General features: G+C 47.6%; 51 protein-coding genes and 1 rRNA gene (1 of these 52 running past the window's edge). 19 read left to right on the forward strand and 33 right to left on the reverse strand.

Features of this window, described 5'->3' with window-relative positions; all coding sequences use genetic code 11:
• Positions 1 to 86: 86 nt before the first annotated feature.
• Positions 87 to 199: ribosomal RNA gene (gene rrf / locus G499_RS0103550) — 5S ribosomal RNA — on the forward strand.
• 281 nt (positions 200 to 480) lie between these two features.
• Here rrf and G499_RS0103555 read toward each other — a convergent pair.
• Both G499_RS0103555 and mtgA read right to left on the reverse strand, forming a co-directional pair.
• The gene (locus tag G499_RS0103555; protein WP_026998804.1) at positions 481 to 870 is read right to left on the reverse strand and encodes a lipocalin family protein; all 390 of its coding nucleotides are present in this window, start codon (positions 868 to 870) and stop codon (positions 481 to 483) included.
• A 139-nt stretch (positions 871 to 1,009) separates the two neighbouring features.
• Positions 1,010 to 1,762: a monofunctional biosynthetic peptidoglycan transglycosylase gene (mtgA, locus tag G499_RS0103560; protein ID WP_081413626.1), complete on the reverse strand. Its 753-nt coding sequence runs from the start codon at positions 1,760 to 1,762 to the stop codon at positions 1,010 to 1,012.
• 401 nt (positions 1,763 to 2,163) lie between these two features.
• On the opposite strand from mtgA, the gene G499_RS0103565 reads away from it, so the two are divergent.
• On the forward strand, positions 2,164 to 2,511 hold the full coding sequence (locus G499_RS0103565; RefSeq protein WP_026998806.1) for a hypothetical protein: 348 nt from the start codon (positions 2,164 to 2,166) through the stop codon (positions 2,509 to 2,511).
• 114 nt (positions 2,512 to 2,625) lie between these two features.
• On the opposite strand, the gene G499_RS0103570 is transcribed toward G499_RS0103565, so the two are convergent.
• The 3 genes from G499_RS0103570 to G499_RS18585 form a co-directional block, all read right to left on the reverse strand.
• A complete protein-coding gene (locus G499_RS0103570; RefSeq protein ID WP_026998807.1) occupies positions 2,626 to 3,342 on the reverse strand; it encodes an FkbM family methyltransferase in 717 nt (238 codons plus the stop codon).
• Between the two features lie 111 nt (positions 3,343 to 3,453).
• Entirely contained in the window at positions 3,454 to 4,329 is an 876-nt protein-coding gene (metF, locus tag G499_RS0103575) for a methylenetetrahydrofolate reductase [NAD(P)H] (protein WP_211231580.1), read from the reverse strand.
• A gap of 466 nt (positions 4,330 to 4,795) precedes the next feature.
• Entirely contained in the window at positions 4,796 to 7,597 is a 2,802-nt protein-coding gene (locus G499_RS18585; RefSeq protein WP_051295879.1) for a TonB-dependent receptor, read from the reverse strand.
• A 551-nt stretch (positions 7,598 to 8,148) separates the two neighbouring features.
• Here G499_RS18585 and mtaB point away from each other — a divergent pair.
• Positions 8,149 to 9,474, forward strand: coding sequence for a tRNA (N(6)-L-threonylcarbamoyladenosine(37)-C(2))-methylthiotransferase MtaB (mtaB, locus tag G499_RS0103595; protein ID WP_026998810.1), 1,326 nt, complete (start codon positions 8,149 to 8,151; stop codon positions 9,472 to 9,474).
• A gap of 6 nt (positions 9,475 to 9,480) precedes the next feature.
• Here the strand turns inward: mtaB and G499_RS0103600 are convergent, their stop codons facing one another.
• The 8 genes from G499_RS0103600 to ccoN form a co-directional block, all read right to left on the reverse strand.
• On the reverse strand, positions 9,481 to 9,714 hold the full coding sequence (locus G499_RS0103600; RefSeq protein ID WP_026998811.1) for a hypothetical protein: 234 nt from the start codon (positions 9,712 to 9,714) through the stop codon (positions 9,481 to 9,483).
• 4 nt (positions 9,715 to 9,718) lie between these two features.
• Positions 9,719 to 10,246 carry a DUF2480 family protein gene (locus tag G499_RS0103605; RefSeq protein WP_026998812.1) on the reverse strand — a complete coding sequence of 176 codons (528 nt, stop codon included), beginning with the start codon at positions 10,244 to 10,246 and terminating at the stop codon, positions 9,719 to 9,721.
• A gap of 95 nt (positions 10,247 to 10,341) precedes the next feature.
• Positions 10,342 to 11,085 carry a sulfite exporter TauE/SafE family protein gene (locus G499_RS18595; protein ID WP_051295880.1) on the reverse strand — a complete coding sequence of 248 codons (744 nt, stop codon included), beginning with the start codon at positions 11,083 to 11,085 and terminating at the stop codon, positions 10,342 to 10,344.
• A gap of 180 nt (positions 11,086 to 11,265) precedes the next feature.
• The gene (locus G499_RS0103615; protein WP_026998813.1) at positions 11,266 to 11,691 is read right to left on the reverse strand and encodes a FixH family protein; all 426 of its coding nucleotides are present in this window, start codon (positions 11,689 to 11,691) and stop codon (positions 11,266 to 11,268) included.
• Positions 11,692 to 11,733: 42 nt separating this feature from the next.
• Positions 11,734 to 13,173 carry a cytochrome c oxidase accessory protein CcoG gene (gene ccoG / locus G499_RS0103620; RefSeq protein WP_026998814.1) on the reverse strand — a complete coding sequence of 480 codons (1,440 nt, stop codon included), beginning with the start codon at positions 13,171 to 13,173 and terminating at the stop codon, positions 11,734 to 11,736.
• A gap of 103 nt (positions 13,174 to 13,276) precedes the next feature.
• A complete protein-coding gene (locus tag G499_RS0103625; RefSeq protein WP_026998815.1) occupies positions 13,277 to 14,194 on the reverse strand; it encodes a cbb3-type cytochrome c oxidase N-terminal domain-containing protein in 918 nt (305 codons plus the stop codon).
• Positions 14,195 to 14,224: 30 nt separating this feature from the next.
• Positions 14,225 to 14,437, reverse strand: coding sequence for a CcoQ/FixQ family Cbb3-type cytochrome c oxidase assembly chaperone (locus G499_RS18600; protein ID WP_161627688.1), 213 nt, complete (start codon positions 14,435 to 14,437; stop codon positions 14,225 to 14,227).
• A gap of 57 nt (positions 14,438 to 14,494) precedes the next feature.
• The gene (gene ccoN / locus G499_RS0103635; RefSeq protein WP_051295881.1) at positions 14,495 to 16,678 is read right to left on the reverse strand and encodes a cytochrome-c oxidase, cbb3-type subunit I; all 2,184 of its coding nucleotides are present in this window, start codon (positions 16,676 to 16,678) and stop codon (positions 14,495 to 14,497) included.
• A 218-nt stretch (positions 16,679 to 16,896) separates the two neighbouring features.
• Here ccoN and G499_RS0103640 point away from each other — a divergent pair, with 218 nt between their 5' ends.
• Entirely contained in the window at positions 16,897 to 18,384 is a 1,488-nt protein-coding gene (locus tag G499_RS0103640; RefSeq protein ID WP_035726546.1) for an amidase, read from the forward strand.
• A 53-nt stretch (positions 18,385 to 18,437) separates the two neighbouring features.
• Here G499_RS0103640 and G499_RS0103645 read toward each other — a convergent pair whose 3' ends face one another.
• On the reverse strand, positions 18,438 to 18,659 hold the full coding sequence (locus G499_RS0103645) for a PspC domain-containing protein (protein WP_026998818.1): 222 nt from the start codon (positions 18,657 to 18,659) through the stop codon (positions 18,438 to 18,440).
• A 137-nt stretch (positions 18,660 to 18,796) separates the two neighbouring features.
• On the opposite strand from G499_RS0103645, the gene G499_RS0103650 reads away from it, so the two are divergent.
• From G499_RS0103650 to G499_RS18605, 5 genes are all read left to right on the forward strand, one after another.
• Positions 18,797 to 20,713: a tetratricopeptide repeat protein gene (locus G499_RS0103650; protein ID WP_026998819.1), complete on the forward strand. Its 1,917-nt coding sequence runs from the start codon at positions 18,797 to 18,799 to the stop codon at positions 20,711 to 20,713.
• Positions 20,714 to 20,862: 149 nt separating this feature from the next.
• A complete protein-coding gene (locus G499_RS0103655) occupies positions 20,863 to 21,234 on the forward strand; it encodes a hypothetical protein (protein ID WP_154658303.1) in 372 nt (123 codons plus the stop codon).
• A gap of 194 nt (positions 21,235 to 21,428) precedes the next feature.
• Entirely contained in the window at positions 21,429 to 23,243 is a 1,815-nt protein-coding gene (locus tag G499_RS0103660; RefSeq protein ID WP_026998821.1) for a hypothetical protein, read from the forward strand.
• A 168-nt stretch (positions 23,244 to 23,411) separates the two neighbouring features.
• Positions 23,412 to 23,642 (forward strand): hypothetical protein, encoded by a 231-nt coding sequence (locus G499_RS0103665; protein WP_026998822.1) that lies wholly within the window; start codon positions 23,412 to 23,414, stop codon positions 23,640 to 23,642.
• Complete coding sequence (locus tag G499_RS18605; RefSeq protein ID WP_035726549.1) at positions 23,636 to 23,938, forward strand: type II toxin-antitoxin system RelE/ParE family toxin; 303 nt, start codon at positions 23,636 to 23,638, stop codon at positions 23,936 to 23,938. The genes G499_RS0103665 and G499_RS18605 overlap by 7 nt, the downstream gene beginning before the upstream one ends.
• A gap of 119 nt (positions 23,939 to 24,057) precedes the next feature.
• On the opposite strand, the gene G499_RS18610 is transcribed toward G499_RS18605, so the two are convergent.
• From G499_RS18610 to G499_RS0103710, 6 genes are all read right to left on the reverse strand, one after another.
• A complete protein-coding gene (locus G499_RS18610; RefSeq protein ID WP_081413629.1) occupies positions 24,058 to 25,620 on the reverse strand; it encodes a PepSY domain-containing protein in 1,563 nt (520 codons plus the stop codon).
• A gap of 28 nt (positions 25,621 to 25,648) precedes the next feature.
• Positions 25,649 to 26,590, reverse strand: a complete 942-nt coding sequence (locus G499_RS0103685) for a transporter family protein (RefSeq protein ID WP_035726550.1) — start codon at positions 26,588 to 26,590, stop codon at positions 25,649 to 25,651.
• A 16-nt stretch (positions 26,591 to 26,606) separates the two neighbouring features.
• Positions 26,607 to 27,638, reverse strand: coding sequence for a cytochrome-c peroxidase (locus G499_RS0103690; RefSeq protein WP_026998824.1), 1,032 nt, complete (start codon positions 27,636 to 27,638; stop codon positions 26,607 to 26,609).
• A 60-nt stretch (positions 27,639 to 27,698) separates the two neighbouring features.
• Positions 27,699 to 28,538, reverse strand: coding sequence for an MbnP family protein (locus tag G499_RS0103695; protein ID WP_051295882.1), 840 nt, complete (start codon positions 28,536 to 28,538; stop codon positions 27,699 to 27,701).
• 86 nt (positions 28,539 to 28,624) lie between these two features.
• Positions 28,625 to 30,931 carry a TonB-dependent receptor gene (locus G499_RS22375; protein ID WP_081413630.1) on the reverse strand — a complete coding sequence of 769 codons (2,307 nt, stop codon included), beginning with the start codon at positions 30,929 to 30,931 and terminating at the stop codon, positions 28,625 to 28,627.
• Positions 30,932 to 31,328: 397 nt separating this feature from the next.
• On the reverse strand, positions 31,329 to 31,706 hold the full coding sequence (locus G499_RS0103710; RefSeq protein WP_026998828.1) for a hypothetical protein: 378 nt from the start codon (positions 31,704 to 31,706) through the stop codon (positions 31,329 to 31,331).
• A 193-nt stretch (positions 31,707 to 31,899) separates the two neighbouring features.
• On the opposite strand from G499_RS0103710, the gene G499_RS0103715 reads away from it, so the two are divergent.
• Positions 31,900 to 32,535 carry a DUF1684 domain-containing protein gene (locus G499_RS0103715; RefSeq protein WP_026998829.1) on the forward strand — a complete coding sequence of 212 codons (636 nt, stop codon included), beginning with the start codon at positions 31,900 to 31,902 and terminating at the stop codon, positions 32,533 to 32,535.
• Between the two features lie 53 nt (positions 32,536 to 32,588).
• Here the strand turns inward: G499_RS0103715 and G499_RS0103720 are convergent, their stop codons facing one another.
• A complete protein-coding gene (locus tag G499_RS0103720) occupies positions 32,589 to 33,341 on the reverse strand; it encodes a lysophospholipid acyltransferase family protein (protein ID WP_035726604.1) in 753 nt (250 codons plus the stop codon).
• A gap of 286 nt (positions 33,342 to 33,627) precedes the next feature.
• Between G499_RS0103720 and G499_RS0103725 the strand changes: the two genes are divergently transcribed.
• From G499_RS0103725 to G499_RS0103735, 3 genes are all read left to right on the forward strand, one after another.
• Positions 33,628 to 34,344 (forward strand): succinate dehydrogenase cytochrome b subunit, encoded by a 717-nt coding sequence (locus G499_RS0103725; RefSeq protein ID WP_081413631.1) that lies wholly within the window; start codon positions 33,628 to 33,630, stop codon positions 34,342 to 34,344.
• 27 nt (positions 34,345 to 34,371) lie between these two features.
• The gene (locus tag G499_RS0103730; protein ID WP_026998832.1) at positions 34,372 to 36,309 is read left to right on the forward strand and encodes a fumarate reductase/succinate dehydrogenase flavoprotein subunit; all 1,938 of its coding nucleotides are present in this window, start codon (positions 34,372 to 34,374) and stop codon (positions 36,307 to 36,309) included.
• A 63-nt stretch (positions 36,310 to 36,372) separates the two neighbouring features.
• Positions 36,373 to 37,125: a succinate dehydrogenase/fumarate reductase iron-sulfur subunit gene (locus tag G499_RS0103735; RefSeq protein ID WP_026998833.1), complete on the forward strand. Its 753-nt coding sequence runs from the start codon at positions 36,373 to 36,375 to the stop codon at positions 37,123 to 37,125.
• A gap of 458 nt (positions 37,126 to 37,583) precedes the next feature.
• Here G499_RS0103735 and G499_RS0103745 read toward each other — a convergent pair whose 3' ends face one another.
• From G499_RS0103745 to rsmA, 4 genes are all read right to left on the reverse strand, one after another.
• Positions 37,584 to 38,948 carry an FAD-dependent oxidoreductase gene (locus tag G499_RS0103745; RefSeq protein ID WP_026998834.1) on the reverse strand — a complete coding sequence of 455 codons (1,365 nt, stop codon included), beginning with the start codon at positions 38,946 to 38,948 and terminating at the stop codon, positions 37,584 to 37,586.
• 180 nt (positions 38,949 to 39,128) lie between these two features.
• The gene (locus G499_RS0103750; RefSeq protein WP_026998835.1) at positions 39,129 to 39,746 is read right to left on the reverse strand and encodes a PNPOx family protein; all 618 of its coding nucleotides are present in this window, start codon (positions 39,744 to 39,746) and stop codon (positions 39,129 to 39,131) included.
• Positions 39,747 to 39,975: 229 nt separating this feature from the next.
• Positions 39,976 to 40,431 (reverse strand): peroxiredoxin, encoded by a 456-nt coding sequence (locus G499_RS0103755; protein ID WP_026998836.1) that lies wholly within the window; start codon positions 40,429 to 40,431, stop codon positions 39,976 to 39,978.
• Between the two features lie 12 nt (positions 40,432 to 40,443).
• Entirely contained in the window at positions 40,444 to 41,235 is a 792-nt protein-coding gene (rsmA, locus tag G499_RS0103760; protein ID WP_026998837.1) for a 16S rRNA (adenine(1518)-N(6)/adenine(1519)-N(6))-dimethyltransferase RsmA, read from the reverse strand.
• Between the two features lie 260 nt (positions 41,236 to 41,495).
• Here rsmA and G499_RS0103765 point away from each other — a divergent pair, with 260 nt between their 5' ends.
• On the forward strand, positions 41,496 to 42,230 hold the full coding sequence (locus tag G499_RS0103765) for a prohibitin family protein (RefSeq protein WP_051295965.1): 735 nt from the start codon (positions 41,496 to 41,498) through the stop codon (positions 42,228 to 42,230).
• A gap of 136 nt (positions 42,231 to 42,366) precedes the next feature.
• On the opposite strand, the gene G499_RS0103770 is transcribed toward G499_RS0103765, so the two are convergent.
• From G499_RS0103770 to G499_RS0103795, 6 genes are all read right to left on the reverse strand, one after another.
• Entirely contained in the window at positions 42,367 to 43,344 is a 978-nt protein-coding gene (locus G499_RS0103770) for an MBL fold metallo-hydrolase (RefSeq protein WP_026998839.1), read from the reverse strand.
• A 111-nt stretch (positions 43,345 to 43,455) separates the two neighbouring features.
• Positions 43,456 to 44,277, reverse strand: a complete 822-nt coding sequence (ispE, locus tag G499_RS0103775; RefSeq protein ID WP_026998840.1) for a 4-(cytidine 5'-diphospho)-2-C-methyl-D-erythritol kinase — start codon at positions 44,275 to 44,277, stop codon at positions 43,456 to 43,458.
• A complete protein-coding gene (locus tag G499_RS0103780) occupies positions 44,274 to 47,318 on the reverse strand; it encodes a glycosyl hydrolase (RefSeq protein ID WP_026998841.1) in 3,045 nt (1,014 codons plus the stop codon). The genes ispE and G499_RS0103780 overlap by 4 nt, the downstream gene beginning before the upstream one ends.
• Positions 47,319 to 47,469: 151 nt before the next feature.
• Complete coding sequence (locus G499_RS18615; RefSeq protein WP_035726552.1) at positions 47,470 to 47,835, reverse strand: hypothetical protein; 366 nt, start codon at positions 47,833 to 47,835, stop codon at positions 47,470 to 47,472.
• Positions 47,836 to 47,990: 155 nt separating this feature from the next.
• Positions 47,991 to 48,344, reverse strand: coding sequence for a cell division FtsX domain-containing protein (locus G499_RS0103790; protein ID WP_051295884.1), 354 nt, complete (start codon positions 48,342 to 48,344; stop codon positions 47,991 to 47,993).
• Between the two features lie 109 nt (positions 48,345 to 48,453).
• Positions 48,454 to 48,948 (reverse strand): SixA phosphatase family protein, encoded by a 495-nt coding sequence (locus G499_RS0103795; RefSeq protein WP_026998843.1) that lies wholly within the window; start codon positions 48,946 to 48,948, stop codon positions 48,454 to 48,456.
• A gap of 344 nt (positions 48,949 to 49,292) precedes the next feature.
• Here G499_RS0103795 and G499_RS18620 point away from each other — a divergent pair, with 344 nt between their 5' ends.
• The 3 genes from G499_RS18620 to erm all read left to right on the forward strand — a co-directional run bounded on the left by G499_RS18620 (position 49,293) and on the right by erm (position 51,766).
• The gene (locus G499_RS18620) at positions 49,293 to 49,943 is read left to right on the forward strand and encodes a hypothetical protein (protein WP_051295885.1); all 651 of its coding nucleotides are present in this window, start codon (positions 49,293 to 49,295) and stop codon (positions 49,941 to 49,943) included.
• 160 nt (positions 49,944 to 50,103) lie between these two features.
• On the forward strand, positions 50,104 to 50,517 hold the full coding sequence (locus G499_RS0103805) for a response regulator (RefSeq protein WP_245576643.1): 414 nt from the start codon (positions 50,104 to 50,106) through the stop codon (positions 50,515 to 50,517).
• Positions 50,518 to 50,965: 448 nt separating this feature from the next.
• Positions 50,966 to 51,766, forward strand: a complete 801-nt coding sequence (erm, locus tag G499_RS0103810) for a 23S ribosomal RNA methyltransferase Erm (protein ID WP_026998845.1) — start codon at positions 50,966 to 50,968, stop codon at positions 51,764 to 51,766.
• Positions 51,767 to 51,994: 228 nt separating this feature from the next.
• Here erm and G499_RS0103815 read toward each other — a convergent pair whose 3' ends face one another.
• On the reverse strand, positions 51,995 to 52,861 hold the full coding sequence (locus G499_RS0103815; RefSeq protein ID WP_026998846.1) for an OmpA family protein: 867 nt from the start codon (positions 52,859 to 52,861) through the stop codon (positions 51,995 to 51,997).
• A gap of 400 nt (positions 52,862 to 53,261) precedes the next feature.
• Here G499_RS0103815 and G499_RS18625 point away from each other — a divergent pair, with 400 nt between their 5' ends.
• Positions 53,262 to 54,719, forward strand: coding sequence for a TolC family protein (locus G499_RS18625; RefSeq protein WP_051295886.1), 1,458 nt, complete (start codon positions 53,262 to 53,264; stop codon positions 54,717 to 54,719).
• Between the two features lie 439 nt (positions 54,720 to 55,158).
• Here the strand turns inward: G499_RS18625 and G499_RS18630 are convergent, their stop codons facing one another.
• Complete coding sequence (locus tag G499_RS18630; protein WP_051295887.1) at positions 55,159 to 56,592, reverse strand: MATE family efflux transporter; 1,434 nt, start codon at positions 56,590 to 56,592, stop codon at positions 55,159 to 55,161.
• A 596-nt stretch (positions 56,593 to 57,188) separates the two neighbouring features.
• Here G499_RS18630 and panB point away from each other — a divergent pair.
• Positions 57,189 to 57,671 carry the 5' portion of a 3-methyl-2-oxobutanoate hydroxymethyltransferase gene (panB, locus tag G499_RS0103840; RefSeq protein ID WP_026998849.1) on the forward strand. Its footprint extends 336 nt past the window's final position, so the window shows 483 of its 819 coding nt (coding positions 1-483); it begins with the start codon at positions 57,189 to 57,191; the stop codon falls past the right edge of the window.

A 57,671-nucleotide genomic window follows, 5' to 3' on the forward strand; every position in this document is an offset into this window, starting at 1 on the left:
GAAGTATCATCCGGCTAAGATGTGTTGTAATCGAATGCGTGCTCGGTGTTGTTTTGTTTGCTTGATGTTGTCAATAAAGGAAGTTAAACGGTGTTAATGGCAAGGGTGAACACCTCTTATCCATTCCGAACAGAGTCGTTAAGCCCCTTAGCGCCGATGGTACTGCGGTCAAACGTGGAAGAGTAGGTCGATGCCGGATAACTATTATCACAAAAGCCTCTTAGAGTCAAATCTGAGAGGCTTTTTTGCGTTCAACTCCCAAGAGAAACCGGAAGGGGGGCATCAGTCCGTAGGCAATCAAAAAAGCCACCCCAAAAACCTGAGGTGGCTCGTGATATCAGACCCGAAAGCGAGGGGAAATAGATGGAGGGTAAACTAATTTCTGTGGGGTAATAGCCCACTATGTTTGCTGAAGCCTTCAAAACCCAAAACACTAAGTGCCAATAAGACAATTAGTGTTTTGATAAGTTTGGGGTATGATTAATCAACAGCCTTGAAAGAAAGCCTAAGTAATACAGTGGAATCAGAGGGGTCTTCTAAGACCAATAGCGATTTGGTTAACTTTTTAATCTTGACATCAGAGCTTCGCTCTGCGCCTTTTGGGCGGAGTTTGAGGGTATTTTGGCTTTTGCTTAGTTGCCAGGTACCCTCATTGTTGCGTGTTTGGTAAGTACTGTCTTCGTTTAGGAGCATAAACTCGATGTACTCCTGTGTGATTTTTCGCTGCTCTTCTAATTCTTCTTCTGTAATCTCTTTGGAGAGGTCTTTGTCTTTCAGTACATAGTTGACTTCTTCAAGATGCCATTTGCGCAAGAGCAATGGACGCTTGTCAGTATTTTTTTCTTTACAAGCGCCAAGGATGAGTAGCATGAATAGGGGTAGTGAATAGAATCGGACTTTTTTCATAATCAGAGGAACATATTATTTGGCAAATTGTCTTAGCTACTCTAAAGAGGGATTTATTTGGAGAAAGTTGCTTATTGAGCCTGAAATTTAACTTTAAAATTGCTTAGAGGGATTTGAGATAATAGATACCACCTAATAACTGCATTTGGTACAACACGTGGTTGCGGCGTTGTGCTACAACGATGGATGGTGGATATACTGACCAACGTCGAGGGCTGGGCAAGATAGCGGCCAATGTGGCGGCTTCTGTGGCGTGGATTTGTGCAGCTGATTTTTTGAAATACTGTTGTGAAGCTGCCTCCACACCAAAAACCATATCACCCATTTCGGCTACATTGAGGTACACTTCAAGGATGCGCCGTTTGCCCCAGATATGCTCTATCAGGAAAGTGAAGTATGCTTCTAGACCTTTGCGGACATAGTTGCGCCCATTCCATAAGAATACGTTTTTGGCTACCTGTTGGCTAATGGTACTTGCGCCACGCTTGACCTTACGATGCTTGTTGTCTTCTATGGCCTGTTTGATGGCATCCCAGTCAAAGCCGCTGTGTTGAGGGAAGCGTTGGTCTTCGGAAGCTACTACGGCTACTTTGGCAAAGTCGGAGATTTGATTATAAGCAACCCAACGGTAAGCCACGCTACTGGGCTTACCTTGGCGATAGGCTTCGATTTTCCGGATTACCATCAAAGGTGTGCCATAAATAGGCATCCATTTGAGCACCACAACCCAAAGGATGGTCAAAATAAAAAAACCGATGGTGAGGCGTAACCCCAAAATCCAGAGGCGGTAAAGCCTTGATTTAGAGTCAGAAAGGGCTTTTTTTGACTCTGTTTGGTTAGAGGTTTCTTCGCTCATAAGTGAAGTAGGGCAAACAATTATTGGTGGATAAGGTATTGGCGTGGCAAAATACATCACTAACAACGGATTTCGCAATGTTTCGTTATTTTTTTCCTTGCTCTTGGGGCCGATACTAGGCCTTGAGTGCTAGCATTGTAGTAACATAAATTTAACAATATTTCACTAAAAAAATTATCTCTGCTTTAAAATTGCTAATCAAAATAATATTCTGTTTAAAACTTTAGATTAGTATTTCATGAGGGTAAATCACCCCTTTTTAGACTCCATTGATGTGTTTGACAGAATAATATTTTGTGTGGCTGCAACAATTTTCCGTACCTTTGCGTTATAATTAGCGAATACTAAACAACAGGAGTATAAAAATCAATTAGAAATTCACTCAAATCATTGCATAACTTATGAACACGACAAAAATTTTCATCGCCCTATTTGCCTTGCTTTTCGCCTTTGGTAATGTAGTTGAAGCCAAAAGCCCTGAGCGCCGTGGTAAGAGCAAGAAGAAGCCCTTGATAGTAGAGGTAAACTTCAATGACCTATACGAAGACCCCATCCCTCAAGTGGGTTTTGTGTTGCCACTAGAAACGATTACTGTCAAAGTAGTAAACCTTGAGGGCAAAGTTATCGTAAAAGAAAGTGTAACTTTGGAGCGCTTTTTGGATAATCGCGGCAATCTTCGTATTTTGCCTCCCAATAGCTACTTCATCTTGTTTGAAAACAAAGTAGCATATTATCTCCTTGAAGAATAAACCAACTTCTCAAGGAACTTGTGTACACAGAATCAAGTTTTTAGAAGATAGATTATAGTAGGTTAGTTTAATTTCCGAAAACCTTGAAGTCCTTGATTTCAAGGTTTTTTCTAATTATTGAGGGGCGAGAGCCGCATCTATGAATACAAAGGTGTTGTAAGTTTTGGCTAAAAAGTGGTAGCCATTGGCACTGAAGAAGCGGAACACCTCCGAATCATCCAAGCTCGTCAGATTTTTTGTATATTCTTCTATCAAGACTACTTTGGGTCTATATACCTGCCAATCATTGGTTTGGATTACCTGCATTTCTAAGCCTTCTACATCAATACTCATAAAATCAATGGGTTGGTGCTGAGGTAAGTGTTTTTCCAACAATTGCGCCAAGCCTATCGTAGGGATAGTTTGTGTGCCTAGAAATTGGCTAGCTTTTTGGGCTAAGCGCTCTAGGTATACTTTTTCGGAAAATGTATTCAGTGCAGAAGCCGCAAACATATAGTAAGTCAGTGGTGTATTGGTACTGGCAATGCCCATATTGATATTGATATCACGCTTTCGGAAACGTCTAAACTTACGAATACTGTTGGGGTTGGGGTCGATATTGATTCCTTGCCAGCCTTTTTTGTAGAAGTGATAGGTATTGGAAAAGGTTTTGGGATGATAAGCGCCCACATCCACATAAAAGCCTTTGGACTTAGTTGCAAATATCTTTTGGAGAATCAGGTCCTCCCCTTCTTGCGAGTATGTTTTTTGTGTAATTCCAACATAATCCTGATAAAAATCGAAAACAGCACGATATATTCTTGTGGGGAGCAAGTTTTTTAAAAATCCCATAAAAGTAATGTTTGGTATAAGAGAGGGTTTCAAAAAATGCGCACCTCTCTGGGCGGAGAGTGTACGCATTTTGGATAAGTCAGGACAGGGGTATTGGTTCCCACGTTGTCGTTAGACAGTCAGCTTTTTGTCAAGTGAAGCGAAGATATCTACCGTTGCAGTCGATTTGTTGAGGGTATAGAAATGTATCCCCGGCGCGCCACGGCGCAACAAGTCCTCGGATTGTTGTATGGCCAAGTCTATCCCGATTTGGTAGATTTTTTCGGGTTGATCTTGATAAGGCTTGAGGGCTTCGTGTATGTGTTCGGGGATTTTGGCGCCACTCAGTTGGGCAAATCGTTGAATTTGGCTGTAGTTGGTAATGGGAATAATACCCGGAATAATCCGCACATCAATTCCCAATCGACGGGCTTTGGCTACAAAGTCGAAGTAGTAGTCGTTGTCAAAGAACATCTGCGTAACCAAAAAATCAGCGCCAGCATCTACTTTAAGCTTGAGATGTTGTAGATCTTGCGCCAGATTGGCCGCCTCGACGTGTCCTTCGGGGTAAGCTCCGGCGCCAATACAGAAGCGTTGTTGTTGGCTGACATAAGCGACGAGGTCGCTGCCATAGTTGAAGCCGTTAGGGTTATGCACAAACTGTTCTTGGCCCTTAGGAGGGTCTCCACGCAACAACATCAGGTTATGGATATCGCGTTCGTAGAGGTAGTTCATATCCTCATCGATTTTTTCGCGTGAAGCGCCAACGCAAGTATAGTGAGCCATAGAGATGACCCCCATTTTATTTTGCAGATAGTCGAGCAAGTCAAACGATGAGGTCTGGGTAGAGCCACCGGCTCCATAGGTTACCGAGATAAAAGAGGGGTTGAGGCGCATCAGTTGCCCCACGTTTATCCCCAAATCGATGGTAGCGGTGAAGGTTTTTGGGGGAAAGAACTCAAACGAGAAAGTCTTTGAGTGGCTTTCAAATAAATCTTTGATTTTCACGATGCTTATTGAATTAGTCCTTAACAAATGTAGACAAAAAAAACAGGCTGTAAAAATAGACAAGAGATATTTTAAATGACCAAGTGTGCTTTGTTGGGCAGCGGCACACACCATTGGAGATTGTAGAAATGTAGCCCGACTACGAAGCCACACCTAAGGTAAACGCTATCCAAATTGGTTTGGGGAATGGATGTGTTGGAAAGTCTTTAAGCCTCAAGAAAATCAAATTCAGTAAATTTTGGTATAGTTTTCAAAAATACCCAATTACGGATACTCTTAAGTAGTTATGAATCTTTAGTTTTGAGTGCTTAGTTGATATACTGACTTGGTTTTCAATATATTGTACAATAACTCAAACACAAGCTATTTTTGCATTGGTACTTATATAGCCCAAAAGAGGTGAAGTCTGCAATAAAAAAACAGCCCTTTCATTTGAAAGAGCTGTTTGGTATCAAGTTAAGAAAGCTTATTTGAAGTTCAGATCAAATACTGCACCTACATAGCTGATACGTCCGATAGGCGCAGAGCCATATACTTGAATGGCTTGGGCATCAAATAAGTTGGTAGCCCCCGCACGGAAGGTAGTATACCACTTAGGCACACGGTAGTTGAACTGTACATCTACAGTGGTAAAAGACTCAATACGGCCTTCGTCGAAAGGCATAAAGTAGTTATAGTTATCAATCCATCGCGCATTGACATTGTAGGTAAAGCGTTTGAAAGGCTCACCATTTACCCCAAAGTTCACCTTGTGTTCGGGAGTATTGAAGCCCAAAATCAAACCTGGCACATCGTTGATGGTGGCCCAAGTATAGTTGGTTGCAATGTTAAAGGCTTTATTGATATAATACTCTACACCAACTTGGAATCCTTGTGAGGTAACAGGTACATCAGAATTGAGCCATACTTGCATAGCCCTACTTCTGTTACGCCCTGCGGTGGCAGCCAAGGCGGGGTTGGCTTGAATAGCTACAAACTCTGCTATACTAGGCGCTGTACCATCCTCACGACCCACAAAGCGTGTGGTTCCTATGAAGTTGGTATAGTCGCTGCGGTAATAGCTCAGGTCTATGTAGAAGCCCTTAAACAAGATACCTTTGTAGCCAATCTCCCAAGTATTCATCTGTTCTAATTCGAGGGGGCGTATGAAAGTCGTATTGAAGTTTCCTGTTGGAATCTGTGTTAGAGGAATGCCTGTAAACCCTCGTGCAGGATTTTCTCCGATATTGCCCAGCAACAAAAGCTGACCGATATCAAGATAGATGTATTGGTCTACTTGAGCCGGAGCACGGAAAGCCTGTGCGTAGCTTGCGCGGAAGTTGTGTTGGCGGTCTGCACCCACAGAATATACTGCCGAGAAGCGAGGCGAAAAGCGGGTATCGAAATTCTGGAATGCATCTACACGGCCTGAAAAGTTGAGTTTGAGGCGGTCTTCAATAAATGACTTTTGTAGTTGTGCGTAAGCCCCATATTCATAATTTGGAATTTGGTTGCGCACCTCACTGCCGATAGGAGAGTTGTCTGCATCGCCAAAGAGTGTGCCGCGAGAGGTTAGGGTAAAGGTACGGTAAGAACCCCCTACCAAGACTTTCATAAACTCAATCGGCAACTGGTACTGCCCGCTGAAATCCCAAAACCAAGAATTGTTGGTAAAGCTTGGGTCAAAATTTCTAGGGTTGTTACGAGCACCATCACGGGCGATGGCAAAACGAGGATCACTGCTATTGGCAGGTAATATATTGGCTGTTTGCTGTTGGGCAAAAGCAGAGGCTTGATCTACTGTTTGGCCTTGACTACGTGCGCTGGCAAAAGCAGCTGCCCAAGTCTGCTGATACATTGCGGCATAAGTTACATTTTGAGCCCCCCCTAATGCTGCTGAAAGTGCCGGAAAAATCAGCCCCTCAACCGGAGACGGACTTGCTCCCGGACGGTAAGGCTGCTCTGCCTGCATTCCTGTAGCGAGGAAGGCGAGGTCATAAGTAGTACCTGGGCGGTCTTCGTTGCGGTAAGCCCTTACAAACCATTTGTCGCTTTTTACTTCTAGCTTATGGTAGTTGAACTGTAGCCGCTCCCAGGCATAACGGTTGGAGCTTTGGTAGATGCCTGAGCCTTCGCCATAGCGGTATTGGTAATTGACCTGAATCTTATCCGTGATCAAGTAGTGTAGCGAAGCGCCTATGCGTGAACTGGTGGCTTTGAAGTCTTCTCCTCCTACCAAGTCTGCCTCACGAAAGCCGGGGGTGAATACAGTGCCTTGGAAACCTAAAGCACCGACAGTAGTTCCAGGAGGGGCACCAGGGACTGCTGTGTTAGGGTTTACAATAGCGAGGTTGCCGTGGCGGTGCATGGCATCATAGCCCAAAACTGATCCTTCAGGGTTATTAGTTGGCACAATACGTCGGTTACGGGCTGTGGTAAAGTCTCCGATAAAATCTGTGGCAGTATAGTAAGAGCCGATAAGCTTGATGGCAAAGCGGTCAGTAATCTTTTTGGCGACTCTGATTTGTGTTTCAAAGAGGTTGCGCTCACCACCACGCACTAATACGGTAGCTCCTTCATATTTGAAGGGGTCTTTGGAGTTAGTAATTACGACCCCATTGAAAGCATTCGTACCATAGAGAGAGGAGTTAGCGCCGTGGATAATGTCCACACTCTCGATGTCGATCTCTGGAATACCACCGAGGTTACCGGCGTAGAGCGAAAGCGAGGGCGACATAAAGTCGACATAATCCACCATTTGGATGAGGCGCTCAGACTTGGCCGAGTTGAAGCCACGGGTACTCAAGCTCGTAATCAACAAGCTAGATTGGTTTACATCAATGCCTTTGAAGCGTGCCAAGCTACTGTAAAGCTCTGTAGAGGCTTGGGTTTCGAGTTGTTTGATGCCTACTTTTTCGATGGTTACGGGAGTTTCCATTACGGCTTCTTCTACCCGTGAGGCGGAGATGATGATTTCATCGGCCATGGTGGTGGCTACTTCTAACTGTAGCTCTACACGCTGGCCTTGTTGTACTTGGATGCGTTGAGGGCGGTATCCTACCGAAGAAATGACCAAGGTCACTTGGCCTTTGCTAAAGTCGGGGCGGATGGTAAATTCACCGTTTAGGTTGGTAGTAGTACCTACGAAAGTACCTTCTACCACGATGTTTGCGCCTATGAGCGGATCCCCGTTTTCGTCCACGAGCTTGCCCGTTACCTGAGCCTGAGCCGTGAACCCGACGCATAGCAGCGTGATACACACCACCAGCATAGCGTATAGGTGTTTCATGATAAAAATTGGTTGGTTAGTAAAACATTTGGTTTGAGTTTCAAGCACCCTTGCTTGGAGTGCCTCAAAAGGCGCTTGGGCTCTTGAATGAGAAAGATACGAAAATTTTATTATTCCAATAAAAACTATAAAAAAAAATTGTTTGTTTTTCGGTTAGTCATCAAAAAAACAACAGCAAATACCATTTTGCCATATAAAACAGCGTGCGCCTGTTTTTGAAAACAAGAGCGAGGTGTTGGCTTTGTGTCACCAGTAAACCAATACACAGCCGTAGCCCAAATCATCAAAATCAAGCTCCCTGAATCCCTCAAATCGAGTGAATCTCGGCCACACCACTGGATATTTTTGAAAAGGTAGCTCGGAGTTTCAGCTCCGAAACAAGCTGATGCCTCATTTTGGGGGTACAATGAAACTTAACCCACAGTTTTAACTGAGGGATTTGGAAAATGTCCGGTGGCGTGAATCTTGGCATAATTTCCATTGTGTATAAAAGGCTCACAAGCAAGCCATATCGGGGTTTGTCTCAAATTTATTTTGTAATTTTGCAGGCTATGAAAAGAGTCGCTTTCTATACTTTGGGCTGTAAGCTCAACTATTCAGAAACATCTACCATTGCACGCCAGTTTGAGGAAAAAGGCTTTCAAAAGGTTGATTTTCACGAGCAGCCCGATATTTTCATCATCAATACCTGCTCGGTTACCGAAAACGCCGACAAGAAATGCCGCAAGCTGGTGCGGGAGGCGCAAAAAATAGCCCCCGAAGCCTTTGTGGCCATTATTGGCTGTTATGCGCAGCTCAAACCCGAAAACATTGCCCAAATTCCCGGCGTTGATGCGGTGTTGGGGGCAGCCGAAAAGTTTCGTCTGCTAGAGCTATTGCCTACTTTTGAGAAAAAACCCCAAGCGCAAGTACTGGCCGAGGGCTTGGAGGCAGCCAATAGTTTTGAGCACGCCTTTTCTTATGGTGACCGGACTCGTACTTTCCTAAAAGTACAGGATGGCTGTAATTATAATTGCTCTTTTTGTACCATCCCCCTAGCCCGTGGCAAAAGCCGCAGCGACAGTATCGCCAACATTGTAGCCAAAGCCAAGGAAATAGCACTGTCGGATGTGCGTGAGGTAGTGTTGACGGGAGTCAACACCGGTGATTTTGGGATTCAGGATGGCCGTAGAGTCGAGCGTTTTATCGACTTGCTTCAGGCGCTCGACCAAGTCGAAGGCATCGAGCGCTTCCGTATTTCGTCTATTGAGCCCAACCTACTCTCTGACGAAATCATCGAGTTTGTAGCCCGGTCGAAGCGATTTGTGCCACATTTTCACATCCCGCTACAGTCTGGCTCTGACCGTATCTTGCGCCTGATGCACCGACGCTACGAGCGCAGTCTCTATGCCGAACGTGTGGCCACCATCAAAAGGCTGATGCCGCAGGCCTGCATCGGGGTCGATGTGATTGTAGGTTTCCCTAGCGAAAGCCAAGAAGACTTTTTGGACACCTACCAGTTTCTCAACGAGCTCGATATCTCTTATCTACACGTGTTTACTTACTCCGAGCGCGACAATACCAAGGCGCTCGAAATAAAGCCGGTAGTGCCGATTTCCGAACGTAATGAGCGCTCCAAAATGCTGCACATCCTGTCGGACAAAAAGCGGCGGTATTTTTATGAGCAGCACCTTGGCAACACCCATACCGTGTTATTCGAGCACGAAGTAGATGCCCAAGGGCAGATGCAAGGCTTTACCGAAAACTACATCCGTGTAACGGCCAAATATGATCCCGTATTGGTCAATGAACTGAAGCCGGTACAGTTGGTACACATCAACGAGCAGATGCTTGTAGAGATTGAAGAACCCGAAACAGTATTCGTAACACACGGCTAGCTGTTGTCAGTCGCGTCGTGGCAGTTGTTCGTCATCGGTAGGTTTAGAAGGGCGTAAGTACTTCTCTCGAAAGCCCTCCGCATCAAAAAATGGGCGTTGACCGATGTTACGGTCTTCTGACACATCGCGCAATGCCACGTGTAGATATGCTTTGTAAAGCAACCAAAGCCCTGCCCCCAGCACTAAGAGCGAGAGCAGGGCTTTTAGTTGGCCTGTATGGAATACAATCTCGGCCACCATCAGGCTAAGCTTTATTTTTCTTACGCTTGTAAATGGGTACAGTACTGCAAGGCTCACCATACATCAGGCTGTCGGCCACAGGCTGCAACAAACGGCTGACTTCGGCATAGGCAGCCGGAGGAATGGGCAATTTTCCACATCCTTTCACCACTACTTTTTGGCCTTCTAGCCCCACCAAGTCGAGCTGTGCCAAGGCTTGGCGGAAGAGGGTCAGCTCTAAAGCTTCCATATCTCCCACTATCAGGGTGGTGGCATAGGGCGCAAGCGCTGTGCTGACCAACATATAGGCCCAAGCCGGAATAATGGCCTCTACACTACAGGTAATAGCCACATGCTTGCCCGCATAGTCAGCCCAAGGGTGTTCTTTGACAAAGGCGCGAAAGTCTTTCTCCCGCAAAATCATTTCCTGAAACAGCTGTCCTTTGAGGTCGAGCAACACACGCTCCCCTTCCGGGTAAAAGTCAGCGAGGTCTAGGGTAATCAGGCCACTGCCGGCCACTCTATTCACAATCGGTTCTTCGGAAGTTATCATATATCGAGAAAATTTGTTGAAGCTGTGAGACAAGGGATGCTCTTGGATGCACCCACTGCCTTGAACAACAAATATCCCTGCTGATTAGTTGGCGCTTATTCTGTTTCTGTAATCGTAATGCCCTCGGAGCGCTCACAGCACTCCATTGTTTGGTGGTTTTCGTGTTGTACCAAGCGCGGGCTGAGGTAAGGAATGCCCAAATTCATCCCTCGCACAATCAACCAGAGACCGAAAACCAGCATAAAGCTAGGCAAAGCTTTGCGGTATACCTGCTTGCGCCACGAGAGCGGCACCAAGCTGCCACCAAAGGAGGCCAAGAGCATCATCGGGATGGTGCCTATGCCAAAAAGTGCCATATATGCCGCCCCGCCCCACCAACTGCCCGTGGCGATAGCGCCTGCCAAGGCTAAGTAAACCAGGCCACAGGGCAAAAATCCATTCAGGATGCCAATCACAAACATACTGCTGCCGTGGTGTTGTCGCAGTTGTTTGGCCATCAGTTTTTTAAGTTCCTGAAGGGGCGCATTGACCCAGACCGGAGGAGCAGGCAGTTTTTTCCAAACACCCGGCAACAACCACCCCAAGAGTATCCCCCCGCCAATCAATAGCGACAGGCTTTGTTGCGAAAGCCCCAGCGCTAGCCCGCGCCCCAACAGCCCCACCAATACCCCCAAAAAGGCATAGCTTAGTACACGGCCCAAGTTGTAGAGCAGCCGTGCTTTGAGCAAATCCCAAAACACTGGTGAGCCCACAGGCAGCGCCAAAGCAATCGGCCCGCACATCCCGATACAGTGCAGCCCGCCCAATAAACCAACAAAAAAGCCTGAGAAAATAAGCATCTTTTTCTGAGTATGGGTTAGAAAGTATGGAGTATGATTTTGTAGGTTGGCTGCGATTTTTGCGGCTTCCCCGCCCAGCCTGTTTAGGGCTGTGTGAAAATACAGCTGCGAGATACAGGGACGCTATCGTATAGCTTGCGCCCGCATCCTTCGGACACAAGCACGCCTACACTAAGTCCTTTATTTTAGCTCAAGTTTTTGCTCCGAGAGATAGGCCGTTTCCTTGGCTTGCCAGTCAATCTTAATGCGCCAGACCCCTTTGGCCAACGTTTCGAGCGGGATGACTTGCATTCCGTGCTCATCCGTGCCAATGGGCAGGCGGAGGTCATCTCTAGCGCCGGTGGGGCGTATCAAGTAGATTTCACCCTCCACGTCTGCAAACGGAAACCGTAGCTGTAGGTAGCCGCCCTCTTGTGTGATTTCGATGTCCTTACCAAGGTTGAGTACATTTTGGCGCTTGTCAATCTCTGACTGAAAGCCCAGTTCTTGGCGGTAATAGTCGGGTGCTACAAGGTTTACTTCGTGTTTGAACGACATAAACACCATCGTCAGAATAAGTATGACAAAGCTGCTGTAGAGCAGTGCTATTTTATATCCCCAGTTCATAGTATAACGACAGTTTAAGTGGGTATTTGATTTTAGGTTGCCCTACATAGGGCCGATGAAAGTAGTCGATTTGGTTTGAATGACCTCCCCATCTACTATGACCTCCATTGTGATGTTGGTCTTCATCTGTTGGAGCGCTGTAGCCGGAATACTGACCACAAACACCCCTGAGGTGGTACTACTTGCCTCTGCTGTAAGGCTGCCTGAGGCAATGGTAATCGTCCCTTGTATGTCTTTGAGCCGTAGAGAGACGGTTTTATCCTCAAACAAGTTGTTGGTTACGTGAATTTGGTAGATGTTGGTAATCTGTCCGTCCTTGGCTTCTTGGAAGAGCGCCCCCGGCACACGCAAGATGGTCGATTGGATAGGGCTGCGCTGAATGAGCAAACTACCCAAAACCCCCAGCAATAACACCAGCACGGCAGTATAAGCCATTAGGCGAGGGGTAAAGCGGAATTTTTTACCGCTTACAATCTCATTGTAAGAAGCATAGCGAATCAAGCCGGTGGGCTTGTCAATTTTTTCCATCACCGTGTCACAAGCATCAATACAGGCGGTGCAGTTGACACACTCCAGCTGCGTACCGTTGCGGATATCGATGCCTGTGGGGCACACCTGCACGCACAGCCCACAATCGATACAATCGCCTTCGGGTCGAACCAAATCCTCGATGGTGAGCGGGCGTTGGTTTTCGACCTTAGCCTTGCGGCGTAGCTTGCCACGTGGCTCGCCACGCACAGTATCATAACTGATGACAATCGAGTCTTTGCCCAGCAACACGCCCTGCAAGCGCCCATAAGGGCATACCGCAATACAAGCTTGCTCGCGGAGGTAGGCAAACACACCGTAGAAAACAAAGGTAAAGGCCATCAGGCCGATAAAGCCACTCAGGTTTTCGCTAGGAGGGCGGGAGATAATCTCCAGCGTCTTGTCTAGTCCTATGAGATAGGCCATCGCCGTATGGGCAATCAGGAGCGAAAAGGCCACGAATATGACCTGTTTGGCGGTTTTTCGCAAGATTTTGTCTGCATCCCAAGGGCGTGCATTGAGCTTACGTTGTTGGTTGGCATCGCCTTCTATCCAATACTCAATCTTGCGGAATACCATCTCCATAAACAGGGTTTGTGGGCAAGCCCAACCACACCAAATACGGCCAAAAGCTACCGTAAACAAGATGATGAAGACGAAGAAGGTAATGCCGCCAATGGCTACAAGGTAGAAGTCGTGGGGAGTAAATACCCGCCCGAAGAAGATAAAGGTGCGCTCAAAGATATTGAACATCATCACAGGATGCCCATTGACTTTGAGGAGCGGTGTGATAAAAAACACCGCCAGCAGCACAGCAGTAACCCATTTACGCCAATTGTGGAAATACCCTTTGGGTTTTCGGGGGTAAATCCAGATGCGTTTGCCATCTTGGTCGACCGTGGCTATGCTGTCGCGGTAGGCCTCTTCATTGATGATTTCTTCGAGTGTATCCATGAGGCTTTTGAGAAAAGAGAAATGAGAGAGAGTGTGTGTGGAGAGAAAGATACCTCCAAGGGGGGAATCTTGGAGGTGTGTATCAAACAGCGTTTGTTGACGCTTACTTCATACTGATTTTTTCAGCATCGTCTGCTGCTTCTGGGGTATATTTTTCCCCTTGTGGGTCTTTGGCATTGGGCGGATTTGTGCCCTGTAGTGTCAGGATATACGAAGCAATGGCTTGCATCTCGTCGGGCTTGAGCTTTTTCTCCCAAGCAATCATTCCTTTGCTAGGCACTCCATATTTGATGGTTTTGAAGACATCCTGAATGCTTCCACCGTGTAACCAGTATTCGTCGGTGAGGTTCGGGCCTACGCCCCCTTCTCCGGCGATACCGTGGCAAGTGGCGCATTCTTCGTCATAAATGCTCTTGGCATTGGCCAATACATCGGCATCTTTTATCAACTCCACATTGCTCTCATCGATATTGTTAGCCATTTGTGCCTTATAAGCCTCTACGGCCACCTTGGCTTGCGCCATTTGCTGCTCATACTCTTTGTCTTGTAGGGGGAAGACATCGAAGATATGGAACACGGCGATATACACCAATGAAAACGCCAGGCTGACATAAAACAGGTAGACCCACCAGGGCGGGAGGTGATTGTCGAGCTCGCGGATGCCGTCGTAATTATGGTCTAATACGATGGTATGCTCTTGCTCAATAGGTACAGCATCGGTAAGCTGTCGGTCGATACTCGTCCATAGGCTGCCCAAAAGGGAGGGGTTGGCTGCCGAGTAGTCAGGGTTTTGTTTTTGTAGAAGTTTGTGAATAATCACCACTGCATACAAGGCTACTATCAGCACCAGTATCGCAACAACAATGACCAAGCTCATCGCCAGCAGGAGCATCATTTCGTTGGTGCTTAGGGTGGGGGCGGCGCTTGTGGCAGGCTCGACGCTCATTGCCCGGGTGGGCAGTGTGGTAAGCAGCAGGCCAAACAAGCTTAGGCCGGTGAGTGAAAATAAGTTAGGTTTCATGGTGTTTTGTTAATGTTCGAAACAGTTTCGTCAATTGCTTGCGTTGTTTTGGGGCGAGGGAGTATAAGGCAGGCCTTCGTGATGTTTTTCGAGAGGTAACTCGCTCCACTCCTCAAAACGCTCTTTTTTCATTAGCCATAGCCAAGCCAGCATAGCCACAAAAAAACCAAAAAACAACAGCAGCCCTAGTAGGGGGAAGATTTCTACATCTTGAATGCGCTCCAAATAATGTCGGAATTTCATAGGCTTGGGGGTTGTGGGCTGCCCCATTGAGGCAGCCCTGTTTGGGTATCTGAAGACTTACTTGGTTTCTTCTTCGGGCTTGGCCTTGATGTCTGTCCCCAAGCGTTGTAGGTAAGCGATGAGCGCTACAATCTCCTTGTCAGGGGTTGTTTTGATGCGTCCTTCGGTCTCTTGTGCCAGTCGGGCTACAATTTCCTCTGCTTGTTTGAGCATATCAGCCTTGGCCTGTTGGTCATAGCCGGCGGAGTAAGGCACCCCTAGGGTCTGCATCGCACGGATTTTCTTGGCAATATCATCTGCATTGTAGCTTTGGGTAATCATCCAAGGGTAGGCCGGCATAATAGAGCCCGGCGACATAGAGGTAGGTTCGAGCATATGGTAGTAGTGCCAAGAGTCACTACGTACGCCGCCTTCGCGGTGGAGGTCAGGCCCAGTACGCTTAGAGCCCCACAAGAACGGGTGGTCATAGACAAACTCTCCGGCCTTGGAATACTCCCCGTAGCGCTCAGTTTCGGAGCGGAAGGGACGTACCATTTGCGAGTGACAACCCACACAACCCTCACGGATGTAGAGGTCGCGGCCTTCAAGCTCTAGTGGTGTGTAAGGCTTTACAGAGGCGATGGTCGGTACATTAGACTGTACCAAGAACGTAGGCACGAGTTGTACAATCCCGCCAATGAGCACCGTAATCAGGGTCAGGGCTGTGAATAGCGCCGCATTACGCTCCAAGAAGCTGTGCCATCCGCCTTCTGTGTATTGTACCTTTACCAGCGCTGGAGCTTCAGCAGCCTCATTGGCTACAAAACTTCCAGCAGAGGCTGTTTTCCAGACGTTATAAATCATCAAGAATACCCCTGAGAGATACAAAATACCACCTAAGGCGCGCAACATATACATTGGCAGAATTTCGGTAACTGTTTGTAGGAAGTTACCATTGACCAAATAGCCATCAGGCGTAAAGTCTTTCCACATCAAGCTTTGGGTAAAGCCGGCTACGTAGAGAGGTAGGGCGTAGAAGATGATACCTAGGGTGCCAATCCAGAAGTGGGCATTGGCCAAGTTGCGTGAGTAGAGTTGTGTTTTCCACATCTTGGGTACCAACCAATAGACCATCCCGAAAATCAGGAAGCCATTCCAGCCCAAACCACCTACGTGTACGTGGGCTATAATCCAGTCAGTAAAGTGAGCAATGGCGTTTACGTTTTTGAGAGAGAGCATCGGCCCCTCAAAAGTGGCCATTCCGTAGGCCGTTACGGCCACCACCATAAACTTCAAGATAGGGTCTTCGCGCACTCTGTCCCAAGCGCCACGCAAGGTCAACAACCCGTTGAGCATTCCGCCCCAAGAGGGCGCAATGAGCATAACAGAGAAGACCGTGCCGAGGCTCTGAGCCCAGTCGGGCAGCGAAGTATAGAGCAAGTGGTGAGGACCAGCCCAGATATAGATGAAAATCAACGACCAGAAGTGGACAATCGACAGGCGGTAAGAGTATACCGGGCGGTTGGCAGCCTTAGGCAAGAAATAATACATCAACCCTAAAAAAGGCGTAGTCAAGAAAAATGCCACCGCATTGTGTCCATACCACCATTGTACCAGAGCATCCTGCACCCCTGCATACCAGTAGTAACTCTTCATAAAGCCAATAGGTAATTCCACAGAGTTGACAATATGCAACACGGCTACTGTTACGAAGGTGGCGATATAAAACCAAATGGCGACATACATATGGCGCTCGCGGCGGCGGAAGATGGTTCCCATCATGTTGATACCAAACACCACCCAAATCAGCGTGATGGCAATATCAATAGGCCACTCCAGCTCGGCATATTCGTGGCTGGTTGTATAGCCCAAGGGTAGGGTGATGGCTGCCGCTAGGATAATCAGCTGCCAGCCCCAGAAATGGATATAACTCAGCATATCGCTAAACATCCGTGTTTTGAGCAGGCGCTGCATCGAATAATACACCCCGGCAAACATTGCATTGCCCACAAAGGCAAAGATGACCGCATTGGTGTGTAGGGGGCGCAAGCGCCCAAAGCTTGTGTAGGGGATACCCAAGTTGAGCGGAGGGTAAAATAGCTGAATTGCTATGATAATACCGACCAACATCCCCACGACACCAAAAACGATACTGGCTATCATAAATAACCTTACGATTCGGTTGTCGTAGTAAAACTGCTCCATCTGCCCCACAGGGGGTGCTGTTTGGGTTACAGCGGAAGTTTGGGTGGATTCGTGCATAATTCGGTTGTCTATGTTAGGTAATGCAGGAAGGTTTTCTACTTTAATGTCATAAAGGTAAGCCCTCCGCCAAAGGCTTCAAATGACAAAAGTCAGGTTCGGTAGTAAATTGTCGTCAATTGTTCAGATTTGACTAACTTGAGCAGCGACCTTGGCTTCATATCGCTGGATAGAAGGAGGGTCAAGGGTTATTTTTTTAAATCATTAAAAATCCTACTATGAAATTTGAAGAATATCGCCAACATGACGCGCTTGGGCTGGCGGCGCTAGTTCGCCAAGGCGCAGTAAGTGCGCAAAGCTTATTGGAGTTAGCTGTTGCTCGCCTCGAAGCCGTAAATCCCAGATTGAATGCAGTCATTACGCCTATGTATGCCGAGGCCGAGCGCCAGCTACAGGCACTACAGCCTACAGCACCATTTGCCGGAGTACCGTTTTTAATCAAAGATTTAGGAATTCACGTGGCCGGATACCCCCTCAAAACAGGGAGTAAAGGATATGCGGATTTTGTATCCAAAGGAGATAGTTATTTCACAAATCGGCTGCGGGAAGCAGGGTTTATATTTTTAGGTAAAACCAATACGCCAGAATTTGGCCTGACCCCCTACACAGAGCCGGCAGCCTATGGCCCTACGCGCAACCCTTGGAATACGGCTCACTCTCCCGGAGGTAGCAGTGGTGGCTCGGCAGCTGCCGTGGCTGCCGGAATAGCGCCTTTGGCCACTGCTAGCGATGGTGGTGGCTCTATCCGCATTCCGGCGGCATTCTGTGGGCTTTTTGGCCTCAAGCCCAGCCGTGGGCGCATCTCTATGGGCCCATATTTTGGGGAGATGTGGGCCGGTGCTGTTGTCGAAGGTTGTGTGGCGCGCTCTGTGCGCGACAGTGCTGCTTTTTTGGATGCCGTACACGGCAGCGTCAGTGGCGACCCCTACCTGATACAGCCCCCGGCCAAGTCTTTTTTGACCTCACTCGATGAGCACCCCGGCAAGCTACACATTGCCTACAGCACCCAACACACCCTCGGTCATGAGGTCAATCCCGACTGTGTAGCCGCCATACAACACACCGTCGCCATGCTCAAAGACCTCGGCCATACCCTGACCGAAGTACCACTCCCCTATCCTAAGGAAGCGCTTACACAGGTGTTTGTGGCGATGATTATTGGGGAAACCGCCGGCGACATTGCCGAACTAGAGCAACACCTTGGCCGAAAAGTAACCACTCAAGACGTAGAGCTCAATACGTGGTTGTTGGGAGCTTTGGGCAAATACTACTCGGCTAGAGAATATGTCGTACAAAAGCGTGCTTGGAATCATTTGAGCCGCCAAATGGCTGATTTTCATCGACAGTATGACCTGCTCCTTACCCCAACGATGGCCTCGCCGCCATTCCCTATTGGCGCATTACAAAATACAACAACAGAAAATACCCTGCTCAAAACACTCAAAAACCTAGGGATGGTTGGTTTGGCCAAAAAACAAGGGGCAGTAGATAAGTTGGCCGAAAAAGTTTTCGGGCAAATGCCCTATACGCCCATTGCCAATATGACCGGGCAGCCCGCCGCCTCTGTGCCCCTCTATTGGAATGAGGCGCAGCTGCCTGTAGGCACCATGCTCACCGCTGCCATAGGGCAAGAAACCTTACTCCTTCAGGTAGCTGCCCAGCTCGAAAAACAGCAGCCTTGGCTACATCGTATGCCGAAAATATAGTACTGCTTAGGCTGAAATAGCTTCCCAAGCAAAAGCGATAGCCTCGCTTTTGCTTACCATTCCCACACCACAGGATTGTGGCGCTTGCGCCAATGTTGGCGCATATTCATCAAAAAAGCTAAGCCCAAATACACCAAAACCGGCGAACCTAGGGTCAGAAAAGAGCTATAAATAAAAAAAACACGAACGCTAGAGGTACTCAGCCGCATCTTCTCCGCCAACCGCGTACAAACCCCAAAGGCCTGCCATTCTAAAAATAGTTGTACTCGCTTCATGTTGTGTTTTGATAGGATACTGGTACAAAAAAAACCAAGAGTCTCACAAATAAGCACCGATTTTTTTTTCTTTGCAAAATATTTGTGGTAAAATTGCGTCGAAGTTCAAACGTAATTCAACAAAACATTCAAGTTTTATGAGTCAAAGCAAAAACATTGTACTAGGCCTTGCCATCCTTGGCTCTACAGTCTGGGCAACTAGCTGTGATCCACTCTCTGGGATGATTAAGCTCGCTAAGGATTCTGACCTGAAAGCTGATCCAAACCCACTCGAATTGCATGGTACTACTGTGCCTTTCACCATGACAGCTAAGCTTCCTACTTCGATGATGAAGAAAAACACTGAGTACACGATGGAAGTATACTATCGTGCCGGTGACATCGATGCACAAGCTGATGGAACAGAAGACAGCAAAGAACTCAAAATCGGCGCAGTTACTTTTGATGGCGACAAATATGCCGGCACAAAAGATCAGCCTTCAGAGTCTAAGCAGTTTAGCTTCCAGTACAAAGACGAATTCGAAAGAGGTGGTCTTTGGTTTAAAGGAGTTGGCAAAAACAAGAAAAACGGCAAAACCAAAAGCTTCCCTTCAGAGGACGGCAAGCAGGCTATCCGTATCCCCGCACCTAACACTGTGCGCGGTATCGTAACTAGCGCTTTGCACGTGAAAGACCCTTCTAAAAACCCTTATGATGGTACTGGTGAAAGCCCATTTGCTTTCTTCGACCACGGTTATGTAGAAGAATCTTCTAGCACTCCTGTACGTCTCGACTATGAGAAAGGGGTTGCTCAAGCTAAGAAGAGCTTCATGGAAAACGAAAAAACCATGGAAGTAATCGACCTCTTCTTGAAGCCGGGCAACATTCCTCCATTCTCTGCTACAGGTACTAGCTCTCACTCACCTGAAGGCAGCGAAACTGTAAACACCAACCTAGCACAAAACCGTGCGAAGAACATGGTAGACAGCTTCGTTGAGAAACTTCGCCTATACAACTACAAGAAAGAAGATCTTTCTAAATATGTAGCAGGCTTCAAAATCGATCCTAAGTCTTTGGATGCTACTTGGCCTGAGTTCAAAACAATGGTCAACAAGAATGGCACTTTGACTGCTGATCAGAAGCAAGAAATCATCTCTATCGTTGACGGTGATGGCAACTTCGTAGAAAAAGAGCGTCAATTGTCTCAAAAAGACTACTACAGCGTACTCGAAAACGAAGTGTATCCTTACATGCGTTACGCTCGTGTAGACGTATCAATGACTAAAGGTACTCGTTCACTCGAAGAGCTTGCTCCTTTGGCTGCTGCTATCGTAAAAGGCGAGAAAGAAGCTGAGCAGATGAGCGAAGCCGAGTTCTTGTTCGTAGCTGAAAACACTGCTGACCGTGAGCAACGCGCTGCTATCTTGGAAGCTGGTGCTAAGAAGTATCCTTCTCATAAGGTATACAACAACTTGGGCGCTACTTACCTTGAGCACGCCGCCATCACTGGTAACACTGGTAGCGTAGACAAAGCTGAAAACGCTCTGAAGCAAGCTGCTGGCAAAAAAGAAACAGCTGAAACTCACTACAACTTGGCTAACGTATACTTCATGAAAGGTGATGTTGCTAAAGCTAAAGAACACCTTGATAAAGCTGTCAAAATGGGTGGATCTGGCTCATTGGCCAAGAAACTCAAAGGTGCTGAGGCTTACTTTGCTATCAAAGCTGCTTCTATGCGCGACGATAACAAGTACAACGAAGCTATCGCTTCTTTGAACCAAGCAGACAAAAACTACGTGAACAACTTCAACAGTGGTTTGGCTAAGCTTTTGCAACACAAAGACTTCGCTGGTGCTGCTAACGATTTCAACGCTGCTTCTAAGCAATATGACAAAGACGGTGAGGTATACTATATGCTTGCCATCGTAGCCTTGAAAGAGAACAAGCTCGAAGATATGGGCAAATTCCTAGGCATGGCTATTGCTAAAGATAGCATGTGGAAAGACAAGGCCGTAAAAGACCCTGTATTCTACAGCGTGCGTACTGGCTCTGCTTTCACCAACGCCGTGAAATAAGCATAGCCCAACGCTATAAAATGCTAAAAAAGCCTGCCTTTGTGCAGGCTTTTTTCATGTAAAAGCAACCCGCCTACGCTTTTTGCGTAAGAATAAGGCGTACAGTCTTTAATGAATCTCATTACCCTTTGTTAAAATACCTCAGACTTATGAAATGGACGTTATTTTTACCAATCCTTGCCCTGATGATGTTTACCCAAGCTTGCTCACAAAAAAGCTTGGTGATGAGTCATCGTGAAAAAGAACGTATCATCGAAGGCCGATGGACTAACCAATACAAGTACGTTGACTTCCAGTTTCTCCGTGGCCGAAAAGATAATACTTACAAAATTCAATGGCCAGGCAGCCGTGTTGATACCGGCACATGGCGCATCGCGAACAACGGGATTATCCTCAACTCCAAAATGGAAGGCATCGAAATATATGGAGATGTCATTAAGCTAGAAGACAACCGCTTTGTCGTACACTTTGATAACTATGAAGAATACGACCTCTTCCGTGTAGTAGAAAAACGCCGCTAAGCCCCTTGGGCATAGCCCCCACCACAGTACGCAGGCAATCCGCAAAAACAACACGGGTTGCTTGTTTTTTTTGGGTAAATGGCTTAAATTTTGCCACCTTTGTAATTATTGCCACCCTTAGCGCTTTTCTTACAATACACACACCCGAAAAGCCTGTACTAAATAAGCCTCAAATCACATAATCATACTTGGGTATGGAAAAACGCATCAACGAAAAAAACTTGACACAATACAGCCATCAATTGGCAGAACAACTCCAAAATAGTTATTTTTCTACCGAAAAAACCCATATCCACGGCCAAGAAATCCTGAACTTCTCCCCACTCAAGCAAGCCAACTTGCTTGTACTCAAAAATTTATTTGAGCAATGGCAACAGGAAATCAGTAAACTCGAAAGCCCTTATTTTGACTATGCCCAAGAGAGTGTCCAACAAGCCCTCAAAGGGTTTATGAATACGCTCTCCCAACATATCCGCATTGCGGCGGCTGACTTTCAGCCCCTTATGGCTGCCAGCCTCCAAAATGCCATCAAACTGAGCATCGCTCCTGCGCAATTTTTCACACAAGAGCTGGCCCAAAAATATTCGCTACAAGCCCTCAAAGAAGGCTTCAAGTACATCCAACAGCAACGCCAGTGGTACAAGGGTTTTCTAGATCACGCTGAGCAAACACTCTCCGAGGCCGATGCCCAAACGCCTACAGCGCTACAAGCTTGCTTTGAGCAATACCTCGCCCAAAACCCACCACAAGTAAGCGATGAGGCCGCAGCATTAGCGCCTTTCCAAAGTATCTTGCCCTTATCTACAGCGCAACTTTATGCCCCTGAAGTAGACGAAACCGCTGACTATCTCCGCTATACTGGTGCTCGCCTCCTGACTGACCTCGACGACCACCCCGACGATGATCAACGCTATTTTGCAGACACTGACCCCGATGGCGACCCTGTCCTCGATTATCTCCATACATACCCCCTCCAGGCAGATACTGCCGAACCGGAAACTGCGCCGGAGCAACTTATTGCCGCGCAAAAAGATACTCCCGAAACAACTACCGGGGAGCCAGAAGATATTACTGACCAAGAAACAGTACCCCTCATCGGCGAGGAGAGCAGCCCCGAAGAGACTGATATGACTGACGCGCTGCCCGAAGAGCCAGTACTGGCAACGTTAAGTGCCGAAGAAATACAGGCTTACCTCGAAAATAGAGGTGCCGGATTGCTTACCGACCTCGATGATCATCCCGACGACCCCAACCAATATGCCCCCATACCTGTCGAAGAAGATCCAGCACTGTATCTATATGAGCTTGTACAAAAGTTTGAAAGCCTAGGAGAAGATGCCGACACCCTCGGAGAGTATTTTAGCTACAAAGGGGCAGACCTCTTGGCCGATTACCCCGACCACCCCGATGAAGAGCGTGCCTACCCCGAAGTACTACCGCTCGATAAAGACCCTATCCACTGCTGTGCGGCTCAAGCTTCCGCCCCCAAGCCGGCAGAAGACCCTGTAGAGATGTATCTTGACTTTAAAGGCGCCGGATTGCTCACTAATCTTGATGATCACCCTGACGAGCTGCGTGACTATAGCCGTGTGGACATCGAACAAGACCCCGTCAGCCAAGTACTTGCTATGTGGCAACAACAAGGCGCAGACGCTCCCACACCCACGACAATACACGCAACCATCAACCAAGAAACGGCACAGCCCATACTCAATGACCAATTAAAGTCAGAAACCAATAGCCCTAGCCTCCACGAAAAATTTCAGCAGGCCAAACTCGCACAAATACGAGCAGCTATTTCGCTAAACCAAAAGTTTTTGTTTATCAACCAACTCTTTGAAGGGGATAATCAGGCTTTTAATCAAGCTATAGACACCCTCGATACGCTGCCCACACTAGAGGAGGCCAAAAAATACCTCCACCAAACTTGCGTAGAAAAATATCGCTGGGAAATAGACGACGATGTAGTACAAGAGTTTTATGAATTGGTAGAGCGCCGATTTGTATAACCCGCAGAAACTTGATGACCTGATTATTATACCCAATCAACATTGGTTTGAGAAGTATATGCGCTGAAAATCCTTGATAATCAAGGAAATCACATATTGTGAATCTTCAAACCAAGTGAATCTTGGTATACATTACTTACCTAATCACCCCAAACCTCTACAAAGCCTATGGTTAGTATTATTGTTGAAACCCCACCAGAGCAACTCTCGGCTGTCTTAGCCTTGCTCGAAAACTCCGGGCTGGAGCTGCGCATCATTATGGAAGATGAGGCCGATAAAAACCTTCGACCGATGACTTCTATCGATTTCTATAAGCGCATCAATGCCGCCAATAAAGCCGAAATAGACGGCGAGTTGGTCAATCACCCAACTGTAGTACAGGAGGTGGCCTCATGGTAACAGCACGCAGAGTATTTTGGACTAGCACCGCCCGCCGCGATTTGCAGCAAATCTACCAAAGGGTGGCACAACGCTCTCCCGAAACCGCCCAAGCATTGGTCGAAGGAATGCTCAAAGTTATTGAAGAGCTCAATACCCAACACGCCAACGGTACGCCTGAGCCGCTGCTGGCACGCGAAACGATGCCATACTTGTATATCAAGTACGCCTTTTACAAAATTGTCTATAGCTTGATAGATGATAAAGTGGTCATCAAATTGATTTACCACCAACGCCAAGACCCCACCGTGGGGTAAACATAAACCAAAAAGCCATCCACAATCTTCTGTAGGATGGCTTTTTTGGAGTTGTATTATGGCAAACTTAGCGCTTATTTTATTGCGAATGCATCTCCTCGATATATCCAAGATATTTTTTAGCGCTTGCGTTTGGGCTTGCCCCACCAAAGTAACATCCCCATTAGGTTGACCACCAGCACGCCGAGGGCGGATAACATCATCACCCCATCACGGACGTTCTTACCAGCCCAATCCATCAAGAAAAACTTGTGGAAGATGGCAAAAGACAAGCCTTCACGCCGGTCGGCATTGCGGATATGGGCGGCTAGGTGTCCGCTAGAGGTTTCGACAAAGAAGGTGTCGCTATCTGGTGTGTCGTAGGCAAACTTCACTACAGGCAGGCGTTTGAAGATAAAACCATACTCGCGGTTGTCGAAGGCGGCGATGGGCTTGGTTTCGAGCAGAGAGGCATTGGCAAAATCACTGCCCTTGAGGCTTTGACTCATCTCGCAACAGTCGATATCAGCAGCGTTGGCAGTGTTGAGCTTGGCCATAAAGTACTGCACGAGGTATTCGGCATAGACTTGGTTGCCGTTTTCGAGCACAGTACCGTTTAGGGCTTGGTAGTACTGTGTTTCTGCGGGCTGATCCTCAGTAGCTTTGTAAAAAGCTTGAAAATAAGGCGTTTTCCGAATTTGTATGAGCGAAAGATTATGAAGCCGCTCCCAATCCAATGGGAGTGCGGTAGAGGCCATGCGCAAGTCGGCAGTCTTGATTTCGGGGGTGTAGACCATCTCGGGCAGGCGGTTGGGGCTGTACTTGCGTGTGGCGTGGTAGGCTCCACTAAAGGCAAAGGTTAGCGTAACCAAGGCGGTGGCAAGGCCAATCTGTCGGTGGTAGCGGCGCAGGAAGCCTGTCTTGTCTCCGTTGGCAGGAGCTTTGAACTTGCTCCACATAAAGCCATAAATGACCAATCCGCTCACGGCAGCCAAGATGATGATGCTCAAAAAGGCTATCATCACCGTAATGCGCAGCCAGTTGTTGGCGATGGCCTCTAGAAAAGACCAATTGTGGAAGTTGTCAAAGACCCACAAAAAAGCCTTGCGTGAGGTGGGGTTGAAGGTAGCCAGACGGTCGGAGCTCGTTTCTACATAAACATCCATCCGGTCGGGGCGGTCGAAGCTGAGTTTCCAAACTGGCAGCAGCCGATTGACAAACTTGTACTGTCCGTCGAACTCGGTCTGTAGGGTAATACTTTTGAGCGGACTTTGAGCATCATCGAGAAAGTAACGGGCAAGGTATTCGGCGTGTTTTTGCTCGCCATCGGGCAGTTCTTGGCCGCTTTGGGTATCGAAATAACGCAGCGGCTCACCAGCTTTTTGCTTTACTTGGTAATAAGTCTGCCCCGCAAAACTAACTATACGGAAGTTTTGAAGCGTTGCGATGCTGTTTTGCGTCAGCACCTCTTGCAGCGAGAGGCTTATTTGTGCTTGGTCTACAGGCTTGGGGATGACGAACTGCCGGGCGATTTCGGGTTTGAACCAGTGCGCCATAAAGGGGTGCATCAGCCCGGAGAGCGTCCAAAAGATGACCGGAATGCAGACAATCGTGCCAATGGTTCGATGCCAGCCATACATCCGACGGCGGATGTAGGTTTGCGCCGTAGCAAGGGAGTTGGTGGCTGTGTTCTGTTTGTTCATATCAGTAGGTGGGTTTTGAGGACTTATTTTATAACATAAAGCTGATGTGAGCCACACAACGTGCGTGTGCCTGTATCTGCCCCATAGCGAGAGCTTGGTGTATGGGTTGTTGGTAATTGACTCCGGCAGTGATGCGTTTGTAGTATACATCTAGTCCTAGATTAGCAGTGATTAAGTGTCCGCCGGTGTTTTCGTTCAGAAAGCCTTGATCATTATCTTTGACCGAGTATTCTCCATAAGCACCTATGTGAGGCATCAGGCCAAATTGCCCCGTACGGTAAAGCCTGAAAAAAGCCATATTGGCCATCACACGGTTGCCAAACTGATACCCACGGCTGTTGGCTGTGTTGACTTTGTAGCTCAGGTCAGTACTGATACCGCTGCGCTGGAAGCGCAAAACGTGCATCACACTCAGGACAAAGTCTAGGCTTCCTGTGCCAAGCTGAAAGTTGGCATTGGCTACTTGCGAAAGATCACTTTCTGAGAAGCGGCTTGCGCCAGTGGGGACTTTGGCGCCCACGCCTACCCATAAATTTTGACGGATGCGCTTGGGGATACTGTCTTCTGTGAGGGTATTGTTGAAGAGATTGTAGTTGAGCGAAAAAAGCATGTCGCCCAGCCCTTGTTGCGTTTTGGTTTCAGTAGCTAGCCGCTGCAAGTTGATTTGATAAGGCACAAAAGCCAGTACTTGCCAGCGTGGAGCCGGATACCAACGCCCCCAAAGCTCTGTTACGTAAAAGGTTTCCGTAGTTTTGAACAAATCGCTGTAGGTTGTGCCGCGCAAGTGTGAATCATAAGAGGCCTGACGGTAACGTAGGCCGATGAAGTTTTTGTGAAATTGAGGCATTACCCCAAAATAATACCCTCCGGCTCCGCAACCACAGATATCACAGGCAGCAGCCGGACGCGGAATCATCCATATCACCGAGAGCAAAAAGAAGCACAATATGTGTTGAAATAGGCGTGTCATAAGGCTTAAGGGGGGGTTAAAAGAACTCAGATAGTTTGGGGTTGCTCAAAAATTCCTCGTCGGTGAGGGTATGCAAGAAAGCAATGATTTTGCGTTGTTCTTCGGCGCTGAGCGGAATACCTAGGCGGCCATGCTGTTTGAGTAGTGGGTCTAGGTGAGGGTGGTCAACAACGCCATGGTCGTAGTGTTCCAATACAAACTGTAAGTTGCGGAGGCGGCCATCGTGCATATATGGCCTTGTGACTTCCACATTGCGTAAGCTGGGCACTCTAAACTTATAATCGTCCTCAGCGCGGGCAGTTACATCGCCACGGCCTTTGTCTGCGGGGTTGCCGATGGCCAGCCCGTTGTGTCGGAAACTACCATCAGTAAATAGCGGTTCAGGGTGGCAAGAGCTACATTTTTGGCGGAATATCTCCAAGCCTTGCAGCTCTAGGCTTGTAAGTTGTACGCCTTCGTTGCGGATGTAGCGGTCATAGCGTGAGTTGGCCGAAATGGCCATTAGTTGAAATTGGGACAAGGCTTTAAGAAAGCGTGCGGTTGTGATTTCGGGAGAGCCAAAGGCTTTGCGGAACATTTCGGGGTAGCGTGGGTGGCGACGTAGCTTATCGAGTACCTCCGGCAGGGAAGAGTCCATCTCGTTGTGTGCTTCAATGGGCACAATGGCAAATAAATCAAGATTGAATACGCCTCCGTCCCAAGCCTGCAAAGGCTCCCAAGCTAGGTTTTGAATGGGTAATGCGTTGCGCAAGGTCAGCTGGTCATCGATACCGTGGCTCAGGTCGTGGCCGTGTTGGGTAAAGCCGGAGCTTTGCTGATGGCAACTGCCACAGCTCACTGTCCCATCCCGTGAGAGCAACCCGTCATAAAACAACATCCGCCCCAGCTCAAAACCCTCTTGTGTAACAGGGTTCTGGGCAAAGTCATAGACTGGGTCAGGAAAATTGGCCGGCTTTTCAAACCCAAAAGGTGGCGCTATATCTGTTGATTGGCAGGCCACTAAGCCCACAAATACCAACAACACAACAATCAAATATTTATTTGCCATAACAAGATTGGGGCTAAAGAGAGGAAGCCGCAGCTTCCTCCTTATGAAATGAATCAGAAATTATTGAACACTCATATTGTGCAGGTGGTCATATTCAAAAGTTCGGGCGTAGTTTTTAGCAATATTGACCGAGTAGGCAGCCATCATTACAGTAGGGTTGGCCGCAATACTAACACGGGTTTCGGCACTGTTGAAGACCTTGAGCAAGTCCACAATGATATGAATGTCAGAGGTGCGGCTTGCCCGGATGACGGCTTTGTCTCTCCCAAAGCTGATTTCACGGCTTTGGATGTTATTGAATGTGGGAGAGGAGTATCCACCGAAGCCGCCAATGTGATAGCGGAATCGCTTTTGGCCATCATTACCAGCCGGGGCTTGTGGAGAGGTTCCCTCAAATTTGAAGAAGATATAGCCTGAGTTCCAAGCCCAGTACATTCCTTGAGCCGAACCTCCTACATCGAGTGCGCCGGTGCGTTGTGCTGGGGGCATCGTGCTGCGCAGGCTGTCAACCCCAATTTTAAAACGTACCCCGGTGTAGTTGCCTGCCGGCACATTGTCAATCGTAACACGCTGAGAAGCAGCATCTTCTTCTTTTACCAAGAAATAACTATCTGCTTGTGGTACGATGTACTCCGAACCATCTTCTTTGATGAGCACCACATTGCTGATAAAATAATTGAGCATCGAAACCGTAAACTCTTCTCCGGCAGCATTGGTATAGGTGCGGTTGTTGAGCTGGAGGTCTTGTGTGCCTACCACATTGTCAAACTTGAGCGTGATTTTCCCTGTTTCATTAGGGTTAATCACATCCTCTACTTTTTTGTCATTACAGCTTTGTAAACCGATGGCTAGCGCGATAAAGGCTGCCAACACAACACGAATTTGTTTTTGAGAAATCATATAAACGTAAGTTTTGAAGATAAGTAAATGTGAACAAGAAAGCCCTACCTCCCTCACTCTTGGCGCAGGGAGGCGGGGATGTTGATTTAGAATTTGTATTTGAGAGACAGGCCGGTATAGTAGTTTCGCCCCCAGTTGAGGTTCAGGAAGGGCACCTGTCCTGCCAGCGGCCCCTGCGCGATGGCATTGGGATTGAGTGCAGGCGAGTCACTGTAAATCTCATCAGTAAGGTTATTGCCACCTACGTGCACATCCAGCACAAACTGCCCTAATGTACGTGTCCAGCCGATTTTGGCTCCCAGCAAGCCAAAGCTTGAGTTGCTGAGCGTATTCAGGTTGTTGATAGGCGTAGTATCAACCCATTCATAGGTAGCATAGGCATAAAACCCGGGGCGGGTATTCAACTCCATTCCGCTGAAAAGGCGATGCGGAGCGTTGCCCGGAACGGTATTGCCATTGGCACTCACCTCCACGCCTACTGCTGGGTTTTCTACAAATTCTACAAACTGTGCGTCCAAGTAGGTATAAGAGGCATATACCCTTGCTAACGAAAGCCACTGTTCCGGCGCTTGTACGATATTCCACGACACCAAGCCCTCAAATCCGTTGTAACGGGTGCTACCAGCATTTTCACGAATGGTAAAACCCACTGCCGGAGTACGTTGAAGGATTTCGTTGTTCAAATCCATTCGGAAAGCAGCGATGTCATAGCTCAGACGGCCATTGAGCCAGCTACCTCTCGCCCCTAGCTCAAAGCTCCAAGCCGTCTCGGGGTTCAGCCCGATGTTGACCGTACCATCAGGTTGATTGATATCGCCTACTGCTGGAGGTGTAAACCCACGGCTTACGTTGGCATGTAGGGCGTGGCGCTCGTTGATACGATAGTTCAGCCCTAGGCGTGGCGCATAGAAGGGGTCAAACTCACGCACCTGCTCTTCAGGGGAGGGGCGGGTAAACTCGGTATATCGGTAGAGGTAAAAGTTGGCACTTGCGCCAAGGCTCAAGAGTAGGCGCTCAGTTAGGTCTATTTCGGCTTGGGCAAAAGTAACTACATTGCGGGTGTTGCTTACACGGTCGCCGATGGCTACTGCATTGGGGCGGCCACTGGCATTGCCATAGAAGTTGAGGCGGTTTACACCCACCTGTGCTTCTGCCCCAAAGGTAAGACGCATAGGCATTGCCCCTAGATTGCCATCATAACGGAAACGTGTGCGCCCGCCAAAGTTCTGAATCCAGTTGTATATATAAATACGTGCCACCGGGTGGTCTAGGTCAGAAAATGAACCCGTAATGCTGGTTGTATTGCTCCAGCGGGGCGCTAAGCGGTACTCGCTCGACAGACCAAGGCGGGTAAAGGTAATATCACGCCCCGCATTAAACATCACCTGAGAGGCCAAAGCCTGACGAGGGTTTTCGGCAGCCTGTTCAGCCGTAAGCGCACCCGGCGCTCGCGAAGCATAGCGGTTGCGATTCACAAAGAGGGTCAGTGTCTGACGCTCAGAGGCCGTAAACGTGCCCAAGAAAGTCAAGAAATTACGCTCTTCGGGCGAAAACTCTCGGAAACCCTGCGTGGCCTGTGTGCCATAAGTCAGCATCAGGTTGGTACTTTCGTTGCTAAAACGCGCCGTTGCCCCATAGCGATAGGTATCAAAACTACCTACCATTCCAAAAGTCTCCACGCTACGCTCTTGAAAAGGCGTGCTTTGGGTGTTGATGTTAATCACCCCACCAATCGAAGCTCCATAAATGCTCGATGCAGGACCTTTGATTACCTCCATCCGGCCAATGGTGTAGGGGTCAATGTCTTCCCAAGCATTAGAGCCGTCGGGGTTGGTCAGCATCAAGTCATTGAGATAGATTTTGATGCGCCCGGAGCCGCCGGGACCGCGTGCACCCATCCCACGGATTGAAATTGTTGCCGGACGCAAGGTATTGCTACCACGCGCTTGTACGCCGGGGATATGGTTCATCAGCTGGCTGAGTGAAGTTTTATCCGCCCGTGCGATGTCTCGTTCTGTAACTAAACCCAAAGAACCGGGGGTTTTGAGCAAAGTCTGATTGGCATCGTAACCTACTACGGTGATTTCGTTGAGGTTGAGGTAGTCAGGCTTGAGGTTTACCTGTAGGTTTTGCCCTTCGCGCCAGTTGAGCGTCATAGTTTCATAGCCGATATAGCGTACTTCGAGTGTGGCAGTTGTTTCTTGATGAGGCAAGTTAAAGTAACCTTTCGCATCCGTAACGGTGCCGGTGGTGCTACCGGCTAGGCGTACGCTTACCCCCACGAGTGGCTCTTGTGTTTGTCCATCCGTAATGCGACCAGAGATTTGTTGTGCCTGTAATAGCCCAAAACTAAGTGTGAGCACGCACAACGATAATGATAAGAATCGTAACATTTTTGTGTATATTATTTTTGTTTTTTTTAAAAAAGCATAGAGAACCTGTTCACACAAAATCCCTGTTTTGGGATGATGTGTGTCAATGGAGAAAATCAAAATCAACTCAGATAGCTTTGTCCTACAATTAGGGCTTGGGCGATTTCTTGGAGCTTCCCCTGCGCTTGGGCGAAGCTACTTGTAGGGCTAAGACCCACGCATCCTTCGCACCCTCGTGTTCGGATGTCTCCCAAGCTGCTTATGCACACAGGTTTTCGCGCTCAGTAGGGTGGTTTGAGGCTATTGCGGGGTATCAAAACGACATCACCAAACGACAGGCTATGCCAGTACAACCTGTGCGTAGCACACCAGAAAAAGCGAAAAGTCCAGAAAATGTAGAAAGACAAAAAGCCGAGAATTAGGCTTGTATAGGAGGATGAAAAATGTCCAAGAGATGTTCTTGGAAGCTAAAAAATAGCGGTGCATAGCCTTGGAAGGCAGCTAAAAGCTCAAAATCACGGGTATTGAGCAAGGCATCTGATGATGTTGTACAAAAGAGCGGAACATCGATTTGCTCCAGCCAACGAGACTGCATAGCGGCTTGCTGTGCTTCACGCTCCAGTGCGGCTTGCAACTGGCATTGAGCCTGACAATCATTGTCTTCAATCACTCTTTGTACGCATAGCTCCTTTGCAAGGTATGCACGATTCCACTCAAACACCCCCAATACGAGTAGTGGGTGCAAGCTATAGAGCGCCATCAACGTGCTCAGTGCATATATGCTTAGGTTTTTCATTAGACAAATGAATGATGTCCTATTTGGATGCAAATATACGAAGGGTGTATAAAAACGCAAAAAATATTTTTGAAACCTTGTTGCACCCAATTTCAGCTAAGCCAAGTTGAGCTTTAGGTTTGTACATCTGCGCTTGGCTGCGTAATTTAGCCCAAGATTTCAACAACTAACCTTTTTTCAAATCTGCTATCTTATGCAATCTGTCTCTTTTAGGTTATACCAATATATCCTCCTAGGTTTACTGCTCTTCGCTACGGCCTGTCAGGCTCCAGACGATAGCCCTGAGGGCTATGTCTTACGCATCAAAGATGCTCGGTTCAAAAAAGACCAAGATTTTGCCAAAAGCAGCGCCTCCCCTATTAAAAACAAGACTTCTTTTAAAGGATTACACTATTTTGACATTGACCCTGCTTACCGCTTCAAGGCGACCATCACTCAAAAACACGACCTCAAGCCTATCAGCATTCAAATGACCGGGGGCAAGGCCGAGCAGTTATTTCATTTTGCCACCATCAGTTTTGAGTACGAAGGCAAGCAGTATACCCTCGAAGCGTACAAACACAAACACCGCGACAAGACGGCCTTCATCCCCTTCCAAGACAAAACCAGCGGTAGAGAGACCTACGGCGGCGGGCGATACCTTGATGCGCCCATCAGCCCAGCAGAAAAATGGATAGACCTCGACTTCAATGAGGCCTACCTTCCCTATTGTGCCTACAACAGTCAATATGCCTGCCCCATTCCGCCTCGCGAAAACCGCCTCCAGATTGCTATCAAAGCCGGAGAACGCCTCCCTTCTGAAGAGGGTGGCAACTTCTTGCAAGAGTAGTAGGGCGCTCAACAGGGGCGTACTCGCCGACCGCAAACGGTATACCCCAGAGGCTATTCATACACATACGCCTCGGGGAAATACTGCTGTAATTGTTGGTCGATGACTTCAAACACCTGCGCTTTCAAACGAGGAACATCTTCCAAGCGCAGGCCTTTGGTAGGGATGGGCTGATGGAAAATCACCTCTGAGCGCACTCGCTTGAATTTATTCAGGTTCATCAGGGGCATCATCCGCCAGTTGTGGGGAATAGTAACCGGTACAATAGACACCCCCTGCTCGATAGCCATCCGGAAAGCCCCATCCTTAAACGGTGCCATATGTGGAAAATCAGTAGCCCAAATACCTCCCTCCGGAAAAATAGCCACACTTTTGCCGGCTGCCAGCGCATCTTTGGCGCGTTGGTAGGTCAGGTAGCGGCTGCGTGGGCTTGAGCGATCAATAGGAATATGGATTTTGCGGAACATATACCCAAACAAGGGAATACGGTTGAGGTCGTGCAACCCTACAAAAACTGTAAATGAAGGTACAGCCAGTGTCAAGAGGGGAATATCAAGATAAGAAAAATGATTGGAGCAAAAAACATATACCTGCCCACGCTCCGGCTTAAACTCCCAGCGGCTACGTACCCGCAACAGCGCCAAGCGGTAAAATGTCCAAGCCCAGACCTTACTTAGCCCGTGATAAAACCGATGCCAGCCGGGGCGCTGAATACAAATCAGAATCAAGGGATACATCAACACAAAAACCAATGCCCCCCAAAAAACAGCCCAAGTAAGATAAAGATAAAGCCCTAATTTGCGCATAGAATCAATTAGATTGGATAAACTTAGCCAATTAACGATAAATCTCTCAAAACGGAGACTTTTGTACAAGGAAAACTTATTTTTTTGGCCAAAAACCAAACCATCCTCTTGCACAAATACTTTCATACCAAAGGTTTAGCATAAAAGAATTTAGAATCAATCAAAATAAGAAAGCTAAACAAAGCGAAGGAGTGGAATTATGAAAAACGAGCCGTAAATTTGGATTGCTATAAAAATACCCTTTCCAATAGTTTTTCAAATTACTTAGTTCAAACGAAAATCACATATGAGTTCTACCACTGTAGCCCCTAAAAAGACCCATTGGTTCATACAAATGATGAGCAGCAGCATCGGCAAAAAGGTCGTAATGTCGCTCACTGGTTTGTTTTTGATTACCTTCCTAGTTGTTCACCTTTCAGGAAACTTACAACTACTCGCCGGAGACGATGGCAAAGCCTTTAATCTGTATGCAGACTTTATGAGCAAAAACCCGCTCATTCAGGTAGTCTCAAAGGTAAACTTTGTGCTCATCTTGATGCACGTGGTTTATGGCTTTATGCTAGCCTCCCAAAACACACAAGCCCGCCCCGAGCGCTACCGTTATAACCGCCCCGGCGCTAACAGCTCTTGGGCATCACGCAATATGACCCTTTTGGGTACGGTATTGTTGGTGTTTATTGTGGTGCACTTGGCCAATTTTTGGTTTCCTGCCAAGTATGGCACTGTTGCCAAGGTAAGCTATGATGGCCAAGAGTACAAAGATCTCTACCTGATGACCAAAGAAGCTTTCGCACAGTGGTGGTTGGTGGCTTTGTACATCATAGCGATGGGCAGCTTGGCTTTTCACCTTTCGCACGGCTTCGTGAGCGCATTCCGTAGCTTGGGTCTTGATCACAAAAAATATACGCCAATCTTGAAGTTCGTCGGATTGGTGTTTTGCATTATAGTTCCTCTAGCTTTTGCCCTTATTCCTGCCATTATGTTTATCCAACAGATGGCATAACAACATTTCATTTAAACTAGTACTTTTATGCAATTAGATTCCAGAATTCCAGAAGGCCCTCTCGCCGATAAGTGGAGCAACCATAAATTCAGTGTAAAGCTTGTAAACCCTGCCAACAAGCGTAAGTATGACGTAATTGTGGTAGGTACAGGCTTGGCTGGTGCTTCAGCGGCTGCTTCGTTAGCGGAGTTGGGCTACAATGTAAAAGCGTTTTGCTTCCAAGATAGCCCCCGCCGTGCGCACAGTATCGCTGCCCAAGGGGGTATCAACGCTGCCAAAAACTATCAGAATGACGGCGATAGCGTCTACCGCCTCTTCTATGACACCGTAAAAGGAGGGGACTACCGCGCCCGCGAGGCCAACGTATACCGCTTGGCCGAGGTGAGTGTCAATATCATCGACCAGTGTGTGGCGCAAGGTGTACCCTTTGCCCGCGAATATGGAGGACTATTGGCCAACCGCTCTTTTGGTGGAGCACAGGTATCGCGTACTTTCTATGCCAGTGGTCAGACAGGCCAGCAGCTCCTACTAGGTGCTTATAGCGCCCTAAGCCGCCAAGTAGCCAATGGCAAAGTAAAGCTTTATACCCGTACCGAAATGCTAGATGTTGTTTTGGTAGATGGTGTAGCGCGTGGTATCGTAACCCGAAACCTCATCACCGGCCAAATTGAATCGCACAGCGCCCACGCCGTGTTGCTCTGTACCGGTGGCTACGGCAACGTGTTCTTCCTCTCTACCAATGCGATGGGTTCTAACGTTACTGCCGCTTGGCGCGCCCACCGCAAAGGAGCCTTGTTTGGTAACCCTTGCTTTACCCAAATTCACCCAACTTGTATCCCCGTACACGGCGAAAACCAGTCTAAGCTGACCCTGATGTCTGAGTCGCTCCGTAACGACGGACGTGTGTGGGTTCCTAAAACCAAAGAACACGCTGAGGCTATCCGCAAAGGAACACTCAAAGCCAGTGACTTGGCCGAAGAAGACCGCGACTACTACCTCGAAGAGCGATACCCCTCGTTTGGTAACCTCGTCCCCCGTGACGTGGCCTCGCGCAACGCTAAAGCCGTTTGCGACGATGGGCGCAGCATCGTGCCTTTTGGCGAAGCGGTATTCCTCGACTTCCGCGATGCCATCAAGCGTGACGGCCTCAAAGTGATTCAAGACAAGTATGGCAACCTCTTCGATATGTACGCCAAAATCGCCGGCGAAAACCCTTACGAAGTGCCAATGAAGATTTACCCTGCCGTACACTATACTATGGGCGGCCTCTGGGTAGATTACAACCTCATGACGACCATCCCCGGTCTTTATGCCCTTGGCGAAGCCAACTTCTCTGACCACGGCGCTAACCGCCTCGGTGCCAGTGCTTTGATGCAAGGATTGGCCGACGGATACTTTGTTATCCCTTATACCTTAGGTGATTACCTAGCCAAAATGCCTGCCAATGACAAGGTGCCTACCGACCACGAGGCTTTCAAAACAGCCGAAGCCGAAGTCAAAAGCCGCATCAAACAACTGATGGGTGTCAAAGGCAAAAAATCAGTAGACCAATTCCACAAAGAGCTAGGTAAAATCATGTGGGAGTACTGCGGCATGGCTCGTAACAAAGAAGGCCTCGAAAAAGGTATTAAGCTCATCCACGACCTACGCCAAGAGTATTACAAAGACGTAAAAGTACTTGGAGATGCCGAAGAGCTCAACATCAGCCTCGAAAAGGCAATGCGTGTAGCTGACTTCCTTGAGCTTGGCGAGCTGATGATGCGCGATGCCCTCGACCGTGAAGAGTCTTGCGGTGGCCACTTCCGCGAAGAGCACCAAACAGAAGATAACGAAGCCCTACGCGACGACGAAAACTTCTGCTTTGTATCGGCTTGGGAGTACAAAGGCGAAAACCAAGTGCCTGTACGCCACAAAGAAGAACTCAAGTTCGAGAACGTCAAGCTTACCCAGCGTAGCTACAAATAATCTTGTTTCACCCTTGTGTGGCTTTTGACTTAAAAGCCATACAGCCAAAATATTGCCTGTATTATGAAATTTACACTCAAAATATGGCGACAAAAAAACGCCAAAGACAAAGGTAAAATGGTTACCTACCAAGTAGACAACATCTCTTCAGATATGTCTTTCTTGGAAATGCTCGACACCCTCAACGAACAACTCGTAGCCAAAGACGAAGAACCAGTGGCTTTCGACCACGACTGCCGCGAGGGTATTTGCGGAATGTGTAGCCTGTACATCAACGGACGTGCCCACGGCCCCGAAGCCGGCACTACCGCCTGCCAGTTGCACATGCGTAGTTTCAAAGACGGCGAAACCATCTACATCGAGCCTTGGAGAGCCAAGCCTTTCCCTGTTATTAAAGACCTCGTGGTAGACCGCAGCGCCTTCGACCGCATTATGCAAGCCGGCGGCTATGTGTCTGTCAATACAGGCGTTACCGTAGATGCCAACGAAATGCCTATTGCCAAGCAAATCGCTGACGAAGCTTTCAGCTATGCCGCTTGTATCGGCTGTGGCGCTTGTGTGGCTGCTTGTAAAAATGCCTCAGCAATGCTCTTCGTATCGGCCAAGGTATCACAGCTCGCCCTGCTACCCCAAGGCAAGGCCGAACGTAAAGTTCGTGTAGAGCGTATGGTGGCTCAAATGGACAGCGAAGGCTTCGGCTCTTGTACCAATACCGGTGCTTGCTCGGCAGAGTGTCCCAAAGGCATTCCTCTGACGGCTATCGCCCGCCTGAACCGCGAATACCTCGGTGCTAAAATCACCTCTAACAACGTATAAGGCCATATACCTCATACTCCAAATGCCCCAACGCCCGCTTGTATTCATACAGGCGGGCGTTGGGCTTTAAGAGCTTGTCTAAATTTTCAGCGCGGCGTTCAAAACAGTTGATTTTTGTGCGGATACTAGGCAAAAAGCGCAGGCCTTATGTTTAGCCCACGATTAAAATCGTGGGAGGGCTACGGCGAGTATTTTTAACGAAGTAGCAGCCAAAATATCCCTAATCAAAATTGAGGAGAGTTAGGGACATTCAATAAATAATGCACCTATCTCCCAAGAGGGCAAAGCAGTGAGGTATGTATTCCACCTCCCAAAGGGTACAATGTTTATAGCACATTAGGGCGTTGAGCGTGCGATTCCATAGGGGATGTATGTCTTGTATATTATTGGGCTATCAACATCAAACCCCTACAGGGTCGATTAATGAGGGCTAGCTTTTTTTAAACAATCTCAGACAATCAGGCTACAGGCACGGCAGTTTTGAGGGCGCGGTATACCTCCTCCAAATTTACAGTACTTAAGTTGGTTTGTTGACGGCAAAAAGCTAGCAACCACTCGTTTTGTAAGTTCCCTAACCGCTGCGCTTCAGCATAGGACATTTCGGGCGAGAAGGTAACCATACTGTATTTGGAGCGATAGTCGGGATAGGTATTTTCGAGTTGGTGTTCGAGCTGTTTCATCCTCAAGAAGGCTTCTTCGGTTACGCCATCACGCATTTCATAAAAATTCTCTATTGCCAAGGCTGCAATAGCATCTGTATTAGGCTTGCGCAATTGCTGGAAGCGCTCAAATACCTTGGCCCAAGCCCTGCCATAAGTCTCTATACATTGGTCAAGCACGAGGCAGTCTTCAAAAGAAGCGTTCATCCCTTGACCATAAAAAGGAACAATGGCGTGAGCAGCATCTCCCAACAACAACGCGTTGTAAGGCCGATACCAAGGGTTGCAACGCAATGTACCCAAAAGCCCTACAGGATTTTTGAGAAACTCCGAGCTGAGCTGAGGCATCAGTGTTTTGACATCGGCAAAATGGGTGTCAAAAAAATCTTCTACAGCCTCTGTACTTTGCAAACTATTGAAACTAACAGGCCCCTCGTTGGCTAAAAACAAGGTACAGGTGAAACTCTTGTCTACATTGGGCAAGGCAATAAGCATAAACGATTTGCGCGGCCAGATATGCAGTGCGTCTGGGCGGATGGCAAAGTCGCCGGAGGCTGTCGGGGGGATAGTCAGCTCCTTGTAGCCGTGTTCTAGGAAATCGACCGACTGCTCAAAATTATGCTGTGCTTGCATCTGCTTACGTACTGCCGAGCCAGCACCATCTACTCCCATAATGACATCAGCCTTGGCGATGACTTGGGCTTCGGTGGGTTTGTGACGCAAGAAGACCGTATTTTTTTCAAAATCGACTCCTTCACATACATGTTCAAAGTAAAACGTAATCAGCGGGTAGCGGCGCGCCTCCTCTATCAAGAGGCTGTTGAGCCGGCTGCGGGAGATAGAGTTGATATAGTAACTGTCGTCTTTGCCATAGGGTACGTAGCGGTCGTCTTGGCCTTGGCTATGCAACAAACGCCCGCGCATTGGCAGGGCATGTTGGAGTATGTACTCGTCTAGCCCTACTTGTTTGAGCGCTCGAATGCCCCGATGAGAAAGCGCCAAATTGATAGAACGCCCCTCTTCGGTTGGGTAGAGGCAAGGGTCAGGACGTTTCTCATATACCGATACACGAAAGCCACGCTTGGCCAGAAAAATAGAAAGCAAGGCTCCGGTAAGTCCGGCTCCTACAAGGAGGATATGGGCAGGATTGTCAGATGCATTCATAGGGTATGATGAGCCGCTCTGGCTCAGGGGCTGTTTTTCTAATGGGAATGAATGTATTGGGGCGGGTATGGCCCATCGCAGTATAAAGTTAAGGCCTTATATCGGCATAATTCCTGATATTGCTCAGCTTTTGACTCAAGCCAAGAACTGCAAAGTTACGTAAAAATGCGCGTATCAGGGTTACGGAATCAGCCATTGCGCCAAGGGGGCTGATGGCATACTGTAGTTCCAGTGGGCGCGGCGATGTCCTTGAGGATGCAAACAAAGCCACTCCATCCGGACAACATGCATACGCACCACCGCAAAGTTTGTTTGGCCTTGGGAGACCCAGTCTGCTGGTAGCTCGGGCAGATGCCCCTGCAATAGTGTTGGTAGGCCGTCTTGAGGGCTGTCAGTAGGGCTGCCCGGTGCAAAGTTGCTGTTATAGAGCTTGCGCCCATATGGAGACAACTTTTGCCAATGGTTTGCCGCCAATGTGTCGTTGTGGTGTAGACTGGCCTGCCCTTCTAAGCGGAGCTGTATCTGTGTACGTGGATGATAAAAAAGCCAACTCAGCGCAGGGTATTGGCAGAGTTGTTGGTATTTTTCGGAGCGGTAGTCAGTATGAAAAATCACCTCTCGCTCACTAGGTAGCGCTTGCCGCAGCACCACCGTCCGCTGGCGGATGGCCTGCCCGTCAAAAGTTCCCAACACTCCTGTATGCCAGTAATCTTTGGGGCGCAAACTCCCATTGACCAACCGCTGCCAAATATCGGTTTCGAGTGCTTCAAGGGAAAGGTGTTCTATATCAATCGGCATAACTAACGAGGTTAGGTGTCAGGCTCAAGGAGCAATCAGATGATGGTACTAGGATGGGGACGACGCTGTGTGATGCTGCCAAAAATCCAGCGTGGTATAACCTTTGGCTCGCCCTCCGTCAGAGTAAGTAACTCTTTGGGGGCGATACCGAAAGCCATAAACTAGTACTGTTATGAGCGATTATAATAACAGCTTGTCTACTGATTTTGTCTATTTTGCGCGCAAAAAATCATTGTGTTTTTTTGATTTCCTCTATCATTGCTTTGATGTGTTGTTTGGCACCAAACATCTGCTCATACACTGCCGCTACCTTGTGTGAAGCATCCAGCAAATAGGTAATACGTTTGTTGAGGCGCAGTAGTGGAATCAAAGCCTTGTATTGCTCCGAGATTTTTCCGCTGGTGTCGGCAAGCAGTTCAAAAGGCAGCTGATACTCTTCCTTAAACTTGAGGTGTGTGGGGATGTCATCACGACTCACCCCAATGATGTCAATATCAAAGCCCTTGAAAAAGCCGATATTATCTCGAAAATCGCAAGCTTCTGCCGTACAGCCGGGCGTGAAGTCCTTAGGGTAAAAGTAAATGATGCAGGGTTTGCCCGCCATATCTTCAGAAAGCTTGAAGTCTTTGCCCGAGGTGGAGGGCAGGCTGAAATCTGGAGCTTGTGTACCTACTTTGAGTGCCATAAGATGGGTAGATTATGGGTTAGTAATAGTTGTTTGGGGTTTTTCCCAAGCTTGGGCAAGATACACAAAATCTGCCACATTGAGCTGCTCGGCGCGTTTGGCTAATAAGGGATCTTCTTGAAGCCAATACGGCACTCCCATCGCTTTGAGGGCATTGCGAAGGGTCTTGCGGCGTTGGTTGAAGCCCTGTTTTACCAACTGGAAAAACAGTTTCTCATTGCAGGCCAAACGCTCAACGTCATTGCGCCTTAGTGCAATAACAGCCGAATCGACCTTGGGGGGAGGAATAAACACCCCGGGAGGTACTTCAAACAAGTACTCAACCTCATAATAAGCCTGCAAAAGCACACTCAAAATACCATAAATCTTGTTGCCCGGTTTGGCAGCCAGCCGTTGTGCTACTTCTTTCTGCAACATCCCCACTACCTCTAACACTTGATGGCGGTGCTCTAAGACTTTGAAAAATATCTGAGAAGAAATATTATAAGGGAAGTTCCCAATAATCCCCAATTGGGGGGCAAAGCCTTCGGCCAAATCTAAGGCCAAAAAATCTTGTACCTCTAAGCCGGCAGCAGCTGCCGGGTAATGCTGTTGTAAATACACTACCGACTCTACGTCTATTTCTATCAACTTCAACGCAAAACGCTCATCCTTGACCAAAAACTGTGTCAATACACCCGTGCCGGGGCCTATTTCGAGCAATTGGCCATAGCCTCGGTGTTGTTGTAGCGCTTCGGCAATACGCTGCGCAATAGATAAGTCTTTGAGGAAGTGTTGCCCTAAATGTTTCTTGGGTTTGACCATTGTACTAAAGATTTTAGCCACAAAGGTAACAAGCAGCAAGCTTTTTGAGGGCTTTTTTGAGGTTTTATCGCCAAAAGTGTAGCAAGTAAGCTTGGAAGTAAAACTATTTAATCAGAAAGTAAGTATAAACATATACCAACTAGAAGCTACAAGTTTATCATCAATTTTCCACTTCAAAACCCCATACCTATATGCACACACAAAGTAAATGTACATTGCCGTTACTCAGGTGGGTTATTGTTTGCACAGGGTTGATTTTTATGACCTCCTGTGCGGTTGTTCGTCAAGACCAAGTCGGCGTGAAACGCAAACTAGGCCGCTTGACTGGCCGCATAATCTCACCCGGTGTTACGCTTATCAATCCTTTTACAACAACTGTTTTGCGCCTTCCCAACCGTACTGTCAATCTAGAAGTTGAGTTGGATTTACCCTCTAAAGAAGGTTTGACTATCCGCGCCGAGGTATCTATCCTATATCATATCGACCCTACGCAGGCCGTCAAAATTGTAACCAATTCTGGCCTCAACTATGAGCGTACTGTCATCCTGCCTGTGTTTCGCTCTGCGGTAGCCGATGTAAGTTCACGTTTTTTTGCTAAGGATATGCACACAGCCCAGCGTGCTGTTATCGAAATCGAAGTACAAGAACATATGAGTCGTGTATTGTCTGAAAGGGGCTTTATTATTGAGTCTGTCTTGATGAAACGTGTGCAACTACCCGCAGGGCTATCGAGGGCGATAGAAGAAAAGCTTCAAGCCGAACAAGAGTCGCAACGAATGGAGTTTATCCTTACTCGTGAGAAGCTCGAAGCCGAGCGCCGAAAAATCGAAGCTGCCGGTGTGCGTGATGCACAACGAATTATCAATGAAGGACTGACACCGCTGATTATTCAGTATATGTCTATCGAAGCGCTACGCGAGCTGAGCAAGTCTAACAATACCAAAACGATTTTTATAGACAGCAAGTCGCCATTCTTGATTAACCCTGAGCGGTAGGGTCACGCAGCGCTATGATATGCAAGACATAAATCAAAATGATAAGATAGTATCTCCGGCTTTGTCTCCCCCTCTTTGGTTGAGTGGGTTTTGCCCGAAGCTGGAGATACTTTTTCGGGAACACAGCAAGCCAGATTTAGGATTTGCTGACATACCTCCATCCTTGCGCATCTTGTTCACAAACAACCAGTCCCCGTACTTCGAGCAAGTCTAAGTAGCCGAGAGTCATCGTAAAACCTAGGAAAAAATGAGGTAAAGCCGCTTTGGCGTATAGTTGTTGGGCTATATCAAATACACGATGGTGTCCTCTACGAACCCAAGCAAGCGTTTCTTCTGTGCGGTGTTCGATACGCATACCTTGTTGCTTGAGTAGTTCGGCCAAGGGGGTATCAATGGTTCCGTGCCCGGGGAGGATTTGCTTGACAGGCAGGCGGGCGAGCTGCTCAAAAGTATCGAGCATCTGGGGTAGGCTATAGCTCCGAAGTGTGGGCTTGTCGAGGCGCTGCTCCACAACAGCGACCGGTGTTTGGGGCAATACCGCATCCGCAGAGATGAGGCGTTGGCCCTGTGCATCATAAAAGCTATTCTGCACTACTGAATGCCCGGGGGTATACAGTACCTCCCAAGTGCTTTGGGCAAATTGAAGGGTTTGGCCGCCGGCTAGGTCAAAAAGAGCTACTTGTTCCGGCGGTATCTGTGACCAGACCGAGCGGAAGGCCTTCAAACCCTCAACAAACATCTGCTGCATTGTTTCGGGCATTCCTGCTTGGCGATAGGCCTCCTGTAAGACCGTTATTCGTTGGCTGAGGCAGGCCTCAAAATCTGCCACCCAAGGCCATACGCCTTCTGACATTCTCACTACTGCGCCGCTTTGGCTCGCCAGCCAACCAGCAGCCCCCATATGATCTACGTGGGCGTGGGTCAAGATGATTTGCGCTAGATCTTGAATTTTTAGCCCATAATCTGCCAATGCGGCCTGGAGGGTTTCAATACTTTTTGGGAAATATTCCCCGCAGTCAATCAGGGTAGGCGTATCGCCCAACGCCAGATAGACATTGACCTTGTCATAAGCAAAACGCGAAGGCAAGGGAATACGAATCAATTCTGTGGACATAGTGTAGGTAGTCGTCGTGTAAAAAATGGCGCAACCGGCAATTGCTCGGCGTGCATACTTTATTTACCTAAAACCACTTTTAGCTTGTTTTCGTTTTCTGATAGCCCAATATTAGCCCAGCAGTCCTTGCCAAGTATGATAGTTTTCGGGAAAATCGAGCGATGGAGGCTGTCCTTCAAAAATGCCATAGATTGTAGACCCTGAGCCACTCATAGAGGCATATACAGCGCCTACATCATAGAGTTGGGTTTTGAGTTGGCTCAGTAACGGATAACGTTCAAATAGCCCTGGCTCAAAATCATTTTTGACGATATCTTTCCACGCCGCCAAGGGGGCTTTGAGAGCTTCTTGTAGGTTGATGGTAGGAGCTTGAGGCTGTACTCCGGCGTATGCCTGGGCTGTGCTGATGTGTAAGTTGGGATATACCAAGAGGATATGTTTGCCTTGGAGCTGTGGCAGGGCAATGGGCTCGAAGACATCCCCCTTTTGGGTACAATATTGGGGGCTATTGGGAATGAAAAAAGCACAGTCGCTGCCAAGCTTGCGGGCAAAATCAATCAAATCTGCCGCTGATAGTTCTAGCTCTAGCATTGTGTTGAGCATTTTGAGTGCAAAAGCGGCATCTGCCGAACCGCCACCCAGCCCGGCTCCAACAGGAATTTTTTTGTGGAGATGAAACGCTACAGGTGGGAGGAAGAAATGCTGCTTCACTAGCTGATAGGCGCGCAGACAGAGATTTTGCTGCCCATCGGGTGGGATGGCTAGGCCGCTTTGCTCGAAGCGAGTCTCTTCCTGAAGTTCTAAAGGCACAATTTCGAGTACATCCGACCAAGCCACAGGATAAAAACAAGAGGCAATATCGTGATAACCATCGGCGCGCCGCTGGATGATGTCTAGGCCGATATTGATTTTGATGTTGGGAAAGTCAATCATAATGGCTTTTGTAATGGCTTGTTGGGGCTTGTGTGGGTTCGCACAAGCAATAATTTAACCGGCCCTATCAGTCCGGCGGGCATTTGACTAGCGCCGCTAGGGCGCACCTTGACAATGATTCTGTTATTGCCCTTTTGTAAGGCCTCCGTAATGTCGAGCCGATAAGGCAAAGCCCACAAAAGAGGCATTTTTTGCGCATTGACCTGCACCTCTGCACCAAAGCCTACTTGACCAAGGTCAAGATAGTAGCGGAGATCTTCTTGTTTTTGTGCCAATACAAGCTTGTTGAGATAAACCCCTACTTCGGAGAGTGTGCCGAGCTGGGGCTGCTCGCGCCAGTCTGTCAGTGGGCGCATCACCAAGGTCAAAAATCCTTGAGTAAATTTGGGAGACTGCACGCTAAGCGTCCATTGGGTGAGGAGGTGCGTTGTATCAGGCTTTTGTGGGAAAGCAGCCTCCCAAGGGGCGTGTTCGACTACTGATAGCGGCACAGGAGGTTTGCCCACATAAAACACCACCGACTCGTAGGGCGCGAGACGTAGGCGTAGTTGGGCGCTACTATCGGGCAAAAGCGCTGCACAAAGGCCGTTCATTGGGTTAAGCAAGTAGTAATTTTGGTAATTGCGCTCAAAGCGTAGGATAAACTCTCGGCTGTCGCTACTACTATTTTGTAAAAAGACCAACCGCTCTTGTGCGCCTAGGCGGCGGGTTGTATGCCGAAGCTCAGGATAAGGAGCTAGATAGGCCAAGGCAGGATAAACCCGGAGCGTAGAGTCTTGTAGGGCGGGCAATAGCTGGTTTGCTTGGCTAATGCGCTTGCTACGGGTATGATTTGCGATATAGCCCATTGCCTGCCCAACGGTTTTGTCGCGGCTTTGGTGTTGGTGAAAGCCTGTATGGCGGCTAGGCCAAGCGCCATAGCTCAAAATAGCCAGCCCTTGGTTGTTTAGTTTGGCCAGCTTGTCGGCAGTAGTATAAGGTATGGCATCTACTCCCGACAGAATCAGTGCCTTGTATCGCAGGCCGTTGATTATCAGGTTGCTGTCGGCTACTGATGCGTCTTGCAGGCGCTCATCATTGACCCAACTCCAGGTATACCCCTGATTTTCAAGTGTCTGTATCAGTTGCCAGACCTGCTCATACCAAGCTTGTTGGGCAGAGGCCGAGGGGCGATATTGCTTGCGTAGCCACTCGGGCAGCCAAGCATTGGCAGGTGTATCTGTGTTTTCGTAGGCAGTCCAGCGGCCTTGGTGCCACATTTCGGTGTAAGGGCTGTGATGGTCAAAGTCAAGTGGGAAGTCCAAAAACGGATGATAAATCAACACATCGGTTTCGGGCGCTCCTTGTTGGAGCACATACTGGCATCGGGCTACATATTGGTTTATAGCCGGCATCCATTGGTAGTAGGGGTATCTGGCTGAGAAGTCGGTACCAGTAATGGCTTCAGATGAACTTTCGTGTATACCCTTTCCGGTGGTATAAAATCCCTTGAAAGAAAGTTGGTTTGCACCCGAGAGCAGCAGCCGGTCGATGGCTATTTTCAGCTTTTGTGGTGGTGGGGCATAGGGCTGTGCTGGGAAGTCGCCCACAGTGGCGGCTACCAAAGGTTTGCGGTGTAGGTGCGCTCCTGAGCTGACAAGCTTGGCCGCCATAGGGTTTTGCCCCATTTCGGTGCTCATTTCGGGCAAATCGCTCAGGCCAGAGGCTTGGAGCAAGTCTATCGATTGGGGATAGATATGGCTACGCAAAAGCCAGCCTTGTTGGTGTGCTTGGTGGAGGCTGGTGTTTAAAAATTGCCCCATCCAAAGCTCAGAGCGCAGCCGTTCATAATCATAGCGAATGCGCTCGTCCGTACTTCCCAGTCGGTAGGCATATTGCTTGGCTGCGCCCTGTTTTTGCCAATCTTGTGGCAATACTTGTGTTTGGGCAAGCAAAGGCAAATAAGGCAACAGGCTATAGCCGTTTTGGCGCTCAAAGATTTCGAGCAGCTGCGGATGCCAAAGATAAGGAGTTTGCCATCGCAGCCCTTCTTGTCGGATGGCGCGAAGCGCGCCTTTGCGCCTAGTCAGCGGCTGTAGCGCTTGTCGTTGTTGTTGCCAATGACGGGATACGATGGCTGAATCCAAAACTTGGAGCGCCCAACCTTGTAGGGCTGTGGGGCTGTGAGCGATGTTCTCAGAAGCAGGCATTTGGTATACCACAATGACACGCCACATACCCGGGTCGGCAGCCCAGTACAAACGTCCTTGGGCGTCGACCTTGTCAGTCAGTATTTTGACCGTTTTTGAGGCCAGCTGTAGGTGTTGCCCTGCGGCGAGGGGGTTCCAACGGCGGCGATTAGCCTCTTCTTCAAACGCCAATACGGCTACTAGTTGGGCCTCTTTTGCGTTGTAGTCAGCAATAGGGCGTGCTTCGACCCATTCTTGGGCATTGAGCAGGTGCTGCGCCCAAGTTTTTTGAGGTGGGGGGATACGTCGGGAAACAATGCGCCCGCCACGTACTTGCATTTCGCCAAAAGCCAAGCTTTGTAGACCGTCTTCGGGAGCGACCATGACACCGCCGGTGCCAAATCCACCAGCAAAGGTCAAGTCCATCGACAGCTCGTGTTTTTGGGCTTCTTGAGCTAGCCAAACTATTTTGTTGTAAAATTGTGCTCTATCAAATTTCTCTTTATCGGACAGTTGTATGGCCTGTATGGTAAATCCGCCAAAATGCTGACTTGCCATCTGTTGGAGGGCATGGGTGAGTGCTTGCTCGGTAGGAGTGCTATTTGGCCACCACCAGTGCAGCCAGGGGTAGTACTGTCGGCTAGGGTTTTTGAATACTGAAAGCTCAAAAGTATCCTTAGCCAAGGCTAGCGAAGGGGCTCGCTTGGCGGCCAAGGTGGTCGTGTCTTGAGGCCATTGGAGCGGCGTATAGCGCTGTGATGGCGTGTTGCGGTCAGCATTTTGGCTGAGGTACTGAAAAGTCAGCAGCCCCAGAGCCGCCAAACTAAACAGGCTGAAAACTAGGAAAAGAATAAAACGACCGAGATACCGCATACGGGAAGAGGTTCAGGAAAAATATGATGGGCTAGTAGGCGGTGAAAATACGGAATTTGCAACTGTTACACAACCTGTGGCAGTGTGTACAAAAATAAAGGCCTCACAAATTGTGAAGCCTTGGAGATATGGTGAGCCACGACAACCGATATTAGTTGTTGTCTGCTTTCTTTTCGTCTTTGGGTTGTTCTTTTGCTTCGGCGGTTTTGTCGGCTTTGGCGGTATCAGCAGCAACATTGCCATCGCTTAGGGCTTCCGCTTTTTTATCGCCATAAAGCTTTTGACGAATCGCATCAGCACGTTTTTGGCCTTCGGGGGTGTCATCATATGTATTTTTGAGTTGACGAGCTGGGCCATCAACTTCTCCATATACATAGCTGTTGTTTTTGTTGGGGTTTTTCATTTTGTCCATTTTGGAGTGGTTCTGATCTGCGAAGAATATGCAAGACTGAGTTCCTCCCAACAAGAAAAATGTGAGGACAAGCAGGGCTAAATTACGGGCATACGTTTTTTTCATACTCAATATGGTTTTGGGTGGTTTGCCGTTGACAAACCTCAAGATGGATGATGTGGCAGTTAATGACTGTATGATATATCCAACAGATTGTAGCAATACAATGTTGGCAATACTGTTACAAAAATAGCCGCTAAGGCTTGTATTTCAAAGTATTTTTAAGATTTATCTCTAACCCATAGCGCCTTGAGGCTGTATCCGCTCCAAGCAGACACCCCTCCGACCAGCCCGCCTATCAGGGCAGTAAAGAACAACAGCCAGTAGGGAGATTGTAATGAGAGCGGGAAGAGTTGGATGATTTTGCCGGCCAATAGTCCCTCATTGCGATAATTGAGAAACCAAGCCATTCCAAACCAAACTAGCCCTACGGCAAAAAAACCGGAGAGGAAAGAGCCCCAGCTTTTGCGCCCTAGCAAGACGGCGGCTATGAAAGCATCGATGATGACCAACCACCAGTGGTGTAATAAAAATTGGGTGATAAACACCAACAAGGCAATGACGATAAAAAGCATATAGACACAAAGGAGATGAGGTTAGCGAAATAAGACGTGTTAAAGTTACACAAAATTCTAAAGTATCATCATTAGGCCCTGACTTTTTGAGTAGAAGTCGGGTTGCTACTTAGCTTGGCTCACTATCCAGCCACTGCACACGCAACGCAGTACCCTCTCCAAGGTATTGCCATTCTTGGAGGTCAAAGCCCAAACACATAAGCCCCGCAGGCGGAAAAGCCCAGCCTTGTTGGCCACTTAGATAAGAGGCCAAATAGCCAATACCGGGGTTGTGGGCTATCAATAAAATTTGTTGTTGGGTGTCGCTGAAGCCTTGGATGGTTTGTAGCAAAGTAGCCAAGGAGGCCGCATATAACTCTGGCAAAAAGCGTATTTGTGTTTCTGGAATGCCTAATGTTTGGGCTACAGCCAAGGCCGTTTGGCGGGTACGTTGCGCCGCACTGGCATATATTACCTCTGGGATTAGTTGTTGTTGTACTAGGGTTTTACCGGCAGCCAAGGCCTGTTGTTGGCCGCGCTGGGTCAGCAGGCGCTCCGTATCATGGGTATAGCGGTCGGTGGCAGCCTCGGCGTGGCGCATCAAGAGTAAGTTTTTATGGTTCATAGGGTTCGTGCTTCATCTTGTAGGTCGAAGATACATATTTTGGGGTAATTAGCCAAACGATATCCACGCTGCCCAAACAGGATAAGAAATGAGGGTTTTGTAATATGTACTGCATTTTTGGAAAACAACTTTGGCTGCTAATCGTAAAACAGCTAGGTTATAACGCTTGCACAACAAGGGCGTAACCCCCGAAAATTAGGCGCTATATTTGCTTAAAAGTATGAGATATGTGTGCTTGATGGGTAAATATGAAAACATTACCCAAACAAGTAACCAGATTTTGACATTCTTGAATAAGCCGGTATCTTGCAAGCATCAACCCTGAGCCTCAAAATTATTGATTTATGCAAAAACTAACCCCGTATTGTTTGTACAAATATTTTGTTTTGGCCTTCTTTAGCCTTTTTTTGCTTGGGCTTGGCCAACCTTTGCAAGCACAGTACAAAAAGAAAACCGAAGAAGAGAAAAAAAATACAAGCCCCGAAGAAACCAAGCCCCAACCTAGCCGCCTAAACCAAGACCCTGAGCCTAGCTCTTGGCGCGACCGTATTGTGTTGGGTGGTAACGTCGGGCTACAGTTTGGCAGCCAAACCATGATTCACCTAGCGCCCTCTGTCGGGTATCGAGTTATGGACAAACTGATTCTGGGTGTCGGAGCTACATACTCTTATTACAGATTCAGATACAGTATTGGCGGGCTTGATGTAGAAGAGCAGTTTAACCTCTATGGAGGAAGGGCATACCAACAATATTTTATTTCGGAGCAAATCTTCCTCTACGCAGAACAAGAAGTGCTCAACGCAGTGTTTTATGACCCAGTGTTCAACAAAACAACCAACCAAACACTATTTAGCCCCTTTGTGGGCGGGGGAGTTGCCCAACCCCTTGGCAATCGCGGCTTTGTGATGCTGATGGGCTTGTACAATCTCAACTATGACCCCGCTACTTCTATCTATGCCAGCCCTATAGTTGTGCGGGTAGGTTTTGGTTTTTAAAAAGCTTTAGATTAACTTTAGCCAAAAGCAACAAGCGTGCTTACTAAACCTTGTTTCTCATTATAAAATTTGTATTTTTGTGTTGTAATGTTTTATCATCTCTATAACACGCAACATACTTACCTTTCCATACACCCCCAGTTACAAAATTGCCATTGACATGAAAGACGGTAAAATCGAATTAGTGATGCTTGTGGATGATAACGATACCGATAACTTTATCAGTAAGCGCATCATCGAAATCACCAACTTTGCCCCGCGCGTAGAAGTGAAAAACTCCGGCAAGAGCGCCCTCGAATATCTCGAACAAGAGCAAAACAACCCAGACAACTTGCCTGATGTGATTTTTTTGGACATCAACATGCCTATTGTCGATGGATTCGTGTTTTTGTTTGAGTTTGACTCTTTCCCCCAAACAGTCAAAGACAAATGCAAGATTGTCATCTTGTCTAGCTCCAACAACAAAAGAGATATTGCCCGTATCATTGATAATGACTACGTGATCAAGTTCATCACCAAGCCATTGACCGAAAAGGCGCTTGAAGAAGTAAATGCCTTGTTGAGTAATAGCTAATCAGCTCCTCCAACAAGCGTTTCTCAGCTATACGCAGGCAGGGATTCTAACCACTGAACTTCCTACGAAGCACTGAACTTTCAATTTAGCACTTTCCTGTCCTACGAAGCACAAAACCCCTGCTTGCGTGTAGGTGCTGTTATGCGGTCGGCTTTCATTTTCTCTTCTTTCTCGTTTATTTATCAAGCAAAGTTACTAAATTTGCAGTCGTATAATTTAAAAGAATATCTCTATGTTTTGTCTTTGCAGACTATGGACTTCTATCTAAGTGATAGGCAGTCCTGAATAAATTCCAATCAATCTTTTAGGTCAAGACAATCAGTCTATGCATTGTGTTTGCTGTCATTTTTTTGATGGCATTACTTTGTCATAGTTGCTCTGTCGGGTAATACTGTCTATTCACTTCTCCACGATTTGAATTCAAGTATTCACCTGTAAGAAGTAATTAATGACAAAAAAGAAATTGCCCGTTCGTTTCACGGGTCAGCACTTTACTATTGATAAAGTGCTCATAGAAGATGCGATAAAACAAGCAAACATAAATAGTCAAGATACGGTTTTAGATATTGGGGCAGGCAAGGGTTTTATTACTGTCCATTTATTAAAAATTGCCAACAATGTTGTAGCTATTGAAAACGACACAGCTTTGGTTGAACATTTACGAAAGTTATTTTCTGATGGCCAAAATGTTCAAGTTGTCGGTTGTGATTTTAGGAATTTTGCAGTTCCGAAATTTCCTTTCAAAGTGGTATCAAATATTCCTTATGCTATTACTTCCGATATTTTCAAAATTCTGATGTTTGAGAGTCTTGAAAATTTTCTTAGAGGGTCCATTGTCCTTCAGTTAGAACCTGCTCAAAAGTTGTTTTCGGATAAGCTCTATAATCCATTTACCGTTTTGTATCATACTTTCTTTGATTTAAAACTTCTTTATGAGATAAGTCCTAAAAGTTTTTTGCCACCGCCAACTGTCAAGTCAGCTCTGTTAAACGTTAAAAGAAAACAGTCGGCTATTGATTTTAAACTTAAAGCCAAGTACTTAGCGTTTATTTCCTGTCTTTTACAGAAGCCTGATTTATCTGTCAGAACTGCTTTAAAGTCGATTTTCAGAAAAAGTCAGGTCAGGACAATTTCGGAAAAGTTCGGTATAAACCTTAATGCTCAAATTGTCTGTTTATCGCCAAGTCAATGGAAAAACTGTTTTTTGGAAATGCTGAAAGTTGTCCCCGAAAGATTTCATCCGTCATAATTCAAAAGTCCGTTTGTCAAGATGATTTTTCGGTTTGGTCTCGGCTTTTAAGCTGCCGCATAACATAACAAAAGACGAAATAGCGTGTGGCCTCTTAAATGTTAAGCAGTGCCACACGCTATTATGTTGTGTACTCTTAGTGGGGTTGCCGGATTTGAGCCGGTGGCGGTTTTCTACCCAATAGGAGATAGCCTACCCCAATAAAGCAGTGTGATAAATAAGCGAAATCTAGTTTTTCGGCTGATTTTCAAGAAGTTGGAAAAACTCATCTAGCTTGGGCAAGATAATGATTTCTGTGCGACGGTTTTTGCTGCGGCCATCAGCAGTAGCGTTAGAGGCCTTGGGCAGATATTCTGAACGCCCACCAGCAGTCATTCGTTGGGGAGCTACGCGGTGTTTGGTTTGGAGATGGCGCACAACCGCAATGGCACGCTTGGCGCTCAAATCCCAATTGTCTTCAAAACACTGGCGCGAAATAGGCACATTGTCTGTATGGCCTTCTACCAAGATGTCAAAATCTTTATGGTCATTGACCACTCGCGCAATCTTAGACAAGACATTCTCTGAGGCCGCGCTCAGCTCTGCGCTACCCGAGCGGAAGAGCAGCTTGTCAGAAATAGAAATATAGACCACGCCTTTTTTTACTTCTACCACGATGTCTTCGTCGTTGATATTGTCGAGTGAGCGTTTGATACTCATTACCAACGCCAAGTTGAGCGAGTCCTTACGCTGCATCGATTGGTTGAGGTCTTTGATATATTGGCTTTGTTGGTTGAGAGTTTCTAGGCTTCGCTGGATGCTCTCAGCGCCGGCCTTGCTCACCACCGAAAGGTCCGAAAGGCGCTCTAATAAGTTGGTGTTGGTGTTTTTGAGGAAATCTACTTGGTTGCTGAGGTTGGCGATTTGTCCTTCTTGGTTGCGAACCGTCTGCTGCGCCCCTTGTAGTTCGAGTCTAACATTATTACACTCTACTTGAGTTTGTTCTAGCTGGGCGGCCAAGGTCTTGGCGCGAGTATCTGCTTCCAGAAACTTCTTCTTAGCAACACAAGAGCTGCCCAAAATCATACAAAGGAGGAGCAAAGTTATTTTTTTCATGGGGCTTCGATAATTAGGGTGAATGCCACAAAAATACGCTTTTTTGGTATCCTACAAGTGAATGTAACAAAAAGCTTTTCCCAGAAAAATTACCTAATCCTGCTAGTGTCTTGCAACCTTTGGGTTGGGGAACTTGTCTCTAGCTTGGCAGTAGGTTTTTTTGTCGGCTTCAATGCTACTTTGATAGGCTTTTATTTGTTGGCAAGCGTATTTAAGCTTTTTTTAAATGTGTACTCTATGTGCACTTGTGTGGATTTTTGTACATTTATGCGCCTTTTGTCCAAGGTTGTTGTCCCAAGCTCTGACGCTTGATATTTTGCCCAAAACCATCAACTCGCGCTGTTTCCTAACTGATTTTAGAATATAAACTATACATTCCCTATCAAACCCGTTTTTTAGTATGAATAATTTTATTGAAATTCCTAAATGCGTTTTGTTTGCAATGGTGCTGTTTGCTAGCTTTATGGGCAGCAGGGCATATGCACAAGGCGGCCCTTGGACTCTAGACCAGTGTGTGGACTATGCTTATGAAAATAACCTCAGCATCCGCCAAAGCCTTCTAGAAGTACGCAATAGCCAAAACACCTACACACAGTCGCAGTGGGAACGAGGGCCTGCACTGGATGCCAACATCAGTCAAGGTTGGAGCTTTGGCCGTACGGTTGACCCATTCTCCAACCAATTCGTCTCGCAATCTTTTAATTTCAACAATAGTTCTTTGGTGCTTTCGTGGACTATCTTTGCTGGAGGGCAAATCCGCCACAATATCCAACAAAATAACTACAGCCTCACTGCTAGCCAGCTCAATGTAGAGCAAGTCAAGTATGATGTAGCCCTCAATGTAGCTACAGCATACCTAAATGTACTGCTCAACCAAGAGTTGCTCAATGTGGCTATCAAACAACGTGAAGCCACTCAAGAACAGCTTGACCGCACCCAGAAGCTCTTCAATGCAGGCTCTGTGGCCATCAACCAAGTGGTGGACTTGCAAGCCCAGCTTGCCAATGATGAGCTCAACATTGTCAATGCCGAAAACCAAGTGCTGCTCTCAAAGCTCAACCTGATGCAGGTGATGAACCTTCCGGCTGCCGATGACTTTGATCTAGCCATTACTACCCTACCAGATATAGGCCGCGCAGAGATTTATCCGCAAGCACCCGCAGAAATTTATGTCAGTGCGGAGCAAACTTGGGCGGGCATCAAGCGTACCGAAATGAGTATTCGAAGCAGTGAGGCTTCGGTAGAAGCAGCCCAAGGCCGCCGCTACCCTACCTTGTCCTTTAGTGCGAACCTCTCCTCGGGATATTCTAGCGCACGAACACTCTTCGACCAATCCATCAGCAGTCAAACACAAATCATTGGGGTGGTTGATGGGACAGGCCAGACTGTTTCTACTACTGTACCTGTGGTAGACCGGGTCCCCCGCGATTATCCCTTCTTACAACAATACGGGGATAACTTTGGCCAAGGGTTTTCTTTCAACTTACGCATCCCGATTTTCAACCGCCGTCAAATCTCGACAGGCATACAAAATAGCAAGCTCCAAGTAGAGCGTAACCGACTCGAAGCGCAAAATGTACGGGTACAGCTTCGCCAAAATATAGAGCAGTCTTATAATGATGCACGCGCTGCCACGATTTCGTACAATGCCCAACGCCAACAGCTCGAAGCATTACAGTTAGCCTTTGAAACCACAGAGCGCCGATTCAACGCTGGGGCGGCGAGTGCGGTTGATTTTAACATTGCCAAAATCAACCGTGACCGTGCCGAAGCGGACCTTGTTCGTGCTAAATACAACCATATTTTCCGCCAAAAAGTACTGGACTACTACCAAAACAAACCCATTACCTTAGACTAGCCTACACGGCCTGTAAAGGTATCAACCGCTACGTTTGAACCAATACCCATACCAACTCTGTCTTCAGCCGTCAGAGTTGGTTTTTTGCATCTTGGGGAAGTCTGCTACCTGCTCATTTGGGAGCCATCTGTAGCGCAACACACAAAGTATGGCCAATAAAAAAAACCGCTCTCGAAGTAGAAAGCGGCTTTCTAACGGTATTGATTCCCTTGCGAGAGGAATGTGGGTTGTGGTTGATAGATATAGCTGTTTGATGAGGATTGGGTAGAACAAACAGTATACAACGCTCATGTTGTAGTACAAAGATATCCCAACCCTCACAATCCTGAAATAGAGTAATTACCTATGTGTCTGAGTAATATTACTCAGATTGGTTTGTAACTAATTTGTAATCAGGGTTTTAGTTTTTTGGAAAACAACAAAATATCCTGTAAAGGCATTAAACATTCTCGAAATTTGGCTTCACCTCTTGGTTTGGCAGCGTGTCGTGATGTGGCTGTTGTTTTCGGCGCTTGCCAAGCAGCCAAAAAAAGCGTGTGTTTAGTAAGATGGCTGAGAGGGTGAGCGCCACCGAAAGCCCAATCCACATACCCACCGCGCCCCAGTCTATCCAGAAAGCCAAGGCATAGCCCAAGGGCAGGCCAATTCCCCAATAGGCAAAGAGCGTAATGAGGGTCGGGATGGTTACGTCTGAGATGCCGCGTAAAATACCTAGCCCTACAGCCTGAATACCGTCAGAAAGTTGGAACAAGGCCGCTAAAATAAGTAACTGGGACACCAACCTTAATACCTGCTCGTTTTCAACGCCATATAACAAGGCCAGATGCTGATTGCCCAGCAGAAAGCCTATTCCACAGAGCGCCATAAATCCGCCTCCCAACAACAAGGCACTGATGCCGGCACGGCGTGCCTGATGCCAGTCTTGGTAGCCGGCAGCCTGCCCAACTTGGATAGCGCCCGCTGCCGACACCCCAATGATAATCATATAGGTAGCCGAAGCCAAGTTGATAGCAACTTGATGGGCAGCTAACGGCAACGTACCTAGCCAGCCAATCATAATGGCTGCACCTGAAAATGCACCGGCCTCAAAAAAATACTGCATCCCTGTAGGCAGACCCAAGAACCAAATACGCTTAAACCAGTAGCCGCCGGCTTGCTGCCATTGGATTTGGGGCAGATACTGCCGAATACGAGAAGAACGTGCTATAAATGCCCACATCAGTACTGCTGTAGCCAAACGCGAAATGATGGTGGCGATGCCCGCCCCTACAAGCCCCAAAGCAGGAAAACCTAGGTTGCCGAAAATCAATAACCAGTTGAATACCACATTCAACACCACCGATACATACACAATATAAGTAGCCGGTTTGGCTATCGACAAACCTTCGCTAAAGCTCTTGCCTCCCAAAAACACACACATAGGTACTGCCGATATGCCCAAGGCCATCAAGTAGGGCACAGCCAAGCGGCTAACTTCGGCGGTTTGTTGGAACCACGTAAAATTCCAAGCCAAGACAGCCAATATCACAGCGATCGCTACCCCCATCAACAACGAAATCCAGAGCGTATTGGTGAGTAGGTCATGTAAATCTCCACCGCTTTTTTTGCTCTGCGCAGCGGCAGTAAGAGGGGCAATGACATTGGTCAGGCCTATCCCCAAAATCGTGATAAGCATATATACCGAGTTGGCAATGCCGGCGGCAGCTAGGTATTCTTCCCCCAATTGACCTACCATGGCATTGTCTGTAACGGCAATGATGATAATACCTAGCTGTGAAATCACAATAGGATAGCTCAAAATGAGCATTTTGCGAAAAGTATCTTGATAGCGTTGCCACCACGCACGGCCTGCGGCCACTCCTAACCCTGTCATAAAAAAGCACTTTTTGTGTTGATAGCTGACCTCCCAAGAGAATCAGCCGGCAAAATTACGGATTTTATAGCGGCTTTCTTGGCTAGTTTGTTTCCTTTTCGTGAATTATGCGTAACTTCACTCCAATAAACCCACGCAATAATTTTGTGAGGATTTCCACAACGACACATTCCAAGGCAAGCTCAAGATAGATTTTCACTTTCTCTGCAAGCCCTAAGCCAACGCGAAAATATACCAAGGGGTGCTTGATTTGAAGACTCACTCAATCTTGACTTTCTTGGCGCTCAAGTATTTTTTAGCGCATAATTTCCCAAACCAATTGTGATTGGGTGACCATCAGACAAAAGCTAAAAATGGCTGGGCTAGGTTGGAGCCGAGGGTAATGTTGATGTTGAGGGACGCTAATGTTGGTTTTGGAAGCCGACCTCACTAGGTGTGTTTTCGGCTCTTGCCTCGAAGTAACCCAACACCGATACCCCCTCACAAGTCAGAAGCTGCTAGTTTGCTGATTATGGGTAGGCTACAGCCTAACTGTTGTTATCCCCTGATTTTATTGACAGACCAATTGTATATCCACTTCAAAATACTACCCACTTATGTCTACTTACGGAGCAGAAGTAAAACGTGTAACCACCCACACACTTCAAGAAATGAAGCATCGTGGCGAGAAAATCGCGATGCTTACCGCCTATGATTTTTCTCTGGCTAAACTTGTTGATGGCGGCGGCATTGATGTAATCTTGGTAGGCGATTCGGCCTCCAATGTGATGGCAGGACACGAAACCACCCTGCCCATTACGCTCGATCAGATGATTTACCATGCCTCTTCGGTTATTCGCGCTGTCAAGCGCGCCTTAGTGGTAGTGGATTTACCTTTTGGCTCTTACCAAGGCAACTCCTCAGAGGCGCTGCGATCGGCCATTCGTATTATGAAAGAATCGGGAGCACACGCGGTCAAACTCGAAGGCGGAGCCGAAATTCAAGAGTCCGTCAGCCGCATTCTCTCCGCAGGAATCCCCGTGATGGGGCACTTAGGCCTCACCCCTCAGTCCATCTATAAGTTTGGCACCTACACCGTC

This window comes from Eisenibacter elegans DSM 3317, assembly GCF_000430505.1.
Taxonomy (GTDB): domain Bacteria; phylum Bacteroidota; class Bacteroidia; order Cytophagales; family Microscillaceae; genus Eisenibacter; species Eisenibacter elegans.

Excerpts from the sequence above, each read along its gene's own strand:
- G499_RS0103795 (WP_026998843.1), bottom strand. The coding sequence starts at position 48,948 with ATGAACCATAAAAACTTACTCTTGATGCGCCACGCCGAGGCTGCCACC.
- G499_RS18585 (WP_051295879.1), bottom strand. The coding sequence starts at position 7,597 with ATGAAACACCTATACGCTATGCTGGTGGTGTGTATCACGCTGCTATGC.
- G499_RS0103605 (WP_026998812.1), bottom strand. The coding sequence starts at position 10,246 with ATGATAACTTCCGAAGAACCGATTGTGAATAGAGTGGCCGGCAGTGGC.
- G499_RS18615 (WP_035726552.1), bottom strand. The coding sequence starts at position 47,835 with ATGAAAAAAACGTATGCCCGTAATTTAGCCCTGCTTGTCCTCACATTT.
- G499_RS0103815 (WP_026998846.1), bottom strand. The coding sequence starts at position 52,861 with ATGAAAAAAATAACTTTGCTCCTCCTTTGTATGATTTTGGGCAGCTCT.
- G499_RS0103735 (WP_026998833.1), top strand. The coding sequence starts at position 36,373 with ATGAAATTTACACTCAAAATATGGCGACAAAAAAACGCCAAAGACAAA.
- G499_RS0103770 (WP_026998839.1), bottom strand. The coding sequence starts at position 43,344 with ATGTCCACAGAATTGATTCGTATTCCCTTGCCTTCGCGTTTTGCTTAT.
- G499_RS0103645 (WP_026998818.1), bottom strand. The coding sequence starts at position 18,659 with ATGAAGCGAGTACAACTATTTTTAGAATGGCAGGCCTTTGGGGTTTGT.
- G499_RS0103690 (WP_026998824.1), bottom strand. The coding sequence starts at position 27,638 with ATGGCAAATAAATATTTGATTGTTGTGTTGTTGGTATTTGTGGGCTTA.
- G499_RS0103745 (WP_026998834.1), bottom strand. The coding sequence starts at position 38,948 with ATGAATGCATCTGACAATCCTGCCCATATCCTCCTTGTAGGAGCCGGA.
- G499_RS18630 (WP_051295887.1), bottom strand. The coding sequence starts at position 56,592 with ATGACAGGGTTAGGAGTGGCCGCAGGCCGTGCGTGGTGGCAACGCTAT.
- ccoG (WP_026998814.1), bottom strand. The coding sequence starts at position 13,173 with ATGGATACACTCGAAGAAATCATCAATGAAGAGGCCTACCGCGACAGC.
- rsmA (WP_026998837.1), bottom strand. The coding sequence starts at position 41,235 with ATGGTCAAACCCAAGAAACATTTAGGGCAACACTTCCTCAAAGACTTA.
- ispE (WP_026998840.1), bottom strand. The coding sequence starts at position 44,277 with ATGATTGACTTTCCCAACATCAAAATCAATATCGGCCTAGACATCATC.
- G499_RS0103665 (WP_026998822.1), top strand. The coding sequence starts at position 23,412 with ATGGTTAGTATTATTGTTGAAACCCCACCAGAGCAACTCTCGGCTGTC.
- G499_RS0103790 (WP_051295884.1), bottom strand. The coding sequence starts at position 48,344 with ATGCTTTTTATCGTCATTGCCTTGTTGGTGTTTATCACCCAATTTTTA.
- G499_RS18620 (WP_051295885.1), top strand. The coding sequence starts at position 49,293 with ATGCAAAAACTAACCCCGTATTGTTTGTACAAATATTTTGTTTTGGCC.
- G499_RS0103565 (WP_026998806.1), top strand. The coding sequence starts at position 2,164 with ATGAACACGACAAAAATTTTCATCGCCCTATTTGCCTTGCTTTTCGCC.
- G499_RS0103640 (WP_035726546.1), top strand. The coding sequence starts at position 16,897 with ATGAAATTTGAAGAATATCGCCAACATGACGCGCTTGGGCTGGCGGCG.
- G499_RS0103600 (WP_026998811.1), bottom strand. The coding sequence starts at position 9,714 with ATGGTGGCCGAGATTGTATTCCATACAGGCCAACTAAAAGCCCTGCTC.
- G499_RS22375 (WP_081413630.1), bottom strand. The coding sequence starts at position 30,931 with ATGTTACGATTCTTATCATTATCGTTGTGCGTGCTCACACTTAGTTTT.
- G499_RS0103720 (WP_035726604.1), bottom strand. The coding sequence starts at position 33,341 with ATGCGCAAATTAGGGCTTTATCTTTATCTTACTTGGGCTGTTTTTTGG.
- mtgA (WP_081413626.1), bottom strand. The coding sequence starts at position 1,762 with ATGAGCGAAGAAACCTCTAACCAAACAGAGTCAAAAAAAGCCCTTTCT.
- G499_RS18625 (WP_051295886.1), top strand. The coding sequence starts at position 53,262 with ATGAATAATTTTATTGAAATTCCTAAATGCGTTTTGTTTGCAATGGTG.
- G499_RS0103805 (WP_245576643.1), top strand. The coding sequence starts at position 50,104 with ATGAAAGACGGTAAAATCGAATTAGTGATGCTTGTGGATGATAACGAT.
- G499_RS0103750 (WP_026998835.1), bottom strand. The coding sequence starts at position 39,746 with ATGCCGATTGATATAGAACACCTTTCCCTTGAAGCACTCGAAACCGAT.
- G499_RS0103715 (WP_026998829.1), top strand. The coding sequence starts at position 31,900 with ATGCAATCTGTCTCTTTTAGGTTATACCAATATATCCTCCTAGGTTTA.
- G499_RS0103685 (WP_035726550.1), bottom strand. The coding sequence starts at position 26,590 with ATGACACGCCTATTTCAACACATATTGTGCTTCTTTTTGCTCTCGGTG.
- G499_RS0103780 (WP_026998841.1), bottom strand. The coding sequence starts at position 47,318 with ATGCGGTATCTCGGTCGTTTTATTCTTTTCCTAGTTTTCAGCCTGTTT.
- G499_RS0103730 (WP_026998832.1), top strand. The coding sequence starts at position 34,372 with ATGCAATTAGATTCCAGAATTCCAGAAGGCCCTCTCGCCGATAAGTGG.
- G499_RS0103710 (WP_026998828.1), bottom strand. The coding sequence starts at position 31,706 with ATGAAAAACCTAAGCATATATGCACTGAGCACGTTGATGGCGCTCTAT.
- G499_RS18595 (WP_051295880.1), bottom strand. The coding sequence starts at position 11,085 with ATGCTTATTTTCTCAGGCTTTTTTGTTGGTTTATTGGGCGGGCTGCAC.
- erm (WP_026998845.1), top strand. The coding sequence starts at position 50,966 with ATGACAAAAAAGAAATTGCCCGTTCGTTTCACGGGTCAGCACTTTACT.
- mtaB (WP_026998810.1), top strand. The coding sequence starts at position 8,149 with ATGAAAAGAGTCGCTTTCTATACTTTGGGCTGTAAGCTCAACTATTCA.
- G499_RS18605 (WP_035726549.1), top strand. The coding sequence starts at position 23,636 with ATGGTAACAGCACGCAGAGTATTTTGGACTAGCACCGCCCGCCGCGAT.
- G499_RS0103650 (WP_026998819.1), top strand. The coding sequence starts at position 18,797 with ATGAGTCAAAGCAAAAACATTGTACTAGGCCTTGCCATCCTTGGCTCT.
- G499_RS0103625 (WP_026998815.1), bottom strand. The coding sequence starts at position 14,194 with ATGAAACCTAACTTATTTTCACTCACCGGCCTAAGCTTGTTTGGCCTG.
- G499_RS18610 (WP_081413629.1), bottom strand. The coding sequence starts at position 25,620 with ATGAACAAACAGAACACAGCCACCAACTCCCTTGCTACGGCGCAAACC.
- G499_RS0103555 (WP_026998804.1), bottom strand. The coding sequence starts at position 870 with ATGCTACTCATCCTTGGCGCTTGTAAAGAAAAAAATACTGACAAGCGT.
- G499_RS0103655 (WP_154658303.1), top strand. The coding sequence starts at position 20,863 with ATGAAATGGACGTTATTTTTACCAATCCTTGCCCTGATGATGTTTACC.
- G499_RS0103725 (WP_081413631.1), top strand. The coding sequence starts at position 33,628 with ATGAGTTCTACCACTGTAGCCCCTAAAAAGACCCATTGGTTCATACAA.
- G499_RS18600 (WP_161627688.1), bottom strand. The coding sequence starts at position 14,437 with ATGAAATTCCGACATTATTTGGAGCGCATTCAAGATGTAGAAATCTTC.
- ccoN (WP_051295881.1), bottom strand. The coding sequence starts at position 16,678 with ATGCACGAATCCACCCAAACTTCCGCTGTAACCCAAACAGCACCCCCT.
- G499_RS0103615 (WP_026998813.1), bottom strand. The coding sequence starts at position 11,691 with ATGAACTGGGGATATAAAATAGCACTGCTCTACAGCAGCTTTGTCATA.
- G499_RS0103755 (WP_026998836.1), bottom strand. The coding sequence starts at position 40,431 with ATGGCACTCAAAGTAGGTACACAAGCTCCAGATTTCAGCCTGCCCTCC.
- G499_RS0103570 (WP_026998807.1), bottom strand. The coding sequence starts at position 3,342 with ATGGGATTTTTAAAAAACTTGCTCCCCACAAGAATATATCGTGCTGTT.
- G499_RS0103765 (WP_051295965.1), top strand. The coding sequence starts at position 41,496 with ATGACCTCCTGTGCGGTTGTTCGTCAAGACCAAGTCGGCGTGAAACGC.
- G499_RS0103660 (WP_026998821.1), top strand. The coding sequence starts at position 21,429 with ATGGAAAAACGCATCAACGAAAAAAACTTGACACAATACAGCCATCAA.
- G499_RS0103695 (WP_051295882.1), bottom strand. The coding sequence starts at position 28,538 with ATGATTTCTCAAAAACAAATTCGTGTTGTGTTGGCAGCCTTTATCGCG.